Source organism: Dehalococcoidia bacterium, from assembly GCA_035310145.1.
GTDB lineage: Bacteria > Chloroflexota > Dehalococcoidia > CAUJGQ01 > CAUJGQ01 > CALFMN01.
In genome coordinates this window covers 1-56468 of record DATGEL010000129.1, presented here as the reverse complement: position 1 = coordinate 56468, position 56468 = coordinate 1, and the positions used below count along the sequence as shown (strand labels likewise).

Annotated in this window: 57 protein-coding genes, 2 other RNA genes and 1 riboswitch (1 of these 60 running past the window's edge); of the genes, 31 read left to right on the top strand and 28 right to left on the bottom strand. The window is 70.0% G+C overall.

Going from position 1 to position 56468, the window contains the following annotated elements; all coding sequences use genetic code 11:
- The 9 genes from VKV26_23890 to VKV26_23850 all read right to left on the bottom strand — a co-directional run.
- Window positions 1-528: the 5' portion of a uracil-DNA glycosylase gene (locus tag VKV26_23890; protein ID HLZ72957.1), read on the bottom strand. 93 nt of this gene lie to the left of the window's left edge; the window shows 528 of its 621 coding nt (coding positions 1-528); the start codon lies at window positions 526-528; its stop codon lies beyond the left edge, outside the window.
- An 80-nt stretch (window positions 529-608) separates the two neighbouring features.
- Window positions 609-1385, bottom strand: coding sequence for a twin-arginine translocase subunit TatC (tatC, locus tag VKV26_23885; GenBank protein HLZ72956.1), 777 nt, complete (start codon window positions 1383-1385; stop codon window positions 609-611).
- A gap of 47 nt (window positions 1386-1432) precedes the next feature.
- Window positions 1433-1978: a Sec-independent protein translocase protein TatB gene (gene tatB, locus VKV26_23880; GenBank protein ID HLZ72955.1), complete on the bottom strand. Its 546-nt coding sequence runs from the start codon at window positions 1976-1978 to the stop codon at window positions 1433-1435.
- A gap of 180 nt (window positions 1979-2158) precedes the next feature.
- A complete protein-coding gene (gene acpP, locus VKV26_23875) occupies window positions 2159-2419 on the bottom strand; it encodes an acyl carrier protein (protein HLZ72954.1) in 261 nt (86 codons plus the stop codon).
- Between the two features lie 251 nt (window positions 2420-2670).
- Entirely contained in the window at window positions 2671-3159 is a 489-nt protein-coding gene (gene nusB, locus VKV26_23870) for a transcription antitermination factor NusB (protein HLZ72953.1), read from the bottom strand.
- Window positions 3156-3944: a 3-oxoacyl-[acyl-carrier-protein] reductase gene (gene fabG, locus VKV26_23865; protein ID HLZ72952.1), complete on the bottom strand. Its 789-nt coding sequence runs from the start codon at window positions 3942-3944 to the stop codon at window positions 3156-3158. Before fabG ends, nusB begins: the two co-directional genes overlap by 4 nt.
- Entirely contained in the window at window positions 3941-4918 is a 978-nt protein-coding gene (gene fabD / locus VKV26_23860; protein HLZ72951.1) for an ACP S-malonyltransferase, read from the bottom strand. Before fabD ends, fabG begins: the two co-directional genes overlap by 4 nt.
- Window positions 4919-4994: 76 nt before the next feature.
- Window positions 4995-5192, bottom strand: a complete 198-nt coding sequence (gene rpmF / locus VKV26_23855) for a 50S ribosomal protein L32 (protein ID HLZ72950.1) — start codon at window positions 5190-5192, stop codon at window positions 4995-4997.
- Window positions 5193-5195: 3 nt separating this feature from the next.
- On the bottom strand, window positions 5196-5642 hold the full coding sequence (locus tag VKV26_23850; protein ID HLZ72949.1) for a DUF177 domain-containing protein: 447 nt from the start codon (window positions 5640-5642) through the stop codon (window positions 5196-5198).
- Window positions 5643-6158: 516 nt separating this feature from the next.
- On the opposite strand from VKV26_23850, the gene VKV26_23845 reads away from it, so the two are divergent.
- The 7 genes from VKV26_23845 to VKV26_23815 all read left to right on the top strand — a co-directional run bounded on the left by VKV26_23845 (window position 6159) and on the right by VKV26_23815 (window position 14301).
- The gene (locus tag VKV26_23845) at window positions 6159-6860 is read left to right on the top strand and encodes a C4-type zinc ribbon domain-containing protein (protein ID HLZ72948.1); all 702 of its coding nucleotides are present in this window, start codon (window positions 6159-6161) and stop codon (window positions 6858-6860) included.
- 62 nt (window positions 6861-6922) lie between these two features.
- Window positions 6923-8380, top strand: a complete 1458-nt coding sequence (locus tag VKV26_23840) for a recombinase family protein (protein HLZ72947.1) — start codon at window positions 6923-6925, stop codon at window positions 8378-8380.
- A 44-nt stretch (window positions 8381-8424) separates the two neighbouring features.
- Window positions 8425-8692, top strand: an RNA gene (ffs, locus tag VKV26_23835) — signal recognition particle sRNA large type.
- 68 nt (window positions 8693-8760) lie between these two features.
- A complete protein-coding gene (rsmA, locus tag VKV26_23830; GenBank protein HLZ72946.1) occupies window positions 8761-9708 on the top strand; it encodes a 16S rRNA (adenine(1518)-N(6)/adenine(1519)-N(6))-dimethyltransferase RsmA in 948 nt (315 codons plus the stop codon).
- A complete protein-coding gene (gene ispE / locus VKV26_23825) occupies window positions 9705-10616 on the top strand; it encodes a 4-(cytidine 5'-diphospho)-2-C-methyl-D-erythritol kinase (GenBank protein HLZ72945.1) in 912 nt (303 codons plus the stop codon). The genes rsmA and ispE overlap by 4 nt, the downstream gene beginning before the upstream one ends.
- Window positions 10617-10676: 60 nt before the next feature.
- A complete protein-coding gene (locus tag VKV26_23820) occupies window positions 10677-11390 on the top strand; it encodes a PHP domain-containing protein (protein ID HLZ72944.1) in 714 nt (237 codons plus the stop codon).
- A gap of 55 nt (window positions 11391-11445) precedes the next feature.
- Window positions 11446-14301: a helicase C-terminal domain-containing protein gene (locus tag VKV26_23815; GenBank protein ID HLZ72943.1), complete on the top strand. Its 2856-nt coding sequence runs from the start codon at window positions 11446-11448 to the stop codon at window positions 14299-14301.
- Window positions 14302-14766: 465 nt separating this feature from the next.
- Here the strand turns inward: VKV26_23815 and VKV26_23810 are convergent, their stop codons facing one another.
- From VKV26_23810 to VKV26_23800, 3 genes are read right to left on the bottom strand one after another with little or no spacing between them, the layout of a single operon-like run.
- Entirely contained in the window at window positions 14767-15120 is a 354-nt protein-coding gene (locus VKV26_23810) for a hypothetical protein (protein HLZ72942.1), read from the bottom strand.
- Window positions 15110-15415 (bottom strand): hypothetical protein, encoded by a 306-nt coding sequence (locus tag VKV26_23805; protein ID HLZ72941.1) that lies wholly within the window; start codon window positions 15413-15415, stop codon window positions 15110-15112. The genes VKV26_23810 and VKV26_23805 overlap by 11 nt, the downstream gene beginning before the upstream one ends.
- A gap of 10 nt (window positions 15416-15425) precedes the next feature.
- The gene (locus VKV26_23800) at window positions 15426-16703 is read right to left on the bottom strand and encodes a hypothetical protein (protein ID HLZ72940.1); all 1278 of its coding nucleotides are present in this window, start codon (window positions 16701-16703) and stop codon (window positions 15426-15428) included.
- A gap of 191 nt (window positions 16704-16894) precedes the next feature.
- On the opposite strand from VKV26_23800, the gene VKV26_23795 reads away from it, so the two are divergent.
- From VKV26_23795 to lipB, 7 genes are all read left to right on the top strand, one after another.
- On the top strand, window positions 16895-17848 hold the full coding sequence (locus VKV26_23795) for an alpha/beta hydrolase (protein ID HLZ72939.1): 954 nt from the start codon (window positions 16895-16897) through the stop codon (window positions 17846-17848).
- Window positions 17849-17947: 99 nt separating this feature from the next.
- Window positions 17948-18910 (top strand): thiamine pyrophosphate-dependent dehydrogenase E1 component subunit alpha, encoded by a 963-nt coding sequence (locus VKV26_23790; protein HLZ72938.1) that lies wholly within the window; start codon window positions 17948-17950, stop codon window positions 18908-18910.
- Between the two features lie 61 nt (window positions 18911-18971).
- Window positions 18972-19955, top strand: coding sequence for an alpha-ketoacid dehydrogenase subunit beta (locus VKV26_23785; GenBank protein ID HLZ72937.1), 984 nt, complete (start codon window positions 18972-18974; stop codon window positions 19953-19955).
- A gap of 61 nt (window positions 19956-20016) precedes the next feature.
- Window positions 20017-21015: an NAD(+)/NADH kinase gene (locus VKV26_23780; protein HLZ72936.1), complete on the top strand. Its 999-nt coding sequence runs from the start codon at window positions 20017-20019 to the stop codon at window positions 21013-21015.
- Between the two features lie 45 nt (window positions 21016-21060).
- On the top strand, window positions 21061-22413 hold the full coding sequence (locus tag VKV26_23775; protein HLZ72935.1) for a dihydrolipoamide acetyltransferase family protein: 1353 nt from the start codon (window positions 21061-21063) through the stop codon (window positions 22411-22413).
- Between the two features lie 39 nt (window positions 22414-22452).
- The gene (locus VKV26_23770) at window positions 22453-23841 is read left to right on the top strand and encodes an NAD(P)/FAD-dependent oxidoreductase (protein ID HLZ72934.1); all 1389 of its coding nucleotides are present in this window, start codon (window positions 22453-22455) and stop codon (window positions 23839-23841) included.
- Complete coding sequence (gene lipB / locus VKV26_23765) at window positions 23834-24508, top strand: lipoyl(octanoyl) transferase LipB (GenBank protein ID HLZ72933.1); 675 nt, start codon at window positions 23834-23836, stop codon at window positions 24506-24508. Before VKV26_23770 ends, lipB begins: the two co-directional genes overlap by 8 nt.
- Before the next feature lie 18 nt (window positions 24509-24526).
- Here the strand turns inward: lipB and VKV26_23760 are convergent, their stop codons facing one another.
- The 3 genes from VKV26_23760 to VKV26_23750 all read right to left on the bottom strand — a co-directional run bounded on the left by VKV26_23760 (window position 24527) and on the right by VKV26_23750 (window position 25971).
- Window positions 24527-24931: a hypothetical protein gene (locus VKV26_23760; protein ID HLZ72932.1), complete on the bottom strand. Its 405-nt coding sequence runs from the start codon at window positions 24929-24931 to the stop codon at window positions 24527-24529.
- Between the two features lie 101 nt (window positions 24932-25032).
- The gene (locus VKV26_23755) at window positions 25033-25662 is read right to left on the bottom strand and encodes a hypothetical protein (protein ID HLZ72931.1); all 630 of its coding nucleotides are present in this window, start codon (window positions 25660-25662) and stop codon (window positions 25033-25035) included.
- Between the two features lie 99 nt (window positions 25663-25761).
- On the bottom strand, window positions 25762-25971 hold the full coding sequence (locus VKV26_23750; GenBank protein ID HLZ72930.1) for a hypothetical protein: 210 nt from the start codon (window positions 25969-25971) through the stop codon (window positions 25762-25764).
- Between the two features lie 53 nt (window positions 25972-26024).
- Window positions 26025-26156, bottom strand: a riboswitch (cyclic di-AMP (ydaO/yuaA leader).
- 292 nt (window positions 26157-26448) lie between these two features.
- Here VKV26_23750 and cobO point away from each other — a divergent pair.
- From cobO to VKV26_23705, 9 genes are read left to right on the top strand one after another with little or no spacing between them, the layout of a single operon-like run.
- On the top strand, window positions 26449-26985 hold the full coding sequence (gene cobO, locus VKV26_23745; protein HLZ72929.1) for a cob(I)yrinic acid a,c-diamide adenosyltransferase: 537 nt from the start codon (window positions 26449-26451) through the stop codon (window positions 26983-26985).
- Between the two features lie 37 nt (window positions 26986-27022).
- Complete coding sequence (gene cobT, locus VKV26_23740; protein HLZ72928.1) at window positions 27023-28105, top strand: nicotinate-nucleotide--dimethylbenzimidazole phosphoribosyltransferase; 1083 nt, start codon at window positions 27023-27025, stop codon at window positions 28103-28105.
- A gap of 57 nt (window positions 28106-28162) precedes the next feature.
- Window positions 28163-28924, top strand: coding sequence for an adenosylcobinamide-GDP ribazoletransferase (gene cobS / locus VKV26_23735; GenBank protein ID HLZ72927.1), 762 nt, complete (start codon window positions 28163-28165; stop codon window positions 28922-28924).
- A gap of 44 nt (window positions 28925-28968) precedes the next feature.
- Entirely contained in the window at window positions 28969-29874 is a 906-nt protein-coding gene (gene cbiB / locus VKV26_23730) for an adenosylcobinamide-phosphate synthase CbiB (GenBank protein HLZ72926.1), read from the top strand.
- On the top strand, window positions 29871-30974 hold the full coding sequence (locus VKV26_23725) for a histidinol-phosphate transaminase (protein HLZ72925.1): 1104 nt from the start codon (window positions 29871-29873) through the stop codon (window positions 30972-30974). The genes cbiB and VKV26_23725 overlap by 4 nt, the downstream gene beginning before the upstream one ends.
- Before the next feature lie 12 nt (window positions 30975-30986).
- Window positions 30987-31619 carry a histidine phosphatase family protein gene (locus tag VKV26_23720; protein ID HLZ72924.1) on the top strand — a complete coding sequence of 211 codons (633 nt, stop codon included), beginning with the start codon at window positions 30987-30989 and terminating at the stop codon, window positions 31617-31619.
- A complete protein-coding gene (locus tag VKV26_23715) occupies window positions 31616-33127 on the top strand; it encodes a cobyric acid synthase (GenBank protein HLZ72923.1) in 1512 nt (503 codons plus the stop codon). The genes VKV26_23720 and VKV26_23715 overlap by 4 nt, the downstream gene beginning before the upstream one ends.
- Window positions 33127-33726, top strand: a complete 600-nt coding sequence (gene cobU, locus VKV26_23710) for a bifunctional adenosylcobinamide kinase/adenosylcobinamide-phosphate guanylyltransferase (protein HLZ72922.1) — start codon at window positions 33127-33129, stop codon at window positions 33724-33726. Before VKV26_23715 ends, cobU begins: the two co-directional genes overlap by 1 nt.
- A complete protein-coding gene (locus VKV26_23705) occupies window positions 33723-34457 on the top strand; it encodes a rhomboid family intramembrane serine protease (protein ID HLZ72921.1) in 735 nt (244 codons plus the stop codon). Before cobU ends, VKV26_23705 begins: the two co-directional genes overlap by 4 nt.
- Window positions 34458-34463: 6 nt before the next feature.
- Here the strand turns inward: VKV26_23705 and VKV26_23700 are convergent, their stop codons facing one another.
- Together VKV26_23700 and VKV26_23695 are read right to left on the bottom strand one after the other, a co-directional pair.
- The gene (locus VKV26_23700; protein ID HLZ72920.1) at window positions 34464-35975 is read right to left on the bottom strand and encodes an acyl--CoA ligase; all 1512 of its coding nucleotides are present in this window, start codon (window positions 35973-35975) and stop codon (window positions 34464-34466) included.
- A gap of 65 nt (window positions 35976-36040) precedes the next feature.
- Window positions 36041-37378, bottom strand: coding sequence for a hemolysin family protein (locus VKV26_23695; GenBank protein ID HLZ72919.1), 1338 nt, complete (start codon window positions 37376-37378; stop codon window positions 36041-36043).
- 178 nt (window positions 37379-37556) lie between these two features.
- Here VKV26_23695 and VKV26_23690 point away from each other — a divergent pair, with 178 nt between their 5' ends.
- Together VKV26_23690 and VKV26_23685 are read left to right on the top strand one after the other, a co-directional pair.
- Window positions 37557-38903 (top strand): hypothetical protein, encoded by a 1347-nt coding sequence (locus VKV26_23690; GenBank protein ID HLZ72918.1) that lies wholly within the window; start codon window positions 37557-37559, stop codon window positions 38901-38903.
- Between the two features lie 82 nt (window positions 38904-38985).
- On the top strand, window positions 38986-39426 hold the full coding sequence (locus tag VKV26_23685) for a hypothetical protein (GenBank protein ID HLZ72917.1): 441 nt from the start codon (window positions 38986-38988) through the stop codon (window positions 39424-39426).
- Window positions 39427-39458: 32 nt separating this feature from the next.
- Here VKV26_23685 and VKV26_23680 read toward each other — a convergent pair whose 3' ends face one another.
- Window positions 39459-39734 (bottom strand): NifU N-terminal domain-containing protein, encoded by a 276-nt coding sequence (locus VKV26_23680; protein ID HLZ72916.1) that lies wholly within the window; start codon window positions 39732-39734, stop codon window positions 39459-39461.
- A gap of 48 nt (window positions 39735-39782) precedes the next feature.
- On the bottom strand, window positions 39783-40181 hold the full coding sequence (locus tag VKV26_23675) for a class F sortase (GenBank protein HLZ72915.1): 399 nt from the start codon (window positions 40179-40181) through the stop codon (window positions 39783-39785).
- A gap of 28 nt (window positions 40182-40209) precedes the next feature.
- Between VKV26_23675 and VKV26_23670 the strand changes: the two genes are divergently transcribed.
- Window positions 40210-40386 (top strand): hypothetical protein, encoded by a 177-nt coding sequence (locus VKV26_23670; protein HLZ72914.1) that lies wholly within the window; start codon window positions 40210-40212, stop codon window positions 40384-40386.
- Window positions 40387-40652: 266 nt separating this feature from the next.
- Here the strand turns inward: VKV26_23670 and VKV26_23665 are convergent, their stop codons facing one another.
- Window positions 40653-41222, bottom strand: a complete 570-nt coding sequence (locus VKV26_23665; protein HLZ72913.1) for a hypothetical protein — start codon at window positions 41220-41222, stop codon at window positions 40653-40655.
- A 501-nt stretch (window positions 41223-41723) separates the two neighbouring features.
- Here VKV26_23665 and VKV26_23660 point away from each other — a divergent pair.
- The 5 genes from VKV26_23660 to ssrA all read left to right on the top strand — a co-directional run bounded on the left by VKV26_23660 (window position 41724) and on the right by ssrA (window position 46018).
- Window positions 41724-42044 carry a hypothetical protein gene (locus VKV26_23660; GenBank protein ID HLZ72912.1) on the top strand — a complete coding sequence of 107 codons (321 nt, stop codon included), beginning with the start codon at window positions 41724-41726 and terminating at the stop codon, window positions 42042-42044.
- 191 nt (window positions 42045-42235) lie between these two features.
- Window positions 42236-43270 (top strand): TVP38/TMEM64 family protein, encoded by a 1035-nt coding sequence (locus tag VKV26_23655; GenBank protein HLZ72911.1) that lies wholly within the window; start codon window positions 42236-42238, stop codon window positions 43268-43270.
- Between the two features lie 558 nt (window positions 43271-43828).
- On the top strand, window positions 43829-45115 hold the full coding sequence (locus VKV26_23650) for a S41 family peptidase (GenBank protein HLZ72910.1): 1287 nt from the start codon (window positions 43829-43831) through the stop codon (window positions 45113-45115).
- Window positions 45116-45604, top strand: coding sequence for an SsrA-binding protein SmpB (smpB, locus tag VKV26_23645; GenBank protein ID HLZ72909.1), 489 nt, complete (start codon window positions 45116-45118; stop codon window positions 45602-45604).
- A 61-nt stretch (window positions 45605-45665) separates the two neighbouring features.
- Window positions 45666-46018, top strand: a transfer-messenger RNA (tmRNA) gene (gene ssrA / locus VKV26_23640).
- Window positions 46019-46072: 54 nt separating this feature from the next.
- Here the strand turns inward: ssrA and mutL are convergent.
- From mutL to VKV26_23600, 8 genes are all read right to left on the bottom strand, one after another.
- On the bottom strand, window positions 46073-47833 hold the full coding sequence (mutL, locus tag VKV26_23635; GenBank protein HLZ72908.1) for a DNA mismatch repair endonuclease MutL: 1761 nt from the start codon (window positions 47831-47833) through the stop codon (window positions 46073-46075).
- 217 nt (window positions 47834-48050) lie between these two features.
- Entirely contained in the window at window positions 48051-50603 is a 2553-nt protein-coding gene (gene mutS, locus VKV26_23630) for a DNA mismatch repair protein MutS (GenBank protein HLZ72907.1), read from the bottom strand.
- A 70-nt stretch (window positions 50604-50673) separates the two neighbouring features.
- A complete protein-coding gene (locus VKV26_23625; GenBank protein HLZ72906.1) occupies window positions 50674-50982 on the bottom strand; it encodes a hypothetical protein in 309 nt (102 codons plus the stop codon).
- Between the two features lie 369 nt (window positions 50983-51351).
- Window positions 51352-53277, bottom strand: a complete 1926-nt coding sequence (locus VKV26_23620) for an NADH-ubiquinone oxidoreductase-F iron-sulfur binding region domain-containing protein (GenBank protein ID HLZ72905.1) — start codon at window positions 53275-53277, stop codon at window positions 51352-51354.
- Window positions 53278-53345: 68 nt separating this feature from the next.
- Entirely contained in the window at window positions 53346-53828 is a 483-nt protein-coding gene (locus VKV26_23615) for an NAD(P)H-dependent oxidoreductase subunit E (GenBank protein ID HLZ72904.1), read from the bottom strand.
- Window positions 53829-53951: 123 nt separating this feature from the next.
- Window positions 53952-54716, bottom strand: coding sequence for an SDR family oxidoreductase (locus VKV26_23610; GenBank protein HLZ72903.1), 765 nt, complete (start codon window positions 54714-54716; stop codon window positions 53952-53954).
- Window positions 54717-54812: 96 nt separating this feature from the next.
- The gene (locus VKV26_23605) at window positions 54813-55586 is read right to left on the bottom strand and encodes a glucose 1-dehydrogenase (protein ID HLZ72902.1); all 774 of its coding nucleotides are present in this window, start codon (window positions 55584-55586) and stop codon (window positions 54813-54815) included.
- A gap of 117 nt (window positions 55587-55703) precedes the next feature.
- On the bottom strand, window positions 55704-56276 hold the full coding sequence (locus tag VKV26_23600) for a nitroreductase (protein ID HLZ72901.1): 573 nt from the start codon (window positions 56274-56276) through the stop codon (window positions 55704-55706).
- Window positions 56277-56468 lie beyond the last annotated feature (192 nt).

The window sequence follows — 56468 nt, the reverse complement described above, 5'->3', positions numbered from 1 at the left end:
CAGTCGACGGAAGTCGTCCACGATCAGCGAGCGGAAGCGCTCCTGGTGGAGCGCCGCCGCCGGATGGAACATCGGCACGATCGTTCGCTTGCCGACCTTGCGCGGCTGGCCATGGATGCGGCTGATCGATTCACCCGCGAAGAACTTTGCCATCGAGTAACGGCCGAGCGTCACGATCACTGGTGGATCGATCACCGCGATCTGCTGCTGGAGCCAGCCGTCGCAGGCGTCGATCTCTTCTTTGAGCGGGTCGCGATTCTGCGGCGGCCGGCACTTGACGACGTTGGTGATGAAGACATCGGCCCGTTTCAGCCCCGCCGTGGCCAGCAACTCGTCCAAAAACTTGCCGGCCGGACCCACGAAGGGATGGCCGCTGCGGTCCTCGTTATAGCCCGGTCCTTCGCCGATGAACATCAGGCGCGCTGAATCCGGCCCGTCGCCGGGCACGGCCTGTGTGCGGGTTTGGGCCAGGTCGCAGTTGGGGCAGCGGCAAATGAGCTGTGCAAGCTCCGCTAGCGACTTCTCCATCTTGGCCACATGCTAGCACGCGCCCTATGGGCGGGCAACGCGAACGCCGGAGCCGCCGAACGGCGTGCGGGCGCGGCGTGCTATTCGCCGCCGGCCGGCTTCCGCTTCGGCTGCATCAGCCAGGCGAGGCCGCAGCCGATGAAATACAGGCCGATAATCGGCGCCGCCACGACGATCTGCTGCAACGGATTGATGTTGGGGATCACCGCGGCCGCCGCGACGAAGCCGGCCACGATCGCATACCGCCACCAGGAGAGATAGCGCCTGGCGCTGATCAGGCCGAACTTCGCCGGCGCCATCATCACGATCGGCGTTTCAAAGAAGACGCCGGTCCAGAAGACGAGGTGCGTGATGAAGTTCAGATATTCGTTGACGGTGATGTGCGGATCGGCGATGCCATTGCCGAAGTTGAGCACGAAATCCAGCACCTTCGGCACCACAAAGAAGTAGGAGAAGGTGATTCCGAGCAAGAACAGGCCGATCGTGCCCGCCAGGATGGGAAACAGCCAGCGGCGTTCCTTTTTCGTCAGACCCGGCACAATGAACGCCAGCACCTCGTACATCAATACCGGCATGGCGATGATCAGGCCGATCAGGATGGCGACTTTGAAGTAGGCCCCGACATACTCGAGTGGCTGCAGGTACTGCAAGCGGAAGCCGGGATGCGCCGCTTCCGCCGGGCGTTCGAGGAACTTCAGCGTGCGGTTGGCGATAATCAGACCGAAAATCGTGCCCGCGGCTACGGCCAGAGCGCTGCGAAACAGCCGCCCGCGCAGCTCGTTGAGGTGCTCCATGATGGTGAGCTCTCGCCCACCACCATCGCCGCGCTGGTCCTCAAGCTCTCGTTGTGTCGCCATCGTTCAGTGTTTGGCGCCTTCCAGCGCACCCAGTGTAACCGCGCCGCTCAGACCGGCGGGCGGTATTCGGGCGGGCGAGGGCCGTCACCGGCCCCGGCCGCGGCCAGGCCCGCGGGCTCGGCCGGGGTGACATGCGGAGCGGCTGCCGCCGGCCGCTGCGGCGCGTAGTCGAAGGTCGCGGGCGCGGCCGGCGACTCCGGTTCTGTGGCGAGGTCTCCCGGCGCGACCGGCGACTCGGCGCCGCCCTGCCGCGCCTCGCGCGCGGCCTCGAACGAGACGATCGAGCTGGAAACGGCGGCGTTCACGTCGCTGTGCACCGTGCGCAACGACGAGTCCAGGTCGGAGAGTCCGCCGCGCAGGCTCTCCTGTGTGGCGCTGAAGTCGCGCTGAATGTCGCTGAACTGGTCGCGGAGATCGCCGATCTCGCCTTCGAACTGTCCCTGCACGTCGGCGGCGTAACTGCGCAGCGTGCGCACGCCCTTGGCGATCGTACGCGCCACCTCGGGTAGGCGCTCGGGGCCGAGCACGAAGAAGGCAACGATGAGCACGACGATGATCTGCGTGCCACCGATGCCGATGCCGAGCGGATCCATGACAGTGGCTCCTCTCGGACATTCTAGCAGCGGTGATGGCGCAGGCGCTGCATCACTCGCTCCACACCGAGAGCTACGCGTGACGGCGCCAACGGGATCACTCGCGGGGTTGGGCGATGCGCCGCGCTACGGTGGCACACGGAGCACCGAACTGCCCGCTCTCCGACGCGGCCCGCGGCGCTACTCGTCTTCGACGCCGTGGTCCTTAATGTAGTCCACCGCATCCTGCACGGTGACGATCTTCTCCGCGTCCTCGTCCGAGATTTCGAGGGTGTTGTCGCCCGAGGAGAACTCTTCCTCCATCGACATGATCAGCTCGACCAGGTCGAGGGAGTCGGCGTTCAGGTCATCGACGAACGACGCGGTGGGAACGACATCCCCCTCTTCAACGCCGAGCTGATCGACGATGATCTTGCGAACCCGCTCGAAGACAGTGGCCACCGGCTCACCCCACTTGCATCTGTCTGGCGATCTGCTCGTGTCCGCCCCGGCCGGCCGCGGCCGCCGGTGAGCGACAGGGCGCCACAAATCGACATTGACAGGCAGTGTAGCAGATGCGCCCGCAGAGACGCGCCGGGGCGGTGAACGCCCTCCTGCCCGCAACGCCACCGCAAGGCTACAGGGTCGCAGGGCAACGGGGAAGCGGTGCGAACCTGCGGACCTGAACCGGCGCACGGCGCCACGGGCAGCTCCTACTCCGCGCGCGTGGCGTTGACAGCGCCCAACACGCCGTTGACGAAGCGAGGCGAAGCCTCCGCCCCGTACGTCTTGGCCAGCTCCACCGCTTCATTCACGGTCACGCTGACCGGGGTATCGACCTCAAACAGCAGCTCGTAGATCGCCACCCGCAGCAGGTTGCGGTCGATCACCGCCAACTGGCCCACCGGCCACTGCGGCGCCGCGTTGGCGATGAGCGCGTCGAGCTCCGTGCGCTTGGTCTTGATGCCGGCGATCAGCCGTGCCGCGAACTCGGACGGCTCGCCGGTGATGCCTCCGTCTTCGCAGAGCCGTAGCACCACGACGGCGGGATCGTGCCCGGACGTGTCCGCCTCATACAGCGCTTGCAGCGCGAGCGTACGGCCCAGGCGACGCCGTCCGGCCCGCCCATGCAGTGGCCGGCGAGTCGGCGTCGCGTCGTCCGCGGGCGGCTCCGGAGTCGAATCGTCGGCGTCTCCGATCACGACATCACCATCCCGCCGTCTACGCTCAGCACCTGGCCCGTGATGTAGGCGGCGCCCTCCGTGGCGAGGAAGACGACGGCGGGCGCGATCTCCTGCGGCTGGGCGAAGCGCGCCAGCGGCACCTCGCGCAGCACCGCCTCGCGCTGGGCTTCCGTCAGCGTTGCGGTCATGTCCGTCTCGACGAAGCCGGGGGCGATCGCGTTAACGGTGATACCGCGCGAGGCGACTTCGCGGGCCGTCGCGCGGGTGAGACCCAGCAGGCCCGCCTTCGCCGCGGCATAGTTCGCCTGGCCCGCGTTGCCCATCAGTCCGACCACGCTGGAGACATTGACGATGCGGCCCCAGCGCCGGCGGATCATGCCGCGCAGCGCGGACTTCGTGCATAAGAAGGCGCCGCGCAGGTTCACGTCCAGCACCCGGTCCCAGTCGTCGACGCTCATGCGCAGCAACAGCCCATCCTGGGCGATGCCGGCATTGTTGACCAGGATGTCGATCGGGCCGAGGCCGGCCTGCGCGGCGTCAAACAGGGCCTCTACCGCGCTCGGGTCCGCGACGTCGCCGGCAACCGCCAGCGCCCTGCCGCCTGCAGCTTCGACCGCCGCGGCCACGGCTGCCGCTGCCTCCCTGCTGCCGCGGTAGTTCACCACGACGCCGCAGCCGGCCGCACCGAGCGCCCGCGCGATGGCGCTGCCGATACCGCGGCTGGCGCCCGTCACCAGCGCTACCCGGCCGCGCAGCGCGTCGGCCGCGAAGACGGGGCTCGCAGGCTCGGGCCGATCGGTCATGCGGAGTCGCCGGCCTCGGCGATGGCGCCGGCATCGCCGACGCTGCGAACTTGCGCCGTGCGGGCGATGCGCTTGATCAGGCCGCTGAGCACGCGGCCGGGGCCAATCTCGACGAAGGTGGAGACGCCGGAGCGCAGCATGAACTCGACCGAGCGTTGCCACTGCACCGCCGACGCCACCTGGCGGGCCAGCTCGTCCTTTATTGCCCGGGCGGAGGTGAGCGGCTGCGCGTCGCAGTTGCCGACCACGGGAATGCGCGGATCCTGCAGATCCGACTCCAGCAGCACGCGGCGCATCCCCTCCACCGCCGGCTGCATCAGCGACGAGTGAAAGGCGGCGCTGACCGAGAGCGCGGTGACCTTCGCCGCGCCGCGGGCACGGGCCAGGTCCATGGCGCGGGTGACGGCATCGCGTGGGCCGCCGATCACGATCTGGCCGGCGCCGTTGACGTTGCAGATCTCCGCGCCCGTCTCCTGGCAGACCTCCTCGACAGCCGACTCATCGGCCCCCATGATCGCGGCCAGCGTGCCGGGGTTGCGCTCGCCCGCCTCCTGCATCAGCCGGCCGCGCTCGCGAACAAGGCGCACGCCGTCCGAGAACGGCAGGACGCCCGCCGCGATCAGCGCCGAATACTCGCCCAGGCTGTGGCCGGCGACGAAGGCCGGCGCGCCGTCGACCACGTCGAGCCGCCCGTACGCCGCGGCGAAGCAGGCGATGCTGGTCGTCACGATCGCGGGCTGGGTGTTGATCGTCTGCCGCAGCTGCTCCTCCGGGCCTTCGAAGCACAGCGTGCTCAGGCGGAAGCCGAGGGCGTCGTCGGCAGCGTCGAAGATCTGGCGCGCGGCGGGATAACGCTCGTACAGATCGCGGCCCATCCCCACCGTCTGCGAGCCCTGGCCGGGAAAGACCCAGGCGAGTTCGGGATGCGGCTCGGCATCAGCCGCAACGGATGCGGACGCGGTGAGCATCGCCATCACACAACCTCCGAAGTGCCGCGACGGCCTGCGGGCCGTCCGCCGGCGTCAGCGAGAGTCGGGTCGGCCGGCGAGGTCACTCATTCAGGCTCGGCTTGGCGATCTCAACCGCCTCGCGGCCCTTGTAGTAGCCGCAGGTGCCGCAGGCGTGGTGAGCGAGGCGCGGCGTGCCGCACTGCGGACAGACCGTCGTCTGCGTGGGATTGAGGTGCAGGTGGCTGCGCCGTTTGCCCTGGCGCGCCTTGGGGTATTTGCGTTTTGGCAGTGGCGGCACGGTCTACTCTTCCTCCGCTCGGTTGCCGGCGACTTCGCTGCGCCGCCCTCGCAGCGCGGCGAGCGCGGCCCAACGCTGGTCGCCGGGCGTACTCTCACATTCGCAGCGTCCCCGGGCCCGCTCGGCGCCGCACTGCGGGCAGAGTCCGGGGCAATCTTCGCGGCAAAGCATGGCCATCGGTTGCTCCAGTTGCCACGCCTGCCGGACGGCGTCGGTCAGATCGAGGATGTGATGCTCGTCGATCGAGAAGCTGCCGGGCTCCTCGGCGGGCGGCAGCGCGGCGCCGCTCACGAGATCGATGGTGGGCAAAAACTCCTCTTCAACGTCCAGCGCGACCGGGTACTCGACCGAGCGCAGGCAGCGGCAGCATTCGGACGTGCCGAGCGACGCCAGCCGCCCCCGCGCGAGAATCCCACGGTCGGTGCGCAGAAGCTCAATCGTTCCGCGCACGGCGGCGCGTGCCCGCTGACCCGCATCCGGTCTGAACGAATCCTCTACCGGATAGACTCTGCGCGAGCCGATTGGCTCGCGCAAGAGTTGAGAGACGTTGACTTGCACGCTCGTATTCGATCACTTCAGGACGGCGCCGGCCAGCACGGTGTACCGCCCACTTTCCTAACTATAGGTAGGGCCTCTCGGCAGTGTCAAACGCGCGAACGCCGCGATCGCGGCGGCGGACGCGACCCGTCGAGGCGTTCGCGCCGTCGTGGCGGCGGCAGGATCTGGAGCCCGTCCGCGGTGCTCGATGCCGGCCTGGTCTGTCGGTGCCGGCGGCCAACCGGTGTCGATGCCTTGCACCGTGCTGGACTGTATCGGTACGGTTAAGCCATTCCAAAGCGGCGAAAAACCTGGGCAAACGCCTTGCCGCCGCGCCGCCGCAACCCTATAATCCCGCTCGGACGGCCCGTGCGCCGGCCGTCGCGCTCTCGGCCTCGCCTCAATCCGCGGATCCTCCCGAGGAATTTGATGACCCGCGTGTCCAATCTGTATGCGTTGCAGGAGATCGACTCGCAGATCGATTCCTGCGAGCGAGCACTGAGCGATGTTCGTGCCCGCCAGGGTGAGGACGAAGGCCAGGCGCAGCGGCGCGAGCGGATTGCGGAGCTCGAGCCGCTGCTGCTGAGCGCGGCGCATGAGCAGCGCGAGGCAGAAACCGAGGTCGAAGACCTGCGGGCGAAGATCGCACCGGTCGAGGAAAAGCTGTACAGCGGTCGCATCACCAGCGCCAAAGAGTTGCAGGATCTGCAGGGCGAGGTCGATCAGTTCCGCCGCCAGTTGCAGGGCCGGGAGGAGCGCTTGCTGCTGGCGATGGGTCGCAGCGATGAGTTGCAGGGCGAGCTGGATACGCTGCGCCGGGAGGTCGTCGACGGCGAGACCGCCTGGTTGGCGGAGCAGGGCGAGCTGGCTGAGCAGGCGGACCGGCTGACCCAGGAGATCGCCGCGCTGCACGAGCGCAGCGAGCAGGCCCGCCGGCCGATCGACGGCGAGGCGCTGCGGCGCTACGACCAGTTGCGGCGCTCGCGCCAGGGCCGAGCGGTGGCGCGGGTGCAGGGCGGCACCTGCCTCGGCTGCCGCATCGCGCTGCCCAGTACCCTGTTCCAGCGGGCGCGTAGCGGCATGGCGCTGGTCTCGTGCAGCAACTGCGAGCGCATCCTATACGTGGGTTAGAGCCGAAGCAGAGGGCGGGCCGGGTTGAGCCGGCCCGGCCCTTCTGTTGAGAGAGAGCCGCGGTGGTTCAGGCACAGAAGGCGCTGGGCTACTTCCTCGAAGCCGCGCTGCCACGGGCGAAGGCGAGCGGTGAAGAGGCGCCGCCGGATTCAGTCGCGGAACAGAATCGCGCCTTTCTCGAATTTTGCAGGCGCGAAGGGTACCAGGTCGCCTCGACCTTCATCGACAACGCCGCCGATGGCGCCGAGCGGCCGCAGTTCCAGCAACTGCTGGAATATCTCAAGCACAACCGCACGTCGAGCTGCGTGGTAGTGGTGGACACGGTCGATCGGCTCGGCGCGGACGCCATGCAGGCTGCACGCTTCTTCTTCCAGATCGAAGGATTAGGCTCGCACGTCGTCGCCCTCGACGGGGAAGTCGACCCCGGCGCCAGGCTGATCGAGCACCTCGGCCGGCGTGAGCCGGCCGTACCCGTGGGCGACCGGGTGAAAGAGGCGATGCGCAAGAAGGCGATGCGCGGCGAGGTGCTGGGACGGCCGCCCTTCGGCTACCGCGTCGGACTGAAGCACCGGCTGGAACCCGTGCCCGACGAAGCGGCGATCGTGCGCTACATCTTTCGTCTGTATACACGCGAAGGGCTCGGGATTCGCCTGATCGCCGGTCGGCTGAACGAGGAGGGATACCGCACCCGGCGCGGCGGTAACTGGAGCATGATCACGATTCGGGACATCCTGCTCAACCGCGCCTATCTCGGCACCTACACGCGCTTCGGCGTGCGTGTGCCCGGTAGTCACCCGGCGCTGATCTCGCCCGACGACTTCCGCCGTGTGCAGGATCGCATGGCAAGCCGCCGCACCAGCGGCGGACAGCGCAACGTGCGGCAGTTCCTCCTCTCCGGCCTGGCGTTCTGCGGCTACTGCGGCAACAAGATGATCGGCGTCAGCCGCCACCAGACCTGGACTCGGCGCGAGGGCGGCGGCGAAGGCGCGGCGGAATACCGCTACTACCAGTGCCTCTCCCGCACCAACCAGAACACCTGCGACTACCACACGCGCCGGGCCGACGCGCTTGAAGCTGAGGTGGCGGCGCAGGCCGCGGCGGCGCTGGCAGCGCGCCTGCGCGAGCCGCCGCCGGCGGTAGCGGCGCCCACGGTCGAGGAGGAGGTCGAGCGTCTGCGCCTGCACCTGCACCAGCTCGACCGCCAGTTGGAGGGCTACATGCAGGCCGCCGCCGGCCACCAGCTTTCGCGCGAACGGCTGCGCGAGCTGAGCGTCGAGGTAATGCAAGAGCAGATGGCGGCCGACGAGGCGATCGGGCAGCTCGAAAGCACACGCCGCGTCGCCCGGACCCTGGACGACCAGCGCCGCGCCCGCAGAGAGCTGCTGACGACCCTGCAAGACGGCGCCGGCCTGCCGTTTGAGCAGCGCCGCGACGCGCTGCGGACCGCCGTGCAGCGCGTCACCGTGCTGGATGATGCGATCGTGGTCGAGCTGCGCGAGCCGGCAGCCGGCTCCTGCTAGGGCACGGTGGTCGCTGTTTACAACCACTGGTATACTCAATCCGATCGTGCTAGGCGGGGCGCTGGTGGTGCCCTGTACCCGAAACCCTCCTCAACGCGGGGCGGAATCCCCTGCCTGAGGTCTGCGGTCTCGGAGGACTGTTCGTACCGCCTGTGTTGACCGGCCGCGTCCGGCGCGGCGGGAGACTGCGAATCCGGTCAGGGTCGGAAGGCAGCAGCCGTAAGCAGGCCCTCCCGGGTGCCGCCGGAGTGCGTGGCCCGAGCAGGTTGGTACGCGCAAGCTCTAGAGGCGAGATCGACGGCGGGTGCACGATCGAGCAGTGCACGAAGGGGCGGGCGGCAGGCGCCGTCCGCCTCGTTGCTTTTCGTGCCGCGATCGCGGTGAACGCCGTGCCTCGACACACCCACCCGCCGGCGCGGCGGGCGTCAGGCTCAGCCCCCGCGCGCCGGCCTGCTGCCCGTCCTCGCCGGCCCCGCATCGGCCAGCACTTCCTCATCGATCCGATGATCGCCCACGACATCGTTGCTGCCGCCGAGCTGGCAACAGACGAGGACGTGCTGGAGGTCGGGCCGGGCCGCGGCGTGCTTACCGATCTGTTGTTGGAGCGCAGCGCCCACGTGACCGCCGTCGAGCTGGACGATCGCCTCGCGGAGCAGTTGCGCGGCCGCCACGCCGGTGAATCCCGCCTCACGGTTCTCGGTGGCAGCGTCCTCGACCACGGGGCCGACGAATTGCTGTCCGCGGGCGGGCGGCGTCCGCCCTACGTCGTCGTCGCCAACCTCCCGTACTACATCACGGCGCCGGTGATGCGCCACTTTCTGGAACGCGGGCCGCGGCCCCGGCGGCTGGTGGTAATGGTGCAGCGTGAAGTTGCCGAAACGATCTGCGGCAAGCATGGACTGAGCCTGCTTGCCGTCTCGGTTCAGGTGTTTGCCGCACCGCGGCTGCTCTTTCGCGTGCCGCCGCAGGCGTTTCGGCCGCCGCCGCGCGTCGATTCGGCCGTCGTCCGGCTCGATTGCTTCGCGGAGCCGGTCGTGCCGGAAGGAGAGCTGAGCGGCTTCTTCAAGGTTGTGCATGCCGGTTACCGCCAGCCGCGTAAGCAACTGCACAACAGCCTGGCGGGCGGCCTCTGGCTTCCGGCGGGCGCGGCGCCGGAACTGTTGCGCGCCGCCGGCATCGACCCCGCCCGCCGGCCCGGCACGCTCAGCATCGCCGAGTGGCTGGCACTGTACCGACGCTACGCCGCCATGCAACCTGCATTCGCCACTCGCGCCGGGCAGGACGCGCCTGTTCACGCCGACCAGTCCGCAGACGGGGACGATCGGTGACCGCTGCCGCGCTCGCGCTGCGCGCCTTCGCCAAGATCAACTGGACGCTGGAGGTGCTCGGCCGGCGGCCGGACGGGTATCACGAGCTGCGCACCGTCCTGCAAACGATCGCCCTGCACGACGATCTCTCGTGGTCTGGAGACGGCGGCGCCGATCTCACGATTGATTGCCCCGCCGGCTGGGACCTCGGTCCGCCCGCGGCCAACCTTGCGGCGCGGGCGCTGCGTGCGTATCCAGTGCCGCTTGCCGGAAGGCTTCGTCTACGGAAGCGCATTCCGCCCGCGGCCGGGCTGGGCGGCGGCAGCAGCGATGCGGCCGCCGTGTTGCGCGCCGCCGACGCGTTGTCCGGCCGGCCGCTCGGCGTTCGGCGCCTGGAAACGATCGCGGCCTCGCTCGGCTCCGACGTGCCGTTCTTCGTCGGCGGCGGCACACAACTCGCCTCCGGGCGCGGCGAAGTTCTGCGGCCGCTGCCGGACGCGGAACCGCGCTGGCTGGTGCTGCTGACGCCGCCGCTGGCCGCGGGCGGCAAGACGGCGCGGCTCTTCGGCATGCTCCACGCTGCGGACTTTACCGACGGCGCCGCGACGGGCCGGCTGGTCGCGGCGCTCAGGCGCGGCGAGAGCCCGCGAGTGGAGTGGCTGAGCAATAGCTTCGACTGCCTGGCCGCGGCTGCGTTTCCCGGTCTCGACAGCTTCCGCCGGCCCCTGCGCGAGGTGTGCGGCAACGCGATGCTGTGCGGCGCCGGCCCGTCGCTGTTCGCGCTGCTGCCCGATCGGCGGAGCGCCGGCGCGGCGGCGGCGCGCCTGCGCCGTGCGGGCCTGCCAGCGCGGACCGTGCGCACGGTCTCGGCGGCGGAGTCGACGCGGCAGCGTCCGCCGCCGGACGCCGCCGGGCGTGAACGTTCGTAACGCGATTGCTATACTGGAGGTGCGTGCACGCGCCGAAAGCGCGGCGCGACCGAGGTTTGGATGACCGGCACAATCGTCGATATGCACTGCCACACGACCAACGGCGCGTCAGACAGTGCGCTGACCCCCGCGGAGTTGATCGAGGTCGCCCGGCGCATCGGGCTCACGGGCGTCAACGTCAGTGAGCACGACCGCGTCTGGGATCGTTACACACTCGCCCGCTTCCGCGAAGAGAGCGGCATGTTCGTCTGTCCGGGGATGGAGGTCTCCACCGACCTGGGCCATATCATCGCCATCGGCCTGCCCGAGTATCTGCCCGGCATTCGCAGGGGCACGGAGCTGCGGAAGGCGCTCGACCAGGTCGGCGGCTTCATGATCGTGGCGCATCCCTTTCGTCACTGGTTCGATCCCGTGACCTTCCGCCGCAACGGCAAAGAGCCGCCGCTGATGACGCCGGAGAACATGGCGAAGCTGGAAGTCTTCCAGCTTGTGGACGGCATCGAAGTCTTGAACGGCGCCAACACGCCGCGCGAAAACCGCTTTGCGCTGGAGGTCGCCAACTATCTCGGCAAGCCGGGAACCGGCGGCAGCGATGCGCATTCGACCAGCGGTGTCGGCATCTACACCACGGTGTTCGAGAAGAAGCTCACCACCCTCGAGGAGATGCTGGAGGAGTTACACGCCCGTCGCTTCCATGCGGCGCTGGGGCTGCCGGAGGGCAACCTGCGCCGCTTCACCCTGGACGAATTCGTCACGCCGGAGAGCGTGCGCTAGGCAGTCACATTTTCAGCTCATTTCAGCCGCGCGGCTGCTAGAACGTTGGCATCGGTTGAACAGGTCCGCGGACTCCGGCGAGTGGTTCGTCTCGCTCGACCTGGAGATGACGGGCATCGACCCGGAACACGACGAGATCATCGAGATCGGCGCGATCCGCTTCACCGCGGGCGGGCGCAGCGAACGCTACCAGACGCTGGTCAACCCGGGCCGGCCGCTCCCCTACCGCATCCGAACGCTCACGGGCATATCCGACGAGGAGCTGCAGTCGGCGCCGCCCTTCGCGGTCGTGGCCGAGACGCTGCGCAGCTTTCTCGGCGCCGATCCGATCGTCGGGCAGCACGTCGGCTTTGACTTGATGTACCTGCAGCGCATGGGCCTGCGCCCGCCCGGCCCGGTGTGGAACACGGCGGAGCTGGCCGAGCTGCTGGCGCCGGGCCTGCCGGAGTACAGCCTGCGCGGCCTCACCCGACGCTTCGGCATCGACTTTCCCACCCAGCACCGCGCCCTGCCCGATGCTGAGGCGGCGATGCAGCTCTTCCTGCTGCTGCGCGAGCGGGCGCTGGCGCTGCCGCCGCTCGTGCTCGCGGAGATCGTGCAGCTCAGCGCCGGGACGAGCTGGCCGTTGCGCGCCTTCTTCGCCTCCGCCCTGCAGGCGCTCATGCCTAACCTCTTGCCCGGCGCCGCCTCGGAGATCGTGCTTGACGTAACCGCTGCCCCGCGTCCGCAGACGCAAGCGCTGCAGGCCCACGCGGAACGGGAGCCGCTGGCGACCGAGGAGATCCGCGCGGTGTTCGACTGCATCGCCACGCACCCGCAAGTCTTTGGCGGCTTCGAGCAGCGTCCGCAGCAGGTCGAGATGGCGGAGGCGGTGACGCAGGCGCTCTCACAGGACGAGCACCTGCTGGTGGAAGCGGGAACGGGCACGGGCAAATCGCTGGCGTACCTGCTGCCGGCGGCCTGCTTCGCCCTGCGCAACGGCGAGCGCGTCGTCGTCTCCACCAACACGATCAATTTGCAGGAACAGATCACGGGCAAGGATCTGCCGGCGCTGCGCGGCGTGCTCGCCGCCTGCGGGCCGGACGATGTGCAGGCGATGCTGCCGGAGTTCCGCGCCGTGCAGCTCAAGGGCCGAGGCAACTACCTTTGCCTGCAGCGCTTCGCCAACTTCCGCCGCCAGACCGGCCTCTCGAACGAGGAGGCGCGCTTCGCCGTACGGCTGCTGCTCTGGCTGCAGACGACCGAGACCGGCGACCGCGCCGAGCTCAACCTGCGGCCGGAGGAGGAGCCGATCTGGGCGCGCCTCTCGGCGGCGAACTCGGAGTGCTTCAACGGCCCGTCGTACTACGTCCGCAACGGCGCCTGCCAGCTGCTGCGTGCCCGCAAGCGTGCCGAGGCTGCGCATCTCGTCGTCGTCAACCACGCGCTGCTGCTCTCCGACATCTCCGCCGGCGGGCGCGTGCTGCCCCCATACGAGCGGCTGATCGTGGACGAGGCGCACAACCTGGAGGAAGAGGCCACCGATCAGTTCGGCTTCACCACCGGTCTGGGCGAGTGCCGCAACGCCCTGAATGCGATCGACGAACGCGGCGCCGAGCGCGAGAGCGGCCTGCTGGCCGACGTCGCCGTCGCGCTGCGCCTGCCGGGGCAGGACGCCGCGCAACGCGAGCACATCGACGGGTTGCTCACCTCAACGCGTGAGTTGACCGAGCGGGCGCGCGAGCGCGTGCCCGAGCTGTTCGGGCGCATCCAGGCGTTCGTGGCGGAGCACGCACAGACCGGCGGAGAGTACGACCACCGGCTGCTGCTCACCACCGGCAAGCGCTCGCAACCGGGCTGGCAGGAGGTCGAGCTGGCATGGGAGAACCTGCGCGTGGCGCTCGACGTGTTGCAGGAGGCGCTGGGGCGGCTCGGCGCCGCGCTGACCGATTCGGGCACAACCGCGGTGCTCGACGCGGAGGGACTCGGGGCCAGTGTGGCGGCGCGGGTACAGTCGCTGACGCGGCTTCGGCTCGGGCTGGACGAGATCATCGGCCGCCACGACGCGGAGCGCATCGCCTGGCTAACGGTGAACCGGCTGCACGGCGCCGTGACGCTGGCTTCGGCTCCGCTCAACGTGGGCGAGGTGCTGGAGAGCTACCTCTTCGGCCGCAAGTCGAGCGTGGTGCTCACCTCCGCCACGCTGAGCGCCGCGGGCAGCTTCCGCTACGTGCGCGAGCGCCTGGGATTGGAAGAGGCGGAGGAGCTGGCGCTCGGTTCGCCCTTCGACTACCGCAGCGCCGCGCTGGTGCTGACCGCGACCGACATGCCCGAGCCGAACCGCCTCGACTACCAGCCGGCCGTGGAGCGGGGCGTAATCGAGCTGACCCGCGCCAGCGAAGGCCGCGCGCTGGTGCTCTTCACCTCACACGGCGCTCTGCGGGCGACGTATCGCGCCGTGAGGCCGGCGCTGGAAGCGGACGGCATCCGCGTGCTGGCACAGGGCGTGGACGGCACGCCGCGTGACCTGCTCGACGCGCTGAAGGCGGACCACCGCACAGTCCTGCTCGGCACCGCCAGCTTTTGGGAGGGCGTGGATCTGGTCGGCGAGGCGCTCTCGCTGCTGATCATCGCCAAGCTGCCCTTCCCGGTGCCCACCGACCCCGTGTTCGCGGCGCGCAGCGAGCTGTTCGACGCGCCCTTCAAGGACTATGCGCTGCCACAGGCGGCACTGCGCTTCAAGCAGGGATTCGGCCGGCTGATTCGACAGAAGAGCGACCGCGGCGTGCTGGCCGTGCTGGACCGGCGCATACGCAGCAAGACGTACGGCAAGACGTTCCTCGCCTCGCTGCCCGACTGCACGCAGGCCGACGCCCCACTCGCCCAACTTCCCACGCACGTGCGCAAGTGGCTGCGGCAAGCGAACCGATGAGCCCTCCTGTCCGCGGCGGGCGAGCGCCAGCGCCGCGCATCACGCTGCGCGAGCCGGATCCGGGCGGCATGGCATCCTTGCGCCCCTGGTTCGCGGCCGGCTGGCTGGACGTGCGCGGCCTCGGCGCTCAGTCGGCTCACGAAGCGCCGACCCCGGAAGATTGGCTCGCGGCGGCGGCTGTGGGCGAGACGTCGCTCCTGATCACGCTCGATGCCGCGGTCGTAGGCTACCTGCGCTGCCGGCTCTCGGACCCCGACTGCGGGATCACGGAACTGGCGGTGCGCCCGGACGTACGCAACCTCGGCTACGGCTCGGAAGCCGTGTTCGCGCTGGAGGCGCTGGCAGCCACCGCCGGCGGCCGCCAGGGTGTCGCGCTCGTGCCGCGGGCAAACGGGCTGGCGATCTACTTCTGGCTGCGCATCGGCTACCGCCCGGCCTATCCACGACCGGCGCCCCTTCCGGGCTTCACTGCGATGGTCCGCGACCTGGCGAACGAGGCTCATCGCGGCGCGCGGGGAAGCGGCTCTCGAATAGGCGGACGGAGATCAGGTGGGAGAGCCCGATCGCCAGCGCCAGCGCCCCGGCGATCTCGATGATGTTCAGACCCGGCTGACGCAGCAGCAGCGCCGACAGGATCGAGCTGACGAACAGCGTCACGGCGAAGGTGAAGAACACGGGGAAAGTGCGCCAGCGCCACTCGCGCTGACGCGCCACCGTCCGGCCCGCGAGCGTCGGCCCGCGCGCCGCCGTGGCAGGCGGCGGCGCTGGCAGCTCGGCGCGGCGATCGCGGCGGTCGCGCCGGCGTCGATCACGAGGCATCGTCGCCCCTCGCCTCTCTTGCCCTGCGGCCGCGGCGGGCGCGGGCGACCGCGCGGGCGCCCGTCTGCTCGCGGCGCGCATAGCGTCTTCGCTCGCCGGCCGGCTCCATTCTGCCCAGGCAGCGGTTGCAGCCGAAGACCAGCGCCTGCACCTCGTCGTCGATCCAGGCGTCGCCGCAGTCCTTGGCGGGCACGTCGATGCGCAGGGCGAAGTGAAAGTCGGCGCCGCACTGATTGCACGTGGCGCGGTTCTCGGTCAACGGTTCGGCGCAAACTATGCAGACGTCGTCCGGCATCATTCTCCCGTCACTCGAACGTCTGGCCGGTTCTTGCTGCTTCGAGCCAGCGCCCAACGAAGGCTTGCTCGGCCGACCTGTCCGGCAATCGACCGCGCAGCCGCGCCGCGGTCAGCGCTCGCAAGACCGCGCCCACCGCCGGTCCCGCGGGCACGCCCAGCGCCAGCAGGTCGTCGCCGCGTAACCGCGGCCGCAAGTCGCGCCACTGGCCTATGTATCGTCGCACCAGCTTTGCCTTGGCGCCACCGGCCCGTGCGCCCGCACCGCGGATCGCCGGCAGCTCGATCCGGGCAAGCGCTTCGACCACGTCGGCCGCGTCCGCGCCCGCATGCACCAGTTCGCGCAGAGTGCGTGTTGCCCCAGGCAGGTCGTGAAGCGCCGCAAGCACGTCCTGGCGCAGCTCAAGCCGCCGCACGAGCCACTGCAAGTCCGTACGCGACCAGTCCGCACCCAGGGTGCAGAGGTAATCGGCGAACGCCGGCGCAGCGCCACCGTCGGCTCGCAGGCCGCTGAACCATTCACTCACCGCTTCGGTTTGGCTAAGCGCGGGAAGGACGCGCCTGAGCGCCCGCAACTCGCCCAGCACGCTGAGCATGGTCTCCGGCAGGGGCTCGGCAAAGCCGCGCACCAACTCGTGGGTGATCCTCGCCGGTGTGAGGCTGTCGAGGAAGACCGCATCGCGCCGCGCCAGGCGCAGCGTTTCCGGCTCGACCGCAAAGCCGAGCCGCGCCGCGTAACGCGCCAGGCGCAGCAGGCGGGTGGGGTCGTCGCGAAAGCTCTCGCCGTGGAGCACGCGAAAGAGACGCCGCTGCAGATCTGCTTCACCGGCGAACGGATCGAGCAGCATCCCGGCTGACTCGCCGTCAAGGCGCAGTGCCATGGCATGGGCGGTGAAGTCGCGGCGCGCCAGATCCTCCGCGATGCCGGCCGGCTCGACCAGTGGCAGATCGGCCGGGGCGCCGTACCGTTCTGACCGCGTGCGCACGAGATCGAGCGCCCAGCCGATGCCCTCGAGGCTGGCGGTGCCGAACTGCTCGTGGAACGTCACCTCCGACCGGAACCTGGGTGACAGCTCGCGTGTCAGGGCGGCCAGGTCGCCTTCAAGCGCCAGATCGAGGTCGAGGTGCCCGCGCCCCAGCAGCAAATCGCGTACGCTGCCGCCCACGAGGTACAGCGGCGCAGCCTGCTCGGCGGCCCAGGCGCGGGCAGCCGCGATCACGGCGCGCTCGCCTTCTCTCAGCTCACGCGTGAAGCGAGCGAACAGATCCTGGCGCTGGACTGGCTCCATCCGGGGATCGTAGCATGGCGACCGCCGGCTGGCGGGCGCTGCCGCTTGGTTGACGCGGCTGCGCCAAGCTTCTACGTTCGGTACGTCCGGTACATTTGGATTGAAGGAATGGCGAGTGATTTGGGCAGTTCGCCCGCGCAGACCGCAGCGGCGAACGGCGGTCCCCGCGCTTTCGGCGAAGGAGATGCCAAATGCCACTCGATCCGCAGGCCCGCGCTGTTCTTGATCAGATGGCCGCGCTCGGCGATCCACCGCTCGGTACGGCGACGGTGGAGGAGACGCGCCGCAACATGGCCGCGCGCCGTGCGGGGATGCCGCCGGGAGAACCGGTAGCGAAGACGGAGGATCGCAGCGTTCCCGGCCCGGCGGGTTCGGTCCCGGTGCGCATCTACACGCCGGAAGGCCGCGCACCGTTCCCCGTGCTGGTCTACTTCCACGGCGGCGGCTGGGTAATCGGCGACATTGAAAGCCACGACGCCTCGGTCCGCGCCCTTACCAACCGCAGCGGCTGTGTGATCGTCTCCGTCGACTACCGGCTCGCGCCCGAGCACAAGTTCCCGGCGGCAGCGGATGACTGCTTCGCCGCGACACAGTGGGCGGCGGCGCACGCGGCGGAGTTCGGCGGTGATGCCTCGCGGCTGGCCGTCGGCGGCGACTCGGCGGGCGGGAACCTGGCGGCGGTGGTGGCGCTGATGGCAAAGGAGAGAGGCGGACCGCGTATCGCCTTCCAGTTGCTGATCTACCCCGTGACCGACCACAACTACGAGACCGCGTCGTACAGCGAAAACGCCGAGGGCTATCTGCTCAGTCGCGACTCGATGGTCTGGTTCTGGAACCACTACCTGAACACCCCCGCCGAGGGCAAGAACCCGATCGCCTCGCCGCTTCAAGCGGCCGACCTCGCGGGGCTGCCGCCGGCGCTGGTGATCACCGCCGAGTTCGACCCGCTGCGCGATGAGGGCGAAGCGTACGCGAAGCGGCTGAAGGCGGCCGGCGTGCGCGTAACGGCCACCCGCTATGACGGCATGATCCACGGCTTCTTCGGCATGTTCTTGCAGATCGACAAGGCAAAGCTGGCGTTGGACGAGGCCGCGGCGGCGTTGTGCGCGGCGCTCTCGGCCGCGCCGGCGACGGCTCGCGTGTAAGCCTTGCCCGCGTTGACGGGTCTCTGCCCGCGGCCTATGGTGGCCGTGCGCCGCGCCGGGTTTTCAGCGGCGCGGCCCATCCGCGGCGGGAGCGACGAAATGGACGTCTCAGCCGAGAAGCTGCGCGCGATGTACGAGCGCATGGTCACCATCCGGCAATTCGAGGAGGAGGGCGGCCGGCTCTCGCAGGCCGGCCGCATCCCCGGCGCCTTGCACCTCTACGTGGGCGAGGAGGCCGTCGCCGTCGGCGTCTGCGCCAATCTGCACGACGACGACTACATCACCAGCACCCATCGCGGCCACGGCCATCTCGTGGCCAAAGGCGGGGACCTGGGCCGCATGTACGCCGAGCTGTTCGGCCGTGTCGACGGCTACTGCCACGGCAAGGGCGGCTCGATGCACATCGCCGACCTCGACCTCGGCATGCTGGGCGCCAACGGCATCGTCGGCGGCGGCCCGCCGATCGCCGTCGGCGCCGCCTTCACCGCCAGGGCCCGCGGGCGTGGCCAGGTCGCCGTCTGCTTCTTCGGCGACGGGGCCAGCAACGAAGGCACCCTGCACGAAGCGGCGAACATGGCCGCGCTCTACCGCCTGCCGGTGATCTTCTGCTGCGAGAACAACCTCTACGGCGAGTACACGCCGCAGGCCCGCCACCAGACGGTTGTAGACGTGGCGGACCGCGCCTCGGCCTACAACATGCCCGGCGTAGTGGTGGACGGGATGGACGTGATGGCGGTCTACGAGGCGGCGTTCGAGGCGATCGAGCGGGCGCGGCGAGGCGAGGGACCCACCCTGCTCGAATGCAAGACCTACCGCTACTACGACCACGTCGGCGTCAACGCCACGGCGACCTACCGCACCGACGAGGAGGTCGCTCGCTGGAAGGCGCGCGACGCGATCCAGAGCTTCCGCGAGCGCCTGCTGCACCAGGGCGTGCTCAGCGAGGCCGACGACCAGCAGATCCAGGCGCGGGTGCGTGAGCGCATCGCCGACGCGCTGCGCTTCGCCGAGGCGAGCCCGCTACCCACGGCAGACCATCTGCTCGAAGACGTGTACACGTAACCGCTTCCCATCGCGAAGCGACAAATCGAAAGGCACCTGCGGGCGAGCGAGGAGGTGTCCCGTGCGCGAAATCTACTACCGCCAGGCGATCAACGAGGCGCTGACGCAGGAGATGGAGCGCGACCCCGACATCTTCCTTGCGGGCGAAGACGTGGCCGAGCACCAGGGCGCCTTCGGCACCAGCCAGGGGCTGCTGGCGCGCTTCGGCGAGGAGCGCGTCATCGACACGCCGATCTCCGAGTCGGCGATCATCGGTCTTGCCGTGGGCGCGGCGGCGACGGGCATGCGCCCGATCGTCGAGATCATGTTCATGGACTTCATGGGCGTCTGCATGGACCAGATTCTCAACCAGCTCGCGAAGATGAAGTACATGTTCGGCGGCAAGGCGCGGCTGCCGGTGGTCGTGCGCGCCTCCTGCGGCGCCGGTATGCGCCTGGCCGCGCAGCACTCGCAGAGCCTGGAGGCGATGCTCTGCCACATCCCCGGCCTCAAAGTCGTGATGCCCTCGACGCCGAACGACGCCAAGGGGCTGCTCATCGCCTCGATCCGCGACGACAACCCGGTCTTCTTCCTCGAACACAAGGGGCTCTACCGGATCAAGGGTCCCTGCCCCGAGGAGGCGTTCACCGTGCCGCTAGGCTCGGCCGAGGTGAAGCGGCCGGGTAAGGATCTCACGATCGTCGCGACTTCGCGCATGGTGCATGAGGCGCTTGCCGCCGCTGAGAAACTCAGTGAGCGAGGGGTCGATGCCGAGGTGATCGATCCGCGCACGGTGCAGCCGCTGGATACCGAGACGATCGTCGCTTCGGTGCGGAAGACGCATCGCGTCGTGATCTGTCACGAGGCGGTGCGCTTCGCCGGCATCGGCGCCGAGATCGCCGCGCAGATCGCGGAGGAGGCGTTCGACTACCTCGACGCGCCGATCCTGCGAGTTGCCGCGCCCTTCACGCCTGTGCCGTTCAGCCCCTCACTGGAAGATGCCTGGCTGCCTGGCTCGGAGAAGATCGTCGATGCCGCGGAGCGGCTGCTGCCGGCTCGCGTCTAGCCCTCGCCTGGTCGCCGGCCATCGCCGGCGCCGTTGAACCACGCGCCGAAGGACACCGCCGTTGGCCGCTCGCCCGGAGTCCGTGGGCATCATCGCCAATCCGGCCTCCGGCAAGGACATCCGCCGGCTGGTGGGTCACGCCTCGGTCATCGACAACAACGAGAAGGTGCAGATCGTCCGCCGTGTGCTGCTCGCGCTGGACGCGGCCGGCGTGCGGCGCGTGATCGCCATGCCGGACTACTTCGGTATCGTGCGGCGCGCCGTCGAAACGCTGCGGCTGCGGCTGCAGCTGGAATACGCCCGCATCGAGCTCAGCGGCCGGGAGGAGGATACGACGCGGGCTGCGGGGGAACTTGCGGATGCAGGCGTAGCGACGCTGATCACGCTTGGCGGCGACGGCACGAACCGCGCGGCCGCGCTCGGCACCTGCGACGTGCCCCTGATCCCGATCTCCACGGGCACGAACAACGTATTTCCCGCGCAGATCGAAGGCAGCAGCGCCGGTCTCGCCGCTGCGGCGCTGGCGCTCGGCCTCGTTCGCGCCGGCGAGGCGGCGACCCGGGCGAAGTGTCTGCGCCTGCACCTGCCGGCTGGCTGCTGCTCGCTCGCCCTGATCGATGTGGCCGTGCTCGAACCGGGTTGGATCGGCGCTCGCGCCGTGTATGATCCGTCGCGGCTGCGCCGGGTGCTGCTGACGCGGGCGTCGGCCGTCGCCGTGGGCCTGGCCGGCTTGGGCGGACTGCTGCAGGAGGTGGGGGCCGAGGACGAGCATGGGCTCGACCTGCAACTGAGGGCCGACTCCGGCTGTGGCGAGTCGGTGAACGCGCCGCTTGCGCCGGGCCTCTTCTTGCCGCTCAGCGTGTCCCGGCGGCGGCCGCTCGTGCTCGGAGAGGTGGCGCAGATCGAGGGGCCATGCCTGCTCGCGCTCGATGGCGAACGCGCGATCGAGATCGACGCGGCCGCCGCCGCGAGCGTGGTGCTGCGACGCGACGGACCGCCGGTAGTGAACGTGGAACGGTGTCTCTCGCTGGCAGCGCGCCGCGGCCTGCTTCGCCTCTGACCCCGGTGGACGCCGGGCACCGATGGGGGCCGACAAGGAGACGCGATGGCGACGGAAGTGCTGATGCCGAAACTGGGCATGACCATGGTCGAGGGCACGCTGGCAGCCTGGTTGCAGCCCGACGGCGCGCCCGTTGCGCCCGGCGTCCCGATCTTTCGTATGACCACCGAGAAGATCGACTACGAAGTTGAAGCAGAGGCGGAGGGTGTGCTGCGCCACGCCGCCGCGGAAGAAGCGGTGATCGAAGCCGGTGGCCTGGTCGGCTACATTCTCGCAACGGGCGAAGCGCCGCCGGCGGGGCTCGGCGCCGGCCCCGCGCCTGCGGGCGTCGTCACAACCGCAACGCCCGCTGCCCGGGCGAACGGCAGCGCGGCGCCCGCGACAGCACCAGACAGCTTTGTGGTCGCCACGCCAGCGGCGCGCCGGCTCGCCCGCGAGCTCGGCGTTGATCTGGCCGCGGTGCACGGATCGGGTCCAGGCGGCCGCGTCAGCGAAGCCGATGTGACGGCGGCGCATCAATCAGCCGCGGCCGTCGCGGCAGACACCGGCGAGGTTGCCGCCGGGGTCAAGGCCTCGCCGCTCGCGCGCCGGATCGCCGAGCAACACGGTATCGACCTGCGCACGCTGCACGGCAGCGGGCCGGGCGGCCGCATCGTGCAGGAGGACGTGGAGGGCGCGATCGCGGCCGCGGCCGGAGGCGCCGCCGCGCCGGTGGCGAGCGTGCCATACCGCGGGCTGCGCAAGACGATCGGCGAGCGCATGCACGCCAGCCTGCAGCAGATGGCCCAGCTCACGCTGACGGCCGAAGCGGACGTCACGGATCTGCTCAAGCTGCGCGGCCAGCTCGTCGAGGAGTGGGAGCGAGACGGCGTGCGCGTCGGCTTCACGGATCTGGCGATCAAGGCGGCGGCGAGGGCGCTGCGCGAACATCCTCGCGTCAACGCGTCGCTGGAAGGCGATCAGATCGTGCTGCACGCCGAGGTCAACGTCGGCATGGCCGTGGCCCTGGCGGAAGGGTTGATCGTGCCGGTGCTGCACCGGGCCGACGTCACCCCGCTCAAGCAGCTCGCCGAGCGCGCCGCGGCGCTGGCGGAGCGCGCCCGCGCCGGCAAGCTTGGCTTCGACGACGTATCGGGCGGCACCTTCTCGGTCACGTCGCTGGGCATGTATGGCGTGGACGGCTTCACGCCGATTGTCAACCCGCCGCAGGCCGCGATCCTCGGCGTCGGCCGCATCCGCGACGCGCTGGCGCTGGAGGGCAGTGAAGTGCGGCGCCGCTCGGTGATGACGCTCAGCTTGACGATCGACCACCGCGTGCTGGACGGCGCTCCTGCCGCCGAGTTCCTCGCGCGCATTCGCCACCTGCTGGAGCGTCCTTACCTGCTGCTCGCCGAATGAGCGGCGCCGATCCGAGCCGCTGGCAGGGAGCGTTGAGCGGTGAGTGAGCTATTCGATCTGGTGGCGATCGGCGGCGGTCCGGCGGGCTACACGGCGGCGCTGCGCGTGGCGGAGCTCGGCGGCCGCGCCGCGATCGTCGAGGAGCAGGCGGCCGGCGGAAACTGCGTCCAGCACAACTGCATCCCGACGATGATCTTGCTGGATACGCTTGAAGGCGCGGAGCGGGCGCAGAGCCTCGGCGGCGTTCTCTCCATACACGACGGACCGCCGGCCTTCAACCGCGCCGTGGCGCGCAAGCAGCAGCTCGTGCAGGCGATGACCAACGGCATCCGTGTGCAACTACGACAGCAGAAGGTCGAGTTCTACGACGGCCGCGCTCGCATCGAGCGGCCCGGCCGTGTGGCCGCCGCGCTCAGCGACGGCTCACCGCTCGCGCTCGACTGCCGGACCATCCTGGTGGCCACCGGTGCGCGGCCCGACCTGCCGGCGGTGCCGGGCCTCGACGCGAACGCGATCCTCACCGCCGACACCGCGCTGCGCCTGACCGTCGTTCCCGAATCGCTGCTGATCCTGGGCGGCGCGCCGAACCCCGCCTTCGTGCTGGAGTTCGCCCGCCTCTTCGCCGGCTTCGGTTCGCGCGTTACGCTGATCGAAGAGGGCGATTCGATCCTGCCGGGTGAGGAGCCGCTGTTCGCCGCGGCGCTGGGAGAGACGCTGCGAGCAAGCGGGGTTGAGGTCATGACAGACGCCCGCCTGGCCGGCGTGGTGAGTAACGAGGCCGGCTGCGTCGCCCGCGTAGTGGCTGCCGGCGGCGAACGGCAGCTCGTGGTGGCCGCGATCTGTGCGCCGGACCGCCGCCGGCCGTACTGGGCGGACGTGGGACTGGAGGCGCTGCGACCAGAACAGGCGAACGGCGCCCTGCGCGTCGACGAGCACGGCGAGACGAGCGCTCGCGGCATCTTCGCGGCGGGAGATGTGACGGGAGGCGCAATGACCTCGCAGGCGGCGGCGACGGCCGGCCGCGGCGTGAGCGAACACGTCATGGGCCGCAAGTCGCGGCGCGATGACCGCTTTTCGCCTCGTGCGATCTTCACCGACCCGGAGTTCGCCGCGGTGGGAGTCACCGAAGCGGCTGCGAAGGCCACGGGCCGAGCGGTGCGCTGCGGCACGGCCAACCTGCTCGCCAACGCGCGCTCGCTGACTATGGGCGGGCGCGAGGGCGTCGTGAAGGTCGTTGCGGATGCCGAGAGCGGCCAAATCCTTGGCGTGCACGTGATCGGCCCGGGCGCGGGCGAGTTGATCGGGCAGGCCGTGCTGGCGATGCGGCTCGAAGCCACGGTTGAAGACCTGGCCGCCGCGACGCACTGGCACCCAACACTGTCGGAGAGCCTGACCGAAGCCGCGAGAAGGGCCGCCGGCGATGCCTGAACTGCGGCTCATCGACCTTGGCCGCAGCCGCTATGAGGAGATCCTGCTGATCCAACGGAAGCTGTTGGGGCAGCGCAAGGCGGGCGCCATCCCCGACACCCTGCTGCTGACGGAGCACGAGCCGGTGATCACCACCGGCCAGAACGCGGACTTCCGCCATCTGCTGGTCGCGGAGCGGCATCTGGAACTCGTCGGCGTGCCGCTGCTGCACTGCGAGCGCGGCGGCGATATCACCTATCACGGCCCGGGCCAGCTCGTCGCCTACCCGATTCTTGACCTCAGAGGCTACGGGCGCGACGTGCATCAATACGTGCGCCGGCTTGAACAGACCGCAATCGAGCTGTGCGCTTCCTACGGTGTGACCGCTGAACGACGCGGCGGCGCGCCCGGTGTGTACGCCGTCGCTGGCAAGATCGCCTCAGTCGGCGTCTTCATCAGTCGCTGGGTTACCATGCACGGCATCGCCATCAATCTCGCTCCCGACCCTGTGCACCTCGCCTGGCTCCGGCCATGCGGCCTCCCGGACACGCCGTTCACCTCGATCCGCGCCCTGCGCGGCGATGCCCCGGCTTACACCGAAGCCGCCAGCCGCTACGCGACAATCTTTGCGGAGGTGTTTGGCTGCCGCCTACGGGCGAGCGCCGCGTTCGCAGCCCCGGTCGATTGAGCGGCCCCGCTTCGGGCCTCAGCGCTTGGCCCAGAGCTTGCGGCGAAGCAGGCAATGGGCACAGAACGACGCGGGGCGCGAGAAGCGGGCGTGGCCCTCGCGCACGGTTTCGGTGCGGTTGGAAAGGTGGTCCTCGCAAAAGAGCGCGAGGCACTTGGAACACTGCCCCCAGCGCTCGGCGCTGCAGCCTTCGATGCCGCACAAGCCAAACTGGTTGCGCTGCAGGGCGCGCTCGCGGAAGCGGAGATGCGTCTCCACGTCGGCGTGCTTGTGCTGACAGATCTCGCGGGCGCAGATCGCTTCACGGGCCGGGAGCAGATTGCCGTGCACGCTGCAGAAGGCGCGGCTGCAGTACTGGCACGAGCCTACCGTGGGTTCGTGGCAGCGGGAGAAGAGACCGCCGAGCCGGCATCGCTCCGTCATACGCGTTGCCCGAATCTTAGGCTTCCGACGCGCGGACGGCGACCCTCTGCCGGCGCCTCAGGCGGCGAATCGCGACTGGGCCAGGCGTCGACGGCGCAAAGTCAGCTCGACCGCGCCTGGACGATCAGGCTCTCCCAGGCGTGGAGGCCAAGCGCGCGGTCCCGCGTCAGGCCGGGAGACTCGGTAACGCTCACGACGGCCTCGCCCCGACCGAGGGAAACCGTCACTGCATCGGCGAGCGGCGGCGCCGGGCGCGTGGCCAGTGTCATCTCTACGGTGAAGCCGTGTTCTTCGAGCACCCGGCACCAGGCAACCGCGGAGCGGCTGTGGCCCTGCCGCAGCACTCCCGGCGCCGCGGCATCCGCCGCAAGCAGCACCCCCCCGGGCTGCAGGACACGCTGCGCTTCGTCCAGCACGGGCCGCAGGGCGGGCCAGTCGCGAAACTCGCCGCAGACCAGCAGCCCCGCAAGCGACCCCGGGCGGATCGGCAGACGGTCGGGTGCGCCGCGGATCCAGGGCAGCGGCAGCGTGGGCGAACGGGCAGAGAGCCCGGGCGCGATGAAGCCATCAAACGTGTCGAATGCGGTCTGAAGCGTTGCCAGTCCGCCGGCGTCCAGCGCCAGCGCCAGCAGGCGCCGATTCGAAACGCCCAGGTCCAGCAGGCAGTCGTGCAGATCCGCCAGGAAAGCGGACCCGCGCGCCAGGCCGGGCGCCGTTCGTCGAGCGTGCACCCGGGCCATCAGCGGCGCTGCGACTGGCAGTCGACCAGCTCGGCCAGGCACACCTGCTGACCGTAGCGAGGAGAGGCTGCCTGGAAAACAGATCGGGGGCTACAGGCGCAGCTTGCCGTGCGAGGGCTGGCGGCGGCGTTGGCGCGGGCTCGAGCCGTCCTCCTCATCGAGGAGATCGATGGCGGGGGAGGAAACCATTTCATGCACGAACCCGCAGGAGATACAGGTCGCATACGACCCATACCAATCGCGCTCGACGATCATCGCGCCCCGGCAGCGCGCGCACAGTCTCGGTGGAAACGACTGCATCGACGGTCCCTCCTCGGCACTTAAAGACACCAGACTTCGGTTCTGCACCGCGATGGGCCTTTCGTTTGCCGCCGAGGTTAGTTGACGGGTTCGGGCTGAAAGGCAGGCCCTACTCGCGCTGGCGAGATTCACCCCGGAATGCAGGTCCCCCGGTCCGCTGGCGGCGGATTTGGCAGCGAGTGCGTCAGCCGGATCGGGATGGCGGGTGCCCCGACCAAACTTTGTGACTCCGCGCACAGGTTACAGGCGCATAACAACCCTGTCAAGCTGTGACTGTGAAAAAATGAACGCAGTCGCCTGGCGCCCGCTTTTGGCCGCATGCGATGTCCGCGCCGCTGCATGGCGGTGCTGGACGCCGCGCCCCGCGCGTGGTCAACTCGGAGGCGCAGAGCTGCGAGATCCGGCGGCTGCGCACCGGCGAATCCGCGCGGCTTCCATCCGCAAACTTGTGTCATATTTGTGTCAAGGAGGCGCGCTGTGCCGGACGACCGTGCCGCCCGCCGCGCACTGCTGATCGTCTACACCGGTCGCGGCAAGGGCAAAACCACGGCGGCGCTCGGCCTGCTGCTGCGCGCCGCCGGCCGCGGCTGGAAGGTCACAATGCTGCAGTTCATCAAGGCCGAGACCAGCAACTACGGCGAGCACCGCGCCGCGCGCCGGCTGGGCTTCGAGCTCGTGTCGCTGGGCGCCGGCTTCACCTGGCTCTCGGAGAACCTGGAGCACGACCGCGCCCTCGCCGAGCAGTGTTGGGCGGCCTGCAAAGAGCGGCTGCTCTCTGGCGATTATGACATGGTCGCCCTGGATGAGTTCACCTATCCGCTGAAGTTCGGCTGGCTCGACCTGGACGAGGTGCTGACGACGCTCGCCGCACGGCCCGCGCACGTGCACGTGGTGGTCACCGGTCGTGATGCGCCGGAGCGGCTTGTGGCCGCGGCCGACCTCGTCACGGAGATGACCGAGATCAAGCATCCATACAAGCAAGGCGTCAAGGCACAGCCCGGCATCGAGTTCTAGCCGCCGCCCGCGCCGCCGTAAGAGGGGAGGAGCTGCCGTGACCGAGGATGGCCTGCACCGCGTCGTCGATCGGATCCAGCCGCTGGACGCGACGGCGATGGCCGCCGCCCGTGCACGCCAGGACCGATTGACCAAGCCGCCGGGCGCGCTGGGCCGGCTGGAAGAGCTGTCGATCTGGCTCGCCGGCGTACGTGCTTCGCCGCTGCCGGCGGTGCACGAGAAGGTCATCGTCACTGCGGCGGCCGACCACGGCGTCGCCCGCCGCGGTGTCAGCGCCTATCCGCCCGAAGTGACCGGCCAGATGGTGCTGAACTTTCTTGCGGGGGGCGCGGCGGTCAACGTGCTGGCGAGGCTGGCCGGGGCGCGGGTCCTGGTCGTGGACGCGGGTGTTTTCGCCCAGCCGTCGGACGACCCGCGGCTGATCGTGCGGGCGCCGCAGCGCGGCACGGCCGACATTAGTGTCGGTCCGGCCATGCCGCGCGAGGTGGCCATCGCCACATTGCTGCATGGAGCCGAGCTGGCGCGCGAGCAGGCTGAGGGCGGCACGGACGTGATCGGCATTGGCGACATGGGCATCGGCAACACCACGCCCTCCGCCGCGATCACGGCCGTCTTCACTGGCCTGCCGCCGGCAACGGTCACTGGTCGCGGCACCGGCATCGACGACGTGGTCCTTGCGGCCAAGATCCGTCGCATCGAGCAGGCGATCGCCGTCAACATGCCCGATCCCACCGATGGCATCGACGTGCTCGCAAAGGTCGGTGGGCTGGAGATCGGCCTGCTTGCCGGTGTCTGCCTCGGCGCCGCCGCCGCGCGCCGGCCGGTGATGGTGGACGGCTTCATCGCCACGGCCGCGGCCTTGATCGCGGTGGCGATCGCACCGGAGGCGGGGGCATATCTCGCCGCGGCGCATCGCTCCGCGGAGCCGGGCCACGACGCGGCGCTGGCGCACCTCGGCCTGCGCCCGCTGCTCGACCTGCAGATGCGCCTGGGTGAGGGCACCGGCGCGGCGCTGGGCATCGGCCTGCTTGAGGCCGCCGCACGCGTGCTCAGCGAAATGGCGACGTTCGAAGAGGCTGGCGTAGCCGATTCCGACAGCGCGGCCGCCGTCGAGGGTTAGCTGATGGCCGACGCGGCGGTCGCGGGAGACTCTTCGCATGAGGCGCGGCGCGGCGGCATCGCGTCACCGCTGCTGGCGCTCGAGTTCCTCACGGTGCTGCACCTGCGCCGCCCACCGCTCGTCGATGCCCCGACGCTCGCGGCGGCGCAGGCGTGGTTTCCCCTCGTCGGCGCGGGCATCGGCGGCGTGCTTGCGCTCCTCGACCGGTTGCTTGCGGGCCGGCTGCCGGCTGCGCCCGAAGCCGTGCTGCTGCTGATTCTCTGGGAGGGGCTGACCGGGCTGCTGCACCTCGACGGCCTGGCCGACTGCGCCGACGGCTTGCTGGGCTTGCACGCCAGCGAGCGACGCCTGGAGATCATGCGCGACAGCCGTGTGGGCTCGTTCGGGGTGGCGGCAATCGCGTTGTACCTCCTGTTCGTCTTCGCGGCGCTCGGCTCGCTGCACGGCGCGGCGCGCGGAGCAACGCTCGTCGCCGCGCCGGCGCTCGGCCGTGGCGCAATGGTCGCGCTCGCGGCGGCGCTGCCGTATGTGCGTGCTGACGGGCTTGGCCTCGGCTTCCATCGCGCCGCGCGCGGCTGGCCCGGCGTCGTCGCGCTGATCTTGGCCGTGGGCATCGCCCTGCTTTGCGGCGGATGGGGCGGGCTGGTGCTGCTGGGCGCCGCGCTTGTCGGGGCGGCGGCGGTCGGCAGTATCGCCTGGCGTCGCCTCGGAGGCCTCACCGGCGATGTCTTCGGCGCGGCGTGCGAGCTGGCCCAGGCCGCGGTGCTGATCGCCGCGCTGGCGATGCAGGGCACAGGCTGGGTCCGTCCGTGGCTGTAGTGGACTCGCGCAAGCGCGGACTGGAGGCGGCCGCGGCGATCGGCGTGGCGCTGGCGCTTGATGCGGTACTGGGCGAGCCGCCCGCGGCGCTGCATCCGGTCGTCTGGCTGGGAAAACTGGCGGATGCGGCCGAACGAGGCGCGCCGCGTCGGCCGGCCGCGCAGCTTGCATACGGGTTCGGTATGGCGCTGGCGCTTTCGGCACTGGCCGCTGCCGCGGGAATCGCGACGCAGCGCGGGACAGCACGCCTGCGCCCGGAGACGCGGGTGCTGGTAGTCGGCGCCGCACTCATGCCGGCCTTCGCCCTACGCGGTCTCCTCCGCGCCGGCAGCGCGGTCGAGGGTGCATTGCGGCAGGGCGACCTGGCCTTGGCCCGCGCCGAGCTGCGCTCGCTGGTCAGCCGGGACACCGCGAAGCTCGACGAAGGGCTGATCGCGTCCGCTGCGATCGAATCGCTGGCCGAAAATCTTACCGACAGCGTGGCGGCGCCGCTCGCCGCCTTCGCGCTGTGCGGCCTGCCAGGCGCCTACGCCTACCGCACGATCAACACGCTTGATAGCATGTTCGGGTATCGCGGGCGCTACGAGTGGCTCGGCAAGGCGGCCGCCCGCCTGGACGATGCCGTGAATCTCCTTCCCGCCCGCGTGAGCGCGCTACTGATCTGCGCGGTGGCGCCGTTAGCCGGCGGTTCGCCAGCGGGCGCATTCGAGGCGGTGCGGCGCGACCGGAGCGGCACCGCCAGCCCCAACGCCGGCTGGACGATGGCCGCGTTGGCCGGCGCGCTCGGCGTGCGCCTGGAGAAAGCGGGGCACTACGTGTTGAACGCCGCGGCGCCCACGCCGCGAACGGGCGACATCGCGCGCGCCCGACGGTTGACCGGCTTAGCCGCCGCGGGCGCGGCCCTCAGCTGCGCCGGACTGGCGGCGGCTGTCGCCCGGCTGCGGCGATGACAAACGTGCAGGCGCACGGTGGCCTGCGCCCGGCTGAGCTGGCGGCGCTCGGCGTGGCCGGCGCTGAAATTATCGATTTCAGCGTCAATGTCAGCCCGATCGGCCCGCCGGCCGGCGTGCGCGACGCGATCGAAGCCGTCGACCTCGCGGCCTACCCGGATCCCGACTGCACGTCGCTGGTCGCGGACCTCGCCGCCCGGCTGGATGTCCCGGCCGACCGCGTTCTCGTCGGCAACGGATCGACCGAGCTCATCCAACTGCTAGCGCGTGTCTTCGTGCATCGCGGGCAGCGACCCGTGGCGCTGGCGCCGACCTTCGGCGAGTACGCGGTCGCCACGGAGCTGGCCGGGGGATCGCTCTATCCCTGGCAGGCCTCGGCCCTGCGCGGCTTCCGCTGGAACCTGAAGAACAAGCCGGACGTGTTGCGCCGCGTCAGCCCGCCGCTGGTGTTCGTCTGCAATCCCAACAATCCCACCGGCGTCTATCTCGGCAAAGACGAAGTACGCACGCTGGCCGCGGCGCTCACCGGCGGGCCGCTGCTGCTGGACGAAGCCTACGTCGGCTTCCTGGACGAGCCGTGGAACGCCCTCGACCTGGTCGAAAGCGGCCGAGTGATCGTGCTGCGCTCGCTGACCAAGGACTACGGCCTGGCGGGACTGCGGCTCGGCTACCTGGTGGCGCATCCCGACGTGATCGGCGCCGTGCGCCGCCTGCAGCCGGCGTGGAGCGTGAACGCGCCCGCGCAGGCGGCCGGACGCGCGGCGCTGGCCGACGACGCCTATCTGCCGCGCATGCGCGCCGCCGTGCGCGAAGGCAAAGAGGTGCTTACCACCGGCCTCGACGAACTGGGGCTGGCTTTGCACGCGGGCGCCGCCAACTTCGTGCTGGTTCAGGTCGGCGATGCCACAAAGCTGCGCCTGGCGTTGCTGCGGCGCGGCTTTGCCGTACGCGACTGCACCTCCTTCGGCCTGCCCGAATACATCCGTATCGGCGTACGCGGCACGCAGGATTGCCGTAAGCTGCTGGCCGCGCTGCCGCGGGCACTCGCCGAACTGCACGAACCGACCGGCGGGCGCCTGGCCGTGGATAGCTTGACATAAGGGAGCACGAGTGTGGCAACCCGGCTGCTGCTGACCCGGCACGGCGAAACCGTCGCCAACGCCGCGCGCCGCTTCTCCGGCCGCAGCGACGTGGCGCTCACGGCGCTGGGCCGGCGTCAGGCGAAGGCGCTCGGCCGGCGCCTGCGCGGGTTTGAGATCGACGCGGCCTACGCCAGCCCGCTGCTGCGGGCGCGGCAGACGGCGGAGATTGCGTTGGCGGGGCGAGGCATCGCGGTCACACCCGACGAGGGACTGCGCGAAATCTCCTTCGGCGAGTGGGAAGGGCGGACCTTCGACGAGATCCGCGAGCGCTGGCCGAACGAGTGGACGCGGCTCCGCTCCTTTGACGAGTCCTTCTGCGCGCCGGGCGGCGAGCCCTTCACCGAGGCACAGCAGCGCGTCGTGGAGAGCGCGATCGCGATCGTCGGCCGCCACCCGGACGAAACGGTGCTGATCACGGCGCACGGCGGCACCCTGCAACTGCTGCTCTCACACGTGCTCGGCATGCCGGCGGGCAGCATGTTCCGCATCGCCACGGGCAACTGCAGCCTGAGCATTGTCGAATTCCATGGCGAGCGGCCGATCGTGACACTGGTCAACGACTGCGCCCACACCGCGCCGCGCACCCGCAAGGCGCAGCCATGAGCGCCGAGCCGGGCAGTGTCCTGATGCTGCAAGGCACGGCCTCCTCCGTCGGCAAGAGCCTGCTGACGGCGGCGCTCTGCCGCATCCTGGCACGCGAAGGGCTGCGCGTGGCGCCGTTCAAAGCGCAGAACATGTCGAACAACTCGTTCGTCACGGCGGATGGCCGCGAGCTGGGGCGGGCGCAGGCGGTGCAGGCAGAGGCGGCGGGCATCGAGCCCCTGGCGGAGATGAACCCGATCTTGCTCAAGCCCGAGGCCGACCATCGCTCGCAGGTCGTGGTGCTGGGCCGGCCGTGCGGCGTGCTGCACGGTCACGATTTTCTCACACGCAAGCAGGAGCTGTGGCCGGTCGTGACCGAGTCGCTGGCACGGTTGCGGGCGGATTTTGACGTCGTGCTGATCGAGGGCGCGGGCAGCCCGGCCGAGATCAACCTGCGCGCCGGCGACATCGTCAACATGCGCGTGGCGAGGCATGCGCAGGCGCCGGTGCTGCTCGTGGGCGACATCGACCGCGGCGGCGTCTTCGCCCACCTGGTCGGCACGCTGGCGCTGCTGGAGCCGGAGGAGCGCGAACTGGTGCAAGGGCTGGTAATCAACAAGTTCCGCGGCAGCGCCGAGCTGCTGCAACCGGGCGTCGCCTGGCTTGAGCGGCGCACGGGTCTGCCCGTTGCCGGCGTGGTGCCCTGGCTCGACGGCGTCGGCGTGGCCGACGAGGATGCGGTGGCGCTGGAGGGCCGGCGAGAGCAGAAACGCGCCGCGCTCGATGTTGCGGTCATCCGGTTCCCGCGCATCGCCAACTTTGACGACCTCGACCCGCTCGCCGCCGAAACCGGTGTTTCGGTGCGCTTCGTCTCCGAGGTCAGCGCGTTCGGCACGCCGAACCTCCTCGTGCTGCCCGGCACGAAATCGACGATCGCCGATCTGGACTGGCTGCGGCGCAGCGGGCTGGCCGCCGCCGTGCTGGCCCACGCCGAAGCGGGCGGCGCGGTGATCGGCATCTGCGGCGGCTACCAGATGCTGGGCGAACGCGTGCTCGATCCGGGGCGGGTCGAGTCGGAAGCGGGCGAGGCGCCTGGCCTCGCTCTGCTGCCCGCGGTCACCGAGTTCGAGCCGGCGAAGGCGACGCACCGCGTCCGCGCAACGCTGAGCTGCGATCACGGCCTCTTCGCCCTGCTGAACGGGGCGGAAGTCGGCGGCTACGAGATCCACATGGGCCAGTCGCGCAGCGCCGTGCCGGCGCTGCACATCCGCTCACGCTCGGGCGTGCCCTGCGACGACGCGGACGGAGCGGTGAACGCGGCGGGCAACGTGTTCGGCACCTACCTGCACGGCCTCTTCGACAACGACAACCTGCGCGCCACGCTGCTGCGCTCGTTGTCCGGCGCCGGCGAGGCGGAGGCCTTCGCGCCTTCGGTCTGGGATCGCCGCGCGGCCTATAACCGGCTGGCGGACCACGTTGCCGCCGCGCTGGATATGCGCCTCGTGCACCGCCTGCTGCGGCTCGGCTGATGGGCGAGATCGTGCTCGTGCTGGGCGGCGCCCGCAGCGGCAAGAGCCGGCACGCGGAAGGACTGGCGGCGGCTGCCGGCGCGCCGGTCTGCTACTTCGCCACCGCCGTCACAGGGGACGAGGAGATGGCGGAGCGCATCGCCCGCCATCGGGCCGTGCGGCCAAAGCACTGGCAGACGGTCGAAGCGCCGTACGACCTCGAGCTCAGGCTGCCTCACGAGACGGCCCTGGCCGCTTGTGTGCTGATCGACTGTCTCTCCATTTGGCTGAGCAACGAGCTGCTGCGGCTGCTTGGGAATAGCACGACTGGCGAGACGCTTCCTGCCGAGCGGGCGCGAGCGTGCGAGAGCGATCTGCTGGCGAAACTCGAGCGCCTGCTGGCCTGGGCCGCGGCGCGCGAGGGCTTGACGATCATCGTCAGCAATGAGGTGGGCAGCGGAGTGGTGCCGCCGTACGCGCTCGGCCGGCTCTACCGCGACGTGCTGGGCCGTGCGAACCAGCTCGTTGCGGACTCGGCCACGCGCGTCCTGCTCGTCGTCGCGGGCATCGCCGTGGATCTCCGCCGGCTCGCCGGCCCCGCGGGAGAGGCGCGGCTGTGATCCCGATCGGCGACCGCCTGCGCACGCGCACCGTTCCCTGGGTCAACTACGGGTTGATCGCCATCAACTTCGTCGCCTTCTTCTACGAGCTGACGCTGAGCACGCATCCGCAGGCCGGGATCGTGCGCGGCTTCGTCCACGTCTCACCGCCGCCGCGCGACGTCTGGATCGAGCGCTGGGGACTGATCCCGCACCAGTTAGCGGACTTTCTCAGCGCGCCCGGATCGCACGACTGGCGGGTGCTGGAGCGGCTGATCACCTCGCAGTTCATTCACGCGGGCTGGCTGCACATCCTCGGCAACATGATCTTTCTCTGGGTCTTCGGCGATAACGTGGAGGACGCACTGGGCCACGTGCGCTACCTGCTCTTCTACCTGCTCTGCGGCGTGATCGCGGCACTCACGCAGGTGTTCTTTACACGCAACGCGCTGGGGCCGCTGGTCGGCGCCAGCGGCGCGATCGCCGGCGTGCTGGGCAGCTATCTCGTGCTCTATCCAGGCGCCGCCGTCTCAGTCATCATTCCGATCGTGATCATCCCGTTTTTCACCCGCGTGCCCGCCTGGCTGGTCATGATCGTCTGGTTCGTCACGCAACTGATCAGCCTGGCGCCCACGGCCAACGCCACCGGCGGCAACGGTGGCGTGGCCTACGCGGCCCACATCGGCGGCTTCGTGGCCGGCTTCCTGCTGGTGCGGCTGGCGGCGACGCGGCGGCGAAGTCTTCCCGGTTGAGCGCGCCTACGCTTCCAGTAGCTCAAGCAGCCGCCGGCGTTGGATCTTGCCCGTGGCCGAGCGTGGCACGGTGGGCACGAAGCGGATCGCTTTCGGCACCTTGAAGCGCGCGATGTGCTCGCCCGCGTGCGCGATCAGCTGCGCCTCGCTCACCTCCATTCCCGGCTTGAGCGCGACGACGGCCTCCACCTCCTCGCCGTAGATCGGGTGCGGCACGGCGATGGCCACGGCTTCCTGCACGGCCGGATGGCTGAGCAGCGCCGCATCGACCTCGTGGGGCGAGATCTTCTCGCCGCCGCGGTTGATCAGCTCCTTGATCCGGCCGGAGAGGAAGACGTACCCGTCGGCATCCAGATAGCCGTTGTCGCCGGTACGGAACCAGCCGTTGGTGAAGGCAGCAGCGTTGGCCGCGGGATTGGCCAGGTAGCCGCGCGTCACGTTCGGGCCGCGCAGGCTGACCTCGCCCTCTGAACCGCGCGGCAGCTCCTTGCCGGCGTCGTCCAGCACTGTGACCTCTACGCCATAAGGCAGGCCCACGGAGTTTTCCTTGCGCTGCGCCGGCGGCAGCGGGTTGGTCGCGATCTGGTGCGCGGCCTCGGTCATGCCGTAGGCCTGCAGCACCGGCACCTCGAACAGCGCCTCGTAGCGCTGCTGCGTGGCCGGCGCCAGTGCCGATGAGCAGGAGCGCACGAAGCGGAACTGCCGGCCCTTGCCCGCGTCCGCGGGGCCAGCGTTGTTCAAGAGGATCGTGTGAATCGTCGGCACGGCGCTGTACCAGGTCGCGCCGCCGCCCGCGCCCGCCTCGTCCCAGAAGCTGCTGGCGCTGAAGCGCGGCGGCGCGATGATCGTGCCGCCGCTGAGCAGCGTGGCGAAGGTGCTGGCGACGAGTCCGTGCACGTGGAAGAGCGGCATCACGCAGAGCGTGACATCGTTTTCCGTGAGCTGGTAGGAACTGGCGACGTTGCGCGCCGAGGTCAGCAGGTTGGCGTGCGTGAGGGGCACTGCCTTCGGCCGGCTCGTGGTGCCGGAGGTGTAGAGCAGCAGCGCATCGTCGTTGGTATCGATCGCGGCGCCCGGCTGGGGCGGCCCGATCGGCGTGCCCTCGATCGATACATGGCCGCCGGCGAAGCGCAGCAGGGCGCGGCGCTCGGGCGGCACGGCGGTGCCGCTCAGCGCGCTTTCACTGCCGGCCACGGCGAAGGTGAGCACGGCGTGAGAGTCTTCGACGGCGAAGTCGATCTCCTCTGGCTTGAGCTGGGGGTTGATCGGCTGGCAGGCAGCGCCGGCCTCCAGCGCGCCCAGGTAGCCAAAGAGAAACTCCGGGCCGTTGGGACCGATGAAGGCGACGTGATCGCCGTGGCGCACGCCCAGGCGCCGCAGCTCGGCCGCGGCCTCCGCCACGTGAGCGCGCAACCCGGCATAGCTCAGGGCAAGGTTTCGCTCCGGCGCAAGTACCGCCGTCTTGGCGGCGTCGCTTCGTTCCAGCAGATCGATCAGGGTCCGCGGCTGAGTCGCCATCGTCATTGCACTCCCGTTCGTCACTGAAGTTGAGCGTGAAACGTACGTGGGCGTAGCGCAACGGCTCAGGGTGCGCCGGCGGCAGCCGAGCCCGGCCTGCGCAGCAGGCGCACGCGGTCGATGCGGCGGCGATCGACTTTCTCCACGCGCAGCTCGAAGCCGTCGCCGGCGAAGAGATCGCCCTCGTGCGGCTCGCGTCCGAGGTTGAAGAAGATCAGCCCGCCGATCGTGTCGGCCTCGTCCTCGTCGAGCTTCAGGCCGAAGCGCTCGTTCACGTCGGTGACCAGCACCGTGCCGTCGATCTCCGCCTCGCCATTGGGCAGCTCGACGATATCGGGCGCGATCACCTCGAACTCGTCGCGCACCTCGCCCACGATCCGTTCCAGGATGTCCTCCATCGCCACGATGCCGGCTGTGCCGCCGAACTCATCGAAGACGACGGCGATGTGCACCTCGGCGCGCTTCATCGCGGCGAGTAACTGATCGATATGCATACTGTCCGGCACGAACAGCGGCCGGCGCATCAGCCTGCGCAGGTCGAACACGTCCTCGTTGCCGGCGAGCCAGGCGCCGAGCATGTCGCGCACGTAGAGGATGCCGATGATGTCGTCGATCGTCCGCCGGTACACGGGATACTTGGTGTGCCGCGTCCGGCGCACCGCCTCATATACCGCATCGCGCCCCGCTTCGACCGGCAGACCGACGACCTCGGTGCGCGGCACCATCACCTGGCGGGCGCTCAGCGCCGAAAACTCCAGCACGCCGAACAGCATCTCCTGTTCCTCCGCGTCCAGCACGCCGGCGCGCGTGCTGGCGGCCACGATGATCTTCAACTCCTCCGGCGAATGCGCCTCGGTGCCATCGCCGGCCGGCCTGAAACCCGCGGCTCGCAACACGGCCGAGCCTGCGGCATTGAGCAGGGCGATGAACGGGCGGAAGACGGCGATGAACAGGCGCATCGGCCGGATTACGGCCAGGGCCACCCGCTCGCTGCTCTGCAGCGCCACCGTCTTGGGCACAAGCTCGCCCGCGACGATATCCAGTGCGGTGATCAGGGCGAAGGTGATGATAAGGGCGATCGCGTGCGCCGTCACCGGCGCCCAGCCGCGCGGCACGAAGTCGAAAGCCGGTTCCAGCATCGTCGCGATCGTCGGCTCGGCCAGGGCGCCCAGCGCCAGGCTCGTCATCGTCACGCCGAGCTGGACGGCGGCGATCAGTTCCTGGATGTCGTTCAGCGTGTCGAGCACCAGGCGGGCGCTGCGGTTGCCCTCCTCGACCAGCTTGACCATGCGGCTCTTGCGCAGGGTCACGAGCGAGTATTCGCTGGCAACGAAGTAGGCGTGCACAAGCTCCACGAGCACGACGACGAGGAGCTTGAGGAGATCGCCGTAGAAACCGCTCATGCCCGCCGGGCTTCGTTCCGGCTGCGTGCGCCGGCATCTCGAACCACGTGGAATCCGGCTCAGTATAGCAGCCGGGTCGCCGTCGCCGGCCCGCCGCTCGCTTGACAGCGCGTGAGAGCAACGGGGATGATCAATTTCGCGTCTCTCCCGTGGGAGGGCGGAGCGGGGGAGCGAAGCGATGACGGCAGCCACGGCAGAGGCGGCGCTCGATGCCTTCATCGAGGCAGCTATGCGGCAGGACATCCCCGCCGTGCTTGGCTCACTGCTGCCCGAGGCGCTGCCGCAGCTAGGCGTGCTGAACCTGGCCGGCATCGGCACGCTCCAGAGCCACGAACTGCTGGAACGCCGCGCGGCGGGCGCGGACACGGTGCTGGTCGTCCGCCTGCATGCCGACGAGGACGTCGAGCTGAAAGTCACCTGGCGGGAGAGCAACGGCGCCTGGAAGATCGCCGGCGCCTCGCGCGTACAGCCAGCGGCGGGCCGCGGCGTGATGGAGCAGGCCGCCGGCGCCATCTCGGCCGATCTGCGCTGGCTGGCCGCGCCGACCGAATGGGGCGTGCGCGCCCCGGTCGGATCGCACGGACTCACGCTCGATGCCATCAACATCGGCAGCTACGGCGTGATCCCCGCGCACAGCGCCCACGCTACGCAGCGCCCGCGCGGCGCCGCGGTCAACGCCGACACGCCCGGCATGGGCATCTCGATCTTCGAGCAGGCCGAAGTCTGGTCGCCGATCGCCGCCTCGCTCTACGAGGAGGCGATCCAACGCCGCTGGAGTCCGGCCACGGACGTGCCCTGGGAGAGCCTCGCGGAGCTGGCGCCGGAGGATGAAGCCGCGATCTGCCAGCTCTGCACCTCCATCTCGGAACGGCAGATGCTGGCGGCGGACGTGCCCGCCGGCTGGGAGCACCGCATCAGCTACGACTTCCACGAGGTGAAGCTCTTCCTCGCCACGCAGATCTTCGATGCGGCACGCCACGTCGAGGCGTTTCGCAAGCGGGCGCTGGCGAACGGCGGCGGCCTTGGCCGGCAGAGCCCCGGGAACGTCGCGCGGCTGATCGCCGAGGCGCAGGTTTTCTCCGAGTTTTCGCTGCTGCTGCACGTGCTGGTCGGCGCGCAGACGGCGCTCTGGCTGCGCATCGGCGCGGCCTGCGCGCCGGGCCCGGCGGAGTACCGGCTCTTCGCCCTGGCGCAGCAGGATGCGGCGAGGCACCTGGCCTACGGGCTTAGCCACCTGCGCTTCCTGCTGGAGCGCGAGCCGGGCCGGGCCGCGGAGCTTCAGCGCTACCTCGATAAGGGTGAAGGTATGCTCGCCTCCGATCTGGAGCGCGACCAGCCGCTGCGCGACGCGCTGGCGCGTCTGTTGCGTCCTGATGGCGCCGGGGCGGAGGCCGGCAGCGCCCGGCTGGACAAGCTGGGTGAGCGGTGGATCGCGGAGTACCTCGCGCGGCTGCGCTGGGCGGGCCTGGCGGAGCGCGAGCAGCGGCTCGATGCGCGGCTTAAGGCCGTGATGACCAACGTCTGAACCCGCGCCGCCGAGGCGGCCAACGGTATCATTCAACGCATGAACAACGCACGAATCATCGGGCGGAATGGGGTGAACAACCATGCCAGTGTTTCCATCGGTCGAATGGTTCAACGACGTGCGCGAGATCATCAACCACGACGAGGCCTACCGACATCTCGGCACCTGCGACGCGGAGATGGGCGTCGAGGTCGGGGACAAGTTCTTCAAGCTGACGTTCGAAGCCTTCGAGTGCACGGGAGTTGAGGAGATCGCGCGCCAGCAGGCCGACGATCTCGACTTCACCCTGGTGATGCCGTACGAGGGCTGGAAGGAGATGATCGAAAACATCAAGCAGAACGGCCGCGCCGACCTGCATCACACGCTCAACACGCTCGACCTCGCGGCGCCGGATGAATTCGCCCGCGCCAAAGACTACTACCGCCGCGACCTGTTCTACCGCTTCAACCAGTCGTTCCAGAACTTTTTTGACGCCTCGGCCAAGATCGACACGCAGTTCGCGGAGGCGGGCGTGGCCCGCTGAACCGCTCGCCGCCCGCGCGGGGCCGAGCCTGATCACTCCGCGTAAAAGTCACGCAAGGCGGCTTCCACGCCGGCAGCGATACCCGGCCATTCCGCGCCGGGCGCGCGGCGGATCGTGACGAAGTCCTTGAGCAAGAAGACGCCGCCCACGCCGGGCACGGCGAACAGCGCCCGTGCCAGCGGTGAGAGGAACGCTTGCTGCGGGCTGCTGTAGGTCTCGCCGCGCCCCTCGGTCACGAGGCGATTCAGGCTGAACTTCATCGTCTCGGGGTTTGGCGTGGCCTGCGCCGTGATCTGGAGCGCGCTCACCACAGACTCACCATCGGATCACCATCGCCATTCTCCCTGTGCCCGCGCTCAGCTCGGCGCCAGCGTGGTGAAGACGACGATGCGCTTGTCATAATCGTGCGTGCGCGGGCTGAACGTGCCGGTGCAGGTGATCAGGTTCAAACCCTGGTGCTCGGCGTTGCGGAAGATGCGGTCGATGCTGCTGTTGTCCTTCGCGTCAAAGGTTTCGCTGGCAGTGACGCTGAAGGTCAGCGTCTGGCCCTCCACCGACACCACCTGCACGGCGTCCCCGGGCTGTAGCAGGTGTAGATTCCAGAACACCGCCGCACCATAGTTGGCGAAGTCCACATGCCCATCGATCACCGCGCTGCCCCAGTCACCCGGATGCGTGCCCTTGTCCCACCAACCCACGTCGCGCGGATTGTCGGGCGATGCCATTGCACCGTTGGCGTCTTCGCCCAAGGGCACAACGCGCGCATCGACGCCGATCCTGGGGATGATCAGCCGCGCCGGCGGCGGTGAGGGCGGCGGCGGCGTGGGCGAAGGCGAGGGCGAGGGCGACGCCGTGGGCTCCGGCGTGGGCGTCTCGGTCGGAGCCGGCGTCGGTGGCGGCGAAGGAGACGGGCTCGGTGCAATCGGTGTAACCGGAGACGCGGTTGACGTAACGGCATGAGGCGTGGTGACCGCCGCGGCGCCGTTGCTCGCCGTGGGCGGCAGCGTGGCGGCCCTGCCCCTGCTCGGGGAGGCGGCGCACGCTGTGAGCCCCAGCGAAGTGCCAGCGACGACGAGGCAGGCGAGCGCGACGGAGGCGCGGCGGGGATTGGGCATTTTCCGGGCCTCGTGGGTAGAGGCGGTACAGCGGGCGCCGGCGGACAGGTGGGGCAGGCGTCCGCCCGCCCCACCTGTCCGCCGTTGTGCCGGGCGGCGTGTCCGGCGTCGCTAGGCGCGACGCCGTGCGAGCAAGGTCAGGCCGCCGGCGCTCAGACCCAGCGCCGCGGCCAGCGCGAGCAGCGCGGCGAGCGTGGCGCCGTTCCGGCCCTGCGCGCCGCTGCCGGTGTTGGGCAGCACCACCGCAGGCGCGGCGGCCGGCGCAGCCGCCGGCTTCTGTGCGGCCGCTACGGACGGCTTCTGCTGGCTCGTGCCGCCGAGGCCGGTCTGCGGCGGCCGGTTGGGAACCACGGCCGTGGGCGCCACGGTCGGCGCCGTCGTCGGCCGCGCGGTGGGCGGCGGCGGCGGTGTGCTCGGCGCCCTGGTGGGCGGCGGTGGCGGCGTCGGCGCGGTCGTGGGCGCCGGCGTGGGCGTAGCCGCGCTCACGGTCAGATTAAGGCTGACCGCCGTACCCTGCACCGCCGGCAGCGTGCCCGTCGGTGTCGCGGGCTGCCCGCCCACACTGAAGCTGACCGTGGCGCCCGGCGTGGTGCAGCCCTGGATCGCCTGCACGTCCACCGTGTACTGCCCGCTGGCCACGCTGCCCGTGCCGCAGGTCACGCCGCCGACGCTGGCGGTCACGGGCGCGCCGTTGGCCACGGACCCGCTTGCGGAGGTGACGCTGCCGAAGAAACGGGCCGACGGAACGGCGGAGGGTCCGCCGGCGTTGCTCGCCGGCGTCGGCGAACCTCCGGTTTGGGCGAAGACGCCGCCGGCGCTCGTCAGCGCCAGCCCGCCGGCGAGAGCGAATGCCCCCGCGAGTGCCGTGAACGCCAGTAATCTGCCTGGTAACCGCATGCAACCCTTCCCTGCGCGAGTCTTGCCGGCCGGCTCGTGCGCGCCGGCACGGTCTACCCCGCCGCGCGGCGGGGCCGCGGGTGCGCCCCGCGGCTTTGGGGAGTATAGCGGCATGACCGGCAGCGGGCTACTCCATGCAGCCCGACGTACCTAGCCAAGCCTACTCCGGTTAGAGCGATGGCACGGTCTGCGTCGCGTGAGCGGCGAAGCGGATTTGGATGCGGCAGGGTTGCGACGTATCATCAGGCCGTGTCGTGGCGGCGCAGTCCGCCGCGTGGAACGGCGATGGACATCCTCGCAGGCACGATCGCGGTGCTGCTGGGCGCGCTCGCCGCCTACCATGCGACCGGCGCCCTGCGCCGGAGTCCCTTGCCGGCGACCGCGAACGGGCTGGCCGCGCTGCTCGGCGTGGCGCTGGTCTTCTGCGGCCTAGAGTTACTGCTGGGTACACCGGCGGGGCTGCTGGTGATTCCGGTGCTGGCCGCGCGACGCGCCCTGGCGCTGTACAACGCCTGGCTGCTGCGCGGCCGTTGGCGTCGGGCGGATCTCTGGCCGGCCGCGGGCGACCTGGCGCTCGGGGCACTGGCGGTGGCCGGCGCGGCCTGAGCGCGGCCGCCGCTCGTGCCGACGATAATGCTGGCGAGCGGCCCGTCCCTGCGCTGCTGGGGCGGCGCATTCGAGAATGAGGCATGGATTCAAGACCGGCGCGGGGCCATGCGCGCGGGCAGGCGACGGAGTTCCGTCGCCGGTTTTGAAACCGTCGGTCAACGGCGAGGAGGGCGCTGCAAAGCGGCGACGTGCGGCCGGAGAAGAACGCGATCTACGTTGCCCTGGGCATGCTCGGTGCGAGCGCGGCGCTGTCGCTCGGCCTGGGCGGACTGCTGCATTCGTTCTTCCACTTTTCCGTGCACGACGTGCGCCGCCTCGTGCACGGGTTCGGCCCGCTGGGCGCACCCTGCGTTTCGCTGATGATCGCGCTGATTATCGTCTTCGTGCCGATTCCCACGATTCCCATCGAAGTCGTGGCCGGTGTGGCCTACGGCATCGTGGCCGGCACGTTTCTGGTGCTCGTCGGCCATCTGCTCGGCGCCCTGATCGCCTTCCTGATCGCGCGGCGCTTCGGCCGGCCGCTGCTGCGCCGCTGGCTCGGCGATGCGGCCGTGAGCAAGCTTGATCCGTTTGCGGCGCAGTCCGGCTACTGGTATGTCTTCTTCATGCGCCTGCTGCCGCTGTTTGACTTCAAGCTGGTGAGCTACGCCTCCGGCCTGACGCCGATGCGCACACGGACCTACATGCTCGCCACGGCGACCGGCATCTTCCTGCCGATCCTGATCCTCGACGCGATCGGCGCCACCGCCGCGGCGCGGCCGCGCGAGGCCGCCGTGATCGCCGCGGCCTACAGCCTGGCGATCGCGGGCACGATCGCCTACTTCCTCGTGCCGCGGCGCAAGCGCGTGGTGCACGTCCGCATCGAGCATCCTCTGGACGCGCCGGTGGTGCGTTTTACCGGCCACCTGCGCGAGCGCGGCCGCGAGATCCCCGCCGGGGCGCTCGTCGCTGCGCAGCTCGGCGCGCAGATCCTCGCCAGCACGCAGACGCGAGACGCGGGGCTCTACGCGCTGGATGTGTGCGCGGCGGATCACTGCGCCGCCGCAGGCACGCCGCTCAGTTTCAGCATCAACGGCCGGCCGGCTGAGCAGACCGCAGTGCTGCCGGCGACCACGGGCACGATTGCGCTCGACCTGAATATCGCCGATGCCACCCGGCATGTGGAGCTGGTGCGCCGGCCGGGCGACGAGCGCGGCGGCGCCTTCCACGGCGAAGCCGTCTGATCGCGGCCCACCAACCTTCGCTGCTGCGCTCTTGTTCTACGCCGCCATTTGGATCGCACTATACCGGTTATGTAGTGGTCGATGCCCATCTCCACGCGCTACGGCGAGGCTACGTCCGGCGCGACCTGGAGCGCGACCGCGGACGGCCGCGCCGGCCTATCGCCGCCTCAGCGACGCCGGAGCGAGTCCAGCCACCGCGTTCGGCGACGAGCCACGCGTCCACCACATTGACGCCGTGGAGCATCTTCCGAATCCGTCGCGATCACAGCGCGGCGGGTCCGCCGCTGAGATTCCGCACCGCGGGCTCCCAGTTCAGCGATCGCCGCCGGTCGATCAAAGCGCGGCGCTCCAGCGCGGCCGCTCAGGCGGTGGACCGGCCGGGTTTGCGCGACGGCTATGCTACACTCAACCCCGCGGAGCCGCGCGGATGCCCGCGATTCGCTGCCGTGTTCCGGCGCGGGAAAATCGAGAACGTTTGAAATTATGTCGAGCTGAGACTGCGGCCCGCGCACCGTCCGCGACGAGTGGCGGTTGGGAAAGGGTGGAGACGGCGGACTCATGACGCAGCAGCAGAAGGCCCTGGCCTGGATGATCGGCGCCTTGCTCGCGGTTTCGCTGGGCGCCTTCGCCTTTTTGGGCGGCTATTTTGTGCGCAAGACCACCGAGCCGGCCTCGGCATCGGCGCCGGCAGCGGTCGCGGCAGCGGCGGCGACCGCCGGCGCCGGCAGCGCCTCGGCCTCGGCATCCGGCAACGTCGACTTCGGCGTCTTGCAGGAGATCGACAACGTCCTCAAGGCGAACTACGTCGATCCCAGCCGCCTGCAGGACCAGCAGGCGTTGAAGCAGGGCGCGATCGACGGCCTGCTGAACACGGTGGGCGACAGCCACCAGGTCTACGTGCGGCCCGAGGATGTGCAGTTCGAGGAGACCGATCTCTCTGGTCAGTTCGAGGGCATCGGCGCCACCGTGCAACAGAAGAACGGCCAGGTCTCGATCGAGAGCCTGATCCCCGACTACCCCGCCTTCAAGTCCGGCAAGCTGAAGCCCGGCGACATCATCCTCGCCGTCGATGGCGCGTCGATGCAGGGCAAGACGACCACGGACGCGGTGAAGGCGATCCGCGGCCGCGCCGGCACCAACGTCACCATCAGCGTGCAGCACAACAACGGGCAGAAGGAGGACGTAACCCTGACCCGGGCACAGATCCTGATCACCAGCGTGCACGCGGACGCACTCAAGGACGCCAATGGCAACCCCGTCACCGACCTCGGCTACCTCCGCCTCTCGCAGTTCCAGCAGTCGACCGACAAAGAGGTTGCCGACTATCTCAAGAGCATCCAGGGGAAGGGCTACAAGGGGCTGATCCTCGACCTGCGCAACAACCCCGGCGGCTATTTGCAGCAGACGGAGAACATCCTCAGCGACTTCCTCAAGCCGGGACAGACCGTGCTGATTACGCAGGACCGCAACGGCAAAGAGAAGGCGGACAAGTCTGCCGCGCAAAGTGTGAGCAGCGACCTGCCGCTGGTGGTGCTGGTGAACAAGAATAGCGCCAGCGCCAGCGAAATTACGGCCGGCGCGATCCAGGACAACGGCCGCGGCAAGGTGATCGGCGAGCAAACCTTCGGCAAGGGCACGGTCAACCAGTTCTTCCCGCTGCCCAAGGACGGTGGCGAGCTCTACGTCAGCATTGCCCGCTGGCTGACACCCAATCACGACCAGATCGAGGGCAAGGGCATCACTCCCGACATGGTCGTGCACCTGGCCGACAACGACGATCCGCAGAGTTATTTCAACGCCCAGCTCTACGCGGCGATCGACTACCTGCACAAGGCAAACCCGTAAGTGGCGGAAAAACGCAAGGAAGGCGGCAGGGACTCGCGCAGCGGGACGATAACCGTCAACCGCAAAGCCTTTCATGACTACGAGATTCTGGAGAAGGTCGAGGCCGGCGTAATCTTGACCGGCACCGAGATCAAGTCCGCGCGCGAAGGGCGCGTCAACATCCGCGACGCCTACGCCCGCGAGGATCACGGCGAGCTGTGGCTATTCAACGCGCACATTTCGCAGTACGACAAGGGCAACCGCAACAACCACGAGCCGGAGCGGCCGCGCAAGCTGCTGCTGCACCGCTGGCAGATCCGCGATCTGTCAGACAAGGCGCGGCAGCGCGGCGGCACGATCGTGCCGCTGGCGATGTACCTCAAGCGCGGCATGGCCAAGCTGGAGCTGGGCGTGGCTCGCGGGCGCAAGTCGTACGACAAGCGCCAGGCGATCGCATCGCGCGACGCCCAGCGCGAGATCGCCCGCGGCCTGCGTCACAGCGATCGCTAGCCGGGCAGGGTTGAGTGTGCTATACTCAAGCTGCGGCCGGCCCAGCGCGCCGGCACGCCAGGGGGACGACAGGGCTCGACAGGGAAAGACGGACTGGGGTTGCAAGCCGAGGTGCCATCGGCCTCGTAAAACTGGTGGCAACGCTGTAACTGGCGAAAATCAGTACGCTCTCGCCGCTGCATAGCGGCGACGTCCGCCCCCTCCTCGGCCCGGTGGGAGGGGATGCGGGCGCCACAATGCCGGGCTGCCGCGTCGCGTCACGCCGATAGCGCCCGCGAAAGACCCATCGGCTCGCCCCAAAGGAGTTCGGCAGTAGACGCCGGCGGGGCCAAATCAAACTGCTGCCTACGCTTGTAGTAGACCTCAGACGGGTTTCAACTGGACGGGGGGTTCAATTCCCCCCCGTCTCCACCACCAACAAACGGGCCGGCGACACTGCCGGCCCGTCCTGCTGTCGGAGTGACCGGCTCAGCGCCGCTTGAACTCCCGTTCCAGCGTAGCCGCGCTCAGGTGCACCATCGTCGGCCGCCCGTGCGGGCAGGTGCGCGGCGCCTCGCAGCCCTCCAGTTCCAGGACCAGGGCGCGCATCTCCTCCAGACTCAAAACTTTGCCGGCGCGCACGCTGCCGTGGCAGGCGAGCGTTTTCAACAACCGCTCGTGCGAGGGCGCCTCGTGCTCTTCGTCCAGCGCGTCGAGCAGCCGCGTCAGCGCCCGCGCCGGGTCGGCCCCGGCCAGGATTGCGGGCAGCGCCCGCAGCAGCAGCGCCCGCTCGCCAAACGGCTCCACTGAGAATCCGTGCGCGGCCAACAGCCCGCCGTAACCGGTGAAGACCGCGGCCTGCGCCGGTGTCAATTCCACCGGCACGGGCGCGAGCAACCCCTGCACCTCGACCGCCGTCCCTTCGCGTTCCCGGCAGATCTGCTCGTAGAGCACGCGCTCGTGCGCCGCGTGCTGGTCGATCAGGTACACGCCCGTCGGGCCCTCGGCCACGACGTAGGTCGAACCCGTTTGGCCGACCACGCGCAGCAGCGGCAGGCGCGGCGCCTGCTCCCGCAGGCCGTCAGGCTCTTCACGGGCGCCGGTGTGGTCGTCCGGGCGCAGCAGCGTCTGCCAGAGCGGCGCCTGCGCCGGCTGCGCTGCGTCGAGCACCGCCGGCCCGCCGAAGCCGATCGCGCCGGCCTGGCTCATCGCGGTGTCCGGCCCCAGGGTGAAGTCGGGCACAGGCGCCTGGGCGATCAGCGTGCGCCGCACCGCGGCATGCACCGCGCCGAAGACGGCGCGCTCGTCGCGGAAGCGCACCTCGGCCTTGGTAGGGTGCACGTTGACATCGACATCGCCAGGAGGCAATTCGACCAGCACGACGGCGATCGGGTGCCGGCCGACGGTCAAGAGCGTGTCATACGCCTGCTCGATCGCAAACGCGAGACGGCGTGGCTGCACCCAGCGACGATTAACGAAGAGCATGATGCCGCCGCGCGTCGCCCTGCTGAGCGAAGGCGGACTGATCAGGCCGCGCACTCGCGGCGCCAGATCGCGGGCGCCTTTCTCTTCATCGACGATCGCCAGCATTTGCGCCGCCAGCTCAGCGCCCAGCACCCGCGCCGCCGCATCGCGAGCCTCGCCGCTGCCCGTGGTGTGCAGCACCTGCCGCCCGTCGATCGTCAGCAAAAGGCGCAGTCGCGGATAGGCCAGCGCATAGGGATGCACGACCCCCGCGACCTGCACGGCCTCGGCGGCGGGCGAACGCAGGAACTTCAGCCGGGCGGGCTGGTTAGCGAAGAGGCCGCGCAGTGCCACGGTCGTGCCCTGCGCCTGGCCGGCGGCTTTGCGCTCGACGAGCCGCCCGTCGCGGAACAACGCCCGGCAGCCCACGCCTTCGCCCTCGGCATGGCTGCTGAACTGCACCTCGGCAGCCGCCGCGATCAGGCTGGGCAGCGCCTCGCCGCGGAAGCCCAGCGTGGTCAGTGTGGCCAGGTCGCCGGCGCTGCGCAGCTTGCTGGTGGCGTGGCGCTGGAACGCCGTTTCGACCTCGGCGGCCGGCACGCCGCGGCCGTCGTCGGAAACGCGGATGAGCTCCAGCCCGCCGCGCGCCAGCTCGATGCGGATCGCGCCTGCGCCGGCGTCGATCGCATTCTCGAGCAGCTCCTTCACAGCGGATGCCGGCCGCTCGATCACCTCACCCGCGGCGATCGTCGCGGCGACGTCGGGCGGCAGCACGCGGATGGACACGCCGGCGCTCCTTCTGGCCGAGTGTAGCACAGGCGTTCAACTTCGAATTCGTGCCACTTGACAAGCCCGCCGCGCGAGATATCGTAGTGCGACAACAGGCTGTCGCGATCGCGCCGCAGCGGACGTGCGCCGTGGTGCCGGCTCCCGGTCCTGACCGACGCGCCCCATCCGGCAGCGCCCGTAGCCGGCAACGTCTTCCTGCGCGCCAACCACGTCGCTACTCGCGGCGCGCGGCCTCGCGCAGCTCGTAGAGCCGGCGGATCGCGTCCAGCGGCGTGAGGGCGTCGATGTCAAGGGCGCGCAGCTCCTCGACAAGCGGCGAGGGCTGCGCCAAGAGGCTGAGCTGCACGCCGGTCGGCGCCCGCTGCGCGGCGCGGCCGTTCCGTCCGGCCGCGGCGCGCGGCGCTTCCAGCTCGGCAAGAATGGCCTCGGCGCGCTGCACCACGGCGCGCGGCAGCCCGGCAAGCTGCGCCACGTGTACGCGGTAGCTGCGGTCGGCGCCGCCGGGCACGATCGTGTGCAGAAAGACGACCTCGCCGTCCTCCTCGCCCACGGCCACGCTGCAGTTGCGCACGCGCGGCAGCGTCGCCGCCAACCGGGTCAGCTCGTGGTAATGCGTGGCGAACAGCGTGCGCGCCGCCGACCGCTCGCGGTTGTGCAGGTACTCGACCACGGCACGGGCGATCGCCAGCCCGTCGTAGGTGCTGGTGCCGCGCCCCACTTCGTCAAACACGATCAGCGAGCGCGGCGTGCAGTGGTTGAGAATCTGCGCCGTCTCCACCATCTCAACCATGAAGGTCGAGCTGCCGGCGGCAAGGTCATCCTGCGCTCCGACGCGGGTGAAGATGCGATCCGCCACGCCGATCCGCGCGGAACTCGCCGGCACGAAACTGCCGATCTGCGCCAGCAGCACGATCAGCGCCACCTGGCGCAGATAGGTCGATTTGCCGGCCATGTTCGGACCGGTGAGCACGATGATCTGCTCGCCGCCGGCGGACAGCTGCGCGTCGTTCGGCACGAAGGCGCCGGGCAGCACGCGCTCCACCACCGGATGGCGGCCGGCGCGGATCTCGATCGCGTCGCCGTCGTCTACCAGCGGCCGGCAGTAATCGTGCAGCGCCGCGATCTCCGCCAGGCCGGCGGCCACGTCCAGTTCGGCGATCGCCTCGGCGGCGGCGCGGATACGGCCGGCGTGCGCCGCCACCGCCGCGCAGAGCCCACGGAACAGCTCCGTCTCCACCGTCTCCAATCGCTCCTGTGCGCCGAGCACCCGGCCTTCGAGTTCCTTCAATTCCGGCGTGACGTAGCGCTCCGCGCCGGTCAGCGTCTGGCGGCGCTGATAGTCGGCCGGCGCCGCGTGCTTGTAGGCGTTGCTCACTTCGATGTAGTAGCCGAAGACGCGGTTGTAGCCGACCTTGAGCGAGCGGATGCCGCTGCGCTCACGTTCCCGCTGTTCCAGCTCGGCCAGCACGCCGCGGGCGTCGCGCGAGACGGCGAGCAATGTGTCAAGCTCCTGCGAGAAGCCCGCGCGGATCACTTCGCCTTGCCCGAGCGTGCCCGGCTCGTCGGCCAGCCCCGCGCCGATTATGTCCAGCGCTTCGGTTAGGTCCGGCAGCTTCGGCAGCGCCGGCGGCGGCTCGGCGGCCAGTCGCGCGCGGATCGCCTCGACCTGCTCCAACCCGCGCCGAAGCGTGGCAAGATCGCGCGGGCTGCCGCTGCCCGCGCCGATGCGAACCGTCGGCCGCTCGATGTCTCCGACACGGGCCAGGGCGCCAAGCAGGCTCGCTCGCGCCGCGCCGCGCGCGAACGCCCACTGCACCGCGTCAAGGCGCTGGTTGATTGCACCCACGTCGGTGAGCGGCCGGCCCAGCCGCCTGCGCAGCAGCCGCGCGCCCATCGGCGTCTTCGTGCCGTCGATCGCCGCCAGCAGCGAGCCGGCCTTGCCGCCGCTTCTGCCCGCTTCGAACAGGTCGAGGTTGCGCGCCGTCTGCGGATCGAGCGGCATCCAGCCCTGCGAGCTGCTCGTCGCGAGTTGCATCACCTGAGACAAAACGGCGGGCTGGTTCTCGGCCAGGTAGCGCAGGATCGCGGCGGCGGCGCAGATCGCAAGCGGCTTGCCGGCGCAGCCGAACCCTTCCAACGTCAACACGCCGAAGTGACGCAGCAGCTCGTCCTGCGCCCGCTCGTCGTCGAGCGCCGCGCCGCTCAGCGCCGTCGAGGTCGGCAGGCCGGCAGGCAATTCGGGAAGCGCTCCGCAGGTCAGCAGCTCGCGCGGGTCGAGTCGCAGCAGCTCCGCGCCAAGTTCGGCCGCATCCAGCTGGGCCGTGATGAACTGCCCCGTACTCACGTCGATGCTTGCCAGGCCGGCGCGTTCACCGTCCGAGACGGCCGCTGCCAGGTAGTTGTTGGCGCGCAGGTCGAGCAGTTGCTCGTCCAGCACCGTGCCCGGCGTGACCACCCGCGTGACTTCGCGCGGCACGAGGCCCTTGGTCGTGGCCGGGTCGGCCATCTGTTCGCAGACCGCAACCTTGTAGCCCCTGGCGATCAGCTTCGCCAGATAGGCATCGACGGCGTGATACGGAATGCCGGCGAGCGGCACGCGGAGGTCGCGGCCCAACACCTTCGAGGTGAGCGTGATCTCCAGCTCGCGGGCGCAGAGGCGGGCGTCGTCCTCAAACGTCTCGTAGAAGTCGCCGAGGCGAAAGAAGACGATCGCGTGCGGATAGCGCCGCTTCACGCCCAGGTACTGCCGCCAGATCGGCGTCGTCATGGCGACAGGGTACAGAGAAACCCGCGAGGAGCGTAGGGCGAAGGGCGAATTATGCCGAGGGGCGAGACCGCTACCACGGCTTCGGTCCGGGGTCGAGGCCGAGGAACACACGGCCGGCGATCGAGTAGAACTCGGGAGCGACGAGGACGCCGCCCGCGGCCACGGTATTCCATCCGTCGACGGCGACCGCATCCTGCCAGGCGCGCGCAGACGAAACCAGCGCCTCCGCGTTGCCCAGGCAGGTTTGCACTTCCGGCTGCCCGCGCAGCAGCGTTCGGGTGCCGCGTGGCATCTTCACCGTTGCTAACTCGGTGAAGGCGTCGATCGCCGCGCGGGCGATCCCGAGGGCGACCGCGCCGAAGTGCGGCCCTGCGAACATACTGCGGGCGTCCGATCGCGGCCCGGACCTTGGCGGCGCCCCCGGCGCTGGCGCAGGCGCCGCGAGTCCCGGCCAGCGATCGCCGAGTTCGACCGGCTGTGCCCGTCGCGCCGGAACGAAGACGCCGTCGATCGACCGAGCGTTGCCGCCGGTGCCGCGCAGTCCGGACACATGCCACGAGTGATGGATGGTGCAGTCGGGCGTGCGCACGAACACGCGGACGCGGACGGGCTGCCCGCTTTCATCCAGGCGCTGAGCTTCGCCGTCAAAGGCATCGCAGCCTTGAACCATCCAGTCCGACTCGGCCGAGCCGCTGCCGGCGAGCAGCGTCGAAGATTGCGGTGGGGCCGCGGAGGCGGACCGCCGGGATCAGTGCCCGGCAGCGGGCGCCGGCGCGGCGACGAGCGGCACGAGCGGCTCCGGCAGGGCGGTTACGCGCGGCCGGGCCATCGCGTCGACCACGCGGATGGCCGCGGGGCTGCGCTCTTTGCAGGCGCCGCACTTGATGCAGAGGCCCTGGTCGATCGCGTAGTGGCCGCCGCTCTCCTTGATCGCGTTGGTCGGGCAGATCGCGGCGCCCGCTGTGGCTTCCGTATCGCGCTCGGGGATCACTTCGTAGCGGATCAGGCCGCGGCAGACCTGAGCCGGGCAGCGCCGCTCCTGGATGTGGGTCAAGAACTCGTCCAGGAAGTTCTTGAGGCAGTTCTGCACGCATGTCGGCGCCGCCTGGCCGTGCACGCAGTTCGACCAGCGCAGCGTATCGACGATCAGGTGCAGCAGGTTGATGTCGCCCATGCGCCCGCCGCTGTCCTGGACGCGGCGCAGGATCTCGGTCATGCGCTGCGTGCCGCCGTGGCAGGTGGTGCAGCGGCCGCAGGACTCGTCCTCGGCGAACCAGGAGAAGTACTGGCAGAGATCGACAATGCAGGTCGTGTCGTCACAGAGGATCAGCCCGCCGGAGCCCATCAGCACGCCGAAGGCGCGGAACGGCTCCGGCTCGAGCACCAGGTCGATCCCTTCCTTCGGCAGGATGCCGCCGAGCGGCCCGCCGGGCTGAATCGCCTTCAGCGTACGCCCCGGGGGCACGCCGCCGCCGTTCTCGTAGAGGATCGCCTTGATCGGCGTGGCGAACGGCACCTCCAATACGCCCACGCGCTCGATGTCGCCGGAGAGGCTGACCATCTTGGTGCCGGGATTCTTCTCCGTGCCCCGCTGCCGGTACCAGTCGGCGCCGTTGCGGGTGATCAAGGGCACGTTCGCCAGCGTCTCGACATTGTTGACGTTGGTCGGCAGCCCCCAGAGGCCGGCGTTGGCGGGGAACGGCGGCTTGATCCGCGGCATGCCGCGCGAGTCCTGGATCGAGGAGATCAGGCCGGTCTCCTCGCCACAGACGTAGCTGCCGGCGCCGCGCACCACGCGGATCTCGAAGTTCAGGCCGCTGCCGAGGATGTTCTCGCCCAGCAGGCCGCGGTCGTGCGCCTGCCGCACCGCCTGCTGCACGCGCGCCACGGCGAGCGGGTACTCGTCGCGGATGTAGATGTAGCCGATCTCGGCGCCGCTCGCCTGTCCGGCGCTGATCATCCCTTCGAGGATCGGGTGCGGGTCGCCCTCCATCAGGTTGCGGTTGACGAAGGCGCCGGGGTCGCCCTCGTCGGCGTTGCAAATGATGTACTTCGGCGTGCGCCGCGCGACCTTGAGGAAGTCCCACTTGCGGCCCGTGGGGAAGGCCGCGCCGCCGCGGCCCCAGAGGCCCGAGTCGTTGATCAGCTTGATCAGCTCGTCCTGCGACATGGCCAGCGTGCGGCTGAGGCCCTGGTAGGCGCCGGCGGCGATCGCGTGGTCGATGTTTTCCGGGTCGATGATGCCGCAGACCGCCATCAAGTGCCGAACCTGGCCGCGCCAGAAGATGTGTTCCTCGATCGGCGCTACGCCGGGCACCGAGCCGCGGAGCGTGCCCACCGCCAGCTCTCCGCCGCGCTCGCCGCGCACGATCGTTTGCTCAAGCAAGCCTTCGACCCGCTCCGGCGTGACCTTGCCGTAGAGCACGCGCACCCCGTCGGGCCAGGTGACCGTGAGCATCGGCTCGACGAAGCAGAGGCCGTTACAGCCGGTGATGCCGATCTCGCACTCCAGTCCGCGCGCCTGCACGAGCGCCCGCGCCCGCGCCAGCGTCGCTTCGGCGCCCCAGGCGTTGCCGCAGGTGGCGATGCTGACCGCGACCTGAGGCTTCTGCGGCCGGTCCACTGCTGCCCAGGCCGCGTCGGCGGCCGCGCGAAGCTCTGCAAATGAAGCCATCTCTGTACTCGCATCGCCGGGAGGGACGGGGCCGGACGTACTGCCGCCGCGCAATTCCTCGCCGTCCGCTAGAGTTGGTAGTCGCCTGCCTTCAGTCGCCGCGCCAGCTCTACGGCGTCGGCCACCTGCAGCCGCCCGCGAACGGCGCCGTTGTACCAGATCTGCGGCGCGGCCTCGCAGGTGCCGTTGCATTGGCCCAGGTGCAGCCCCAGCGCGCCGTCCGGAGTCTCACCCTCCATGCCGACGCCCAGCACCGTCTCGAAGACGAGGCGGATGTTGTCGCCGCCCTTGAGCCGGCAGGCCGGGCCGCTGCACCACATCACCTGGTTGCGCGGCGGCGGCGTGGTGCGCAGCTCGGAGTAGAAGCTCAGCGCCCCGAACACCGCCGAGGCGTTCATGCGCAGCTTCTTCGCCACTTCGGGGATCGCGTCGGCGGGGACGTAGCCGAACTCGTGCTGGATCGCGTGCAGAGCCGCCAGCAGGTCGCCCTGATCGGGCTCGAACGGCGCCAGCAGCTCGCGGCAGCGTTGCAAAACCTTGAAATCGGGCATCCATCACCCCGGCGCCGGCCGGCGCTTGTTCCATCGGTCACGAGTATAGACGCGGCGCTGCGCACAGGCCAGAGGGCTCAACGGCCCCGCGCCAGGACGCCGCGGGCCACCCGGCCGGTCCGGTCAGCTCGCGGTCATGCCGCCGTCTACCGGCAAGGCGTGGCCGGTGACGAACGAGGCGCCGTCCGAACAAAGCCAGACCACGGCCGCCGCGATCTCCTCCGGCCGGCCCATGCGGTTCAGCGGGTGCGCGGCGTCGAGCTGCCGGCGGCGCTGGGGGTCGCCGCTGCCCAGCGCCCGCGCCACCATCGGCGTGTCGATCACGCCGGGGCAGACCGCGTTCACCCGGATCCCCTGCCTCGCGTACGCCAGGGCTGCGCTCTTGGTCAGGCCGACCACGCCGTGCTTGCTGGCGACGTAGCCGGAGAGGGTGGGCGAACCCTGCAGCCCGGCCACCGAGGCGGTGTTGACGATCGCGCCGCCGCCCTGCGCGATCATCTGCGGAATCTCGTACTTGAGGCAGAGGTAGACGCCCTTCAAGTTCACGGCGATCACACGGTCGAATTCGTCTTCGCCGTAGTCGACCGGCAGCGTCACCGGGCCTTCGATGCCGGCGTTGTTGTGGGCACAGTCGAGGCGGCCGTAGAGCGCGACGGCGCGGTCGATCAGCGCCTGCGCGTCCTTCGCCCGGGAAACGTCGCAGCGCACGAACGCGGCCGCGCCGCCGGTGTCCTCGATGCGGCGCACGGTCTGCTCGCCGCCCACCTCGTCCACGTCGGCGACCACAACCTTCGCGCCGGCTCGCGCAAAGGCGAACGACGACTCGCGGCCGATGCCAGAGCCGCCGCCGGTAACGAGCGCGACCTTTCCCGCGAGTTCGTCAACCATGCCCGGACCTCCGCGTTGGTTTTGTCACTGTGGCGTTGCCATTCGTCTGGGACGGCGGCGCGGTTGCATCGCTGCATCAGCGCCGGCCTCGCTGCATTACCAGATCGTGGCGCCGCCGTCGACGTTCAGCACCTGGCCGGTGATGAAGTCGGCGGCATGCGAAGCGAGGAAAACGACGGCGCCCTTCAAATCGTCCTCGCGACCCAGCCGGCCCTGCGGTGAGAGCGCGGTCATGCGATCTTCCACCGTCTTGACGAGGTAGTCGGTCATCTTCGTGGGGAAGTAGCCGGGCGCCACGGCGTTGACCTGGATGTTATATCGCGCCCACTTCACCGCCAGGTCGCGGGTGAGGGCATCGACGCCGCCCTTCGCCGCGTTGTAGGAGACGGTATCCTGCAGCTCCGGCGCGAGGCCGAGCTGGCCGGTGATCGAGCTGACGTTGACGATCTTGCCGCCGCCGCGCGCGATCAGGTGCGGCGCCGCCGCCTGCGACATCAGCCAGACGCCGGTAAGGTTGACGCGCAGCACCATCTCCCACTTGTCGAGCGGAAATTCGAGTGAGGGGGCGCCCCAGGACGTGCCCGCGTTGTTCACCAGGATATCGAGGCCGCCGAACCGCTCGACCGTGGCCTCCACGCTGCGCCCCACACCTGCGGACTCGCCCACGTCGGCCTCGAGCGCCAGCACGTCGATGCCGGCGTCGCGCAGCTCCGCCTCGGCCGGGTCAAGCCATTGCCGCCGCCGGCCGGTGATCGCGACCGCCGCCCCGGCTTCGCCCAGGCCACGCGCGATTTCCAAACCCAGCCCGCGCGAGCCGCCGGTGACGATCGCCACCATGCCCTTCAGGTCGAACAGCTCCTGCACCTTCATCGCCATCTCCGCCCGCCCCGTATGTCCGTCCACCGAGACGGTAGCGAAGCGCAGCCCTGCTCACAAGCGCGGGCGCGGCGACGGCCCATGCGCCGATTCTCCCAGGGATGTCGCGCGCTACGTGAGCCAGCGTGTGCGTGCCGCCGCCGGCGCCCGCCTGCCCTCGCGCTGCTGCGCGGCGTAGCCGAGCTGCACCAGGCCGACGATGCGCTTGCCCTCCGGCACGCCAAGCAGCGCGCGCGCCGGCGGATAGCCGATCACGCGGTTCGTACTCCAGAAGGCGCCGAGGCCCAACCCGCGTGCCGCCAGCATCAGGTTCTGGATCGCGGCCGCCGTCGCCGCGTAGTCCTCCTCGCGCACCGCCGGGTCGGCGTGCTCGGTCATGGCCACGGCGATCATCACCGGCGCCGCCAGCGCCTTCCGGTAGCCCTCGTCCGCCGCGCGGGTGACCTGGTCCTCGGAGAGCGTGCCTTGCGCCCGCAGTCCCGCCGCCGTCTGTTCGCGCCGCAGCGCTGCCAGCCGTTCCAGCGCGGCGCCCTGCACCACGACGAACTCCCAGGGCTCGGTCAGCCGGTGGTTCGGCGCCCAGACCGCGGCCTCGAGCACGCGTTCGATCAGCTCCCGCGGCACCGGGTCGGGGCGGTACGCCTTGATCGTCCGGCGCGTGTGAATCGCTTCGATCACGTCCACCTGATTCCTCCGCGGCGCAACGTCGGCCGCGACTCATTGTAGCGGCAGCGGTGTGCGGGCGAAGCGGCAGCGTTGGTCCGCCTCGCCGCCGGCCGTCGCGCGGCCAGACCGGCCGGCTGGGCGCGGTCTGAGAGGTCGGGCGCCGCTCGCTTGCTCGGGTCTGCATACGGCGCCGTGTCCGGCCGATAGCTC

Bases quoted from the DNA above. Each gene is read 5' to 3' on its own strand.
- VKV26_23795 (HLZ72939.1), top strand. From the start codon at position 16,895: ATGCCACTCGATCCGCAGGCCCGCGCTGTTCTTGATCAGATGGCCGCG.
- tatB (HLZ72955.1), bottom strand. From the start codon at position 1,978: ATGGATCCGCTCGGCATCGGCATCGGTGGCACGCAGATCATCGTCGTG.
- VKV26_23810 (HLZ72942.1), bottom strand. From the start codon at position 15,120: ATGCCTCGTGATCGACGCCGGCGCGACCGCCGCGATCGCCGCGCCGAG.
- tatC (HLZ72956.1), bottom strand. From the start codon at position 1,385: ATGGCGACACAACGAGAGCTTGAGGACCAGCGCGGCGATGGTGGTGGG.
- VKV26_23775 (HLZ72935.1), top strand. From the start codon at position 21,061: ATGGCGACGGAAGTGCTGATGCCGAAACTGGGCATGACCATGGTCGAG.
- VKV26_23670 (HLZ72914.1), top strand. From the start codon at position 40,210: ATGATCAGCCGCGCCGGCGGCGGTGAGGGCGGCGGCGGCGTGGGCGAA.
- VKV26_23620 (HLZ72905.1), bottom strand. From the start codon at position 53,277: ATGGCTTCATTTGCAGAGCTTCGCGCGGCCGCCGACGCGGCCTGGGCA.
- VKV26_23615 (HLZ72904.1), bottom strand. From the start codon at position 53,828: ATGCCCGATTTCAAGGTTTTGCAACGCTGCCGCGAGCTGCTGGCGCCG.
- VKV26_23605 (HLZ72902.1), bottom strand. From the start codon at position 55,586: ATGAAGGTGCAGGAGCTGTTCGACCTGAAGGGCATGGTGGCGATCGTC.
- cobU (HLZ72922.1), top strand. From the start codon at position 33,127: ATGGGCGAGATCGTGCTCGTGCTGGGCGGCGCCCGCAGCGGCAAGAGC.
- VKV26_23690 (HLZ72918.1), top strand. From the start codon at position 37,557: ATGACGGCAGCCACGGCAGAGGCGGCGCTCGATGCCTTCATCGAGGCA.
- VKV26_23805 (HLZ72941.1), bottom strand. From the start codon at position 15,415: ATGCCGGACGACGTCTGCATAGTTTGCGCCGAACCGTTGACCGAGAAC.
- fabD (HLZ72951.1), bottom strand. From the start codon at position 4,918: ATGGCGATGCTCACCGCGTCCGCATCCGTTGCGGCTGATGCCGAGCCG.
- VKV26_23660 (HLZ72912.1), top strand. From the start codon at position 41,724: ATGGACATCCTCGCAGGCACGATCGCGGTGCTGCTGGGCGCGCTCGCC.
- VKV26_23610 (HLZ72903.1), bottom strand. From the start codon at position 54,716: ATGGTTGACGAACTCGCGGGAAAGGTCGCGCTCGTTACCGGCGGCGGC.
- fabG (HLZ72952.1), bottom strand. From the start codon at position 3,944: ATGACCGATCGGCCCGAGCCTGCGAGCCCCGTCTTCGCGGCCGACGCG.
- VKV26_23800 (HLZ72940.1), bottom strand. From the start codon at position 16,703: ATGGAGCCAGTCCAGCGCCAGGATCTGTTCGCTCGCTTCACGCGTGAG.
- VKV26_23790 (HLZ72938.1), top strand. From the start codon at position 17,948: ATGGACGTCTCAGCCGAGAAGCTGCGCGCGATGTACGAGCGCATGGTC.
- VKV26_23685 (HLZ72917.1), top strand. From the start codon at position 38,986: ATGCCAGTGTTTCCATCGGTCGAATGGTTCAACGACGTGCGCGAGATC.
- VKV26_23725 (HLZ72925.1), top strand. From the start codon at position 29,871: ATGACAAACGTGCAGGCGCACGGTGGCCTGCGCCCGGCTGAGCTGGCG.
- VKV26_23695 (HLZ72919.1), bottom strand. From the start codon at position 37,378: ATGAGCGGTTTCTACGGCGATCTCCTCAAGCTCCTCGTCGTCGTGCTC.
- VKV26_23700 (HLZ72920.1), bottom strand. From the start codon at position 35,975: ATGGCGACTCAGCCGCGGACCCTGATCGATCTGCTGGAACGAAGCGAC.
- VKV26_23750 (HLZ72930.1), bottom strand. From the start codon at position 25,971: ATGCAGTCGTTTCCACCGAGACTGTGCGCGCGCTGCCGGGGCGCGATG.
- VKV26_23625 (HLZ72906.1), bottom strand. From the start codon at position 50,982: ATGTTCGCAGGGCCGCACTTCGGCGCGGTCGCCCTCGGGATCGCCCGC.
- VKV26_23820 (HLZ72944.1), top strand. From the start codon at position 10,677: ATGACCGGCACAATCGTCGATATGCACTGCCACACGACCAACGGCGCG.
- VKV26_23715 (HLZ72923.1), top strand. From the start codon at position 31,616: ATGAGCGCCGAGCCGGGCAGTGTCCTGATGCTGCAAGGCACGGCCTCC.
- VKV26_23760 (HLZ72932.1), bottom strand. From the start codon at position 24,931: ATGACGGAGCGATGCCGGCTCGGCGGTCTCTTCTCCCGCTGCCACGAA.
- VKV26_23650 (HLZ72910.1), top strand. From the start codon at position 43,829: ATGACGCAGCAGCAGAAGGCCCTGGCCTGGATGATCGGCGCCTTGCTC.
- lipB (HLZ72933.1), top strand. From the start codon at position 23,834: ATGCCTGAACTGCGGCTCATCGACCTTGGCCGCAGCCGCTATGAGGAG.
- mutS (HLZ72907.1), bottom strand. From the start codon at position 50,603: ATGACGACGCCGATCTGGCGGCAGTACCTGGGCGTGAAGCGGCGCTAT.
- VKV26_23845 (HLZ72948.1), top strand. From the start codon at position 6,159: ATGACCCGCGTGTCCAATCTGTATGCGTTGCAGGAGATCGACTCGCAG.